The following is a 51,608-nucleotide window of genomic DNA, read 5'->3' on the forward strand; positions in this document are numbered from 1 at the left end:
TTCTTCTGCGGCATTCCAACGTCCTCCTACGGCTCAATAGTTTACTTCAGGGAGGACCACTTTTCAGGGGGCAGACCAGTTTCAGCCCGCCTGACACGCTTTCCGCTACCCTTAGGCACAACCATGCTGCCAGTTTTGTCAGGACATGCTTTCCATGCGCATTTTCATGCAAGCCAGGGGCGCGCATTCTCAACGCAATATCAGAAGCTCATGATGGTGATATCCAGATGATCGACGCCTCGCCGATCCGCGTCCATCAACATGCGGGCAACGGTCAAAAAGACGAGCGATCCGGTTGCATGGTTCGTTCGCGCAGCGGGTTGACGACCAAAATCCATGCGCTTGCCGATGCTGATAGCTGCCCGATTCATCTGAAGCTGACTGCTGGGCAAGCCCATGACGGGCGTTCGGCAGCCAATATGGCAGCCAATATGTTTGAGACGTTCAGGCCTGGCAGATATTATTGGCAGATCGTGCTTACGACAGCGATAGTTTACACCAAAGCCGCAAAGAATGAGGAGCATGGGGCTGCATTCGCCCCATGCCAAATCGTGTGAATGTCCCAGCCTTCAGTCCATGGCTTTATAAACAGTGTAACACCGCCGAAAGGTGCTTCAATAAACTCAAACCTTCCGAGCCATCGCAACTAGATACGACAAACGGGACGACAATTCCTTGCATCTATCCAGCTTGCTTCAATTCGTATTTGGCTCAGGTCTTATGAGGGGGCACCTAATGGACATGGGCCAAGACCGTATTCGCCCTTTACCCGTCATCCAAGCGAGCGCAACAGCACCCTCTCGGCCCTTGGCTTGAGACCACCAACGCCGAGTCCACCAGTGTCGTGAGCCCGCGTCACCAATACTGTCTCGCCCATTTACACGGCCCCGCCTGCAAACCACTGTACCCGCCCCTTTTCGGAGAAAACCTCCGGCCATGGAATGGCTGTTGTCAAAAACTTCATTTGACTTGAAAAAGCTCTAATGCAATTAATTTGCAATTGCGATAAGAGGTGAAGCATGACAAGTGATGGAACAGACGTAACGGCAGACAGGAATTTCGAGGGCTGGCGCCGTGAACGCGGCGAAGCCTCCATGTCTGATGTTCATGCCTCTGTCGCCGTCACCCGCTCCCGTTCGGCCTTTCGTCGGGCGCTTGCCTTTTTTGGCCCCGGCTATCTGGTTGCCGTCGGCTATATGGATCCCGGCAACTGGGCGACATCGCTGGCAGGTGGCTCGCGCTTTGGCTATGCGTTGTTGTCGGTCGTTCTGATTTCAAACATCATGGCCGTGCTGTTGCAGGCGCTGTGTGCCCGGCTTGCCATTGCCACGGGGCGTGATCTGGCGCAGGCCTGTCGCGATGCCTACCCACGTTTTCTTGCCTGGCCGCTCTGGCTTCTGGCTGAACTGGCCATCTGTGCCACCGACCTTGCCGAGGTGATCGGCACGGCCATTGGCCTTAATCTATTGTTTGGCATTCCGCTGGAACTGGGCGTCATCATCACCGCAACCGATGTGCTTCTGGTACTCTATTTGCAAAACAAGGGTTTTCGCAAAATCGAGGCCTTCATCATTGCGCTTCTGGGCGTCATTGCCTGGTGCTTCCTGATCCAGATCCTGATGGCCCGGCCAGATTGGGGTGCAGTCATTCGCGGCTTTGCGCCCACAACCGAAATCGTCAACAATCCGGACATGCTTTATATTGCGCTTGGCATTATCGGCGCGACGGTCATGCCGCATAATCTTTATCTGCATTCCGGTGTGGTTCAGACCCGCGCCTATGGCCATACAACGTCGGAAAAGCGCGAGGCCATCCGCTTTGCCTCGCTTGATTCCACCATCGCGCTGACCCTCGCCCTGCTCGTCAATGCATCCATTCTGATCCTTGCCGGCGCCAGTTTCAATGCAACCGGCCATACCAGCGTGGAAGATCTGGACAAGGCCCATATGCTGCTCAACCCGCTGCTTGGCTCGGCACTTGCCCCGACGCTCTTTGCCATTGCGCTTCTGTGCTGCGGCCTGAATTCCACCATTACCGCCACCATGGCAGGCCAGATTGTCATGGAAGGTTTTATCGATATCCGCCTGAAGCCATGGCTGCGCCGCGCGCTCACCCGCTTTGTCGCCATCATTCCGGCAGCCATTGTCACCCTTCTTTATGGCTCGGAGGGCACAACCCAATTGCTGATCTTTTCGCAGGTGATCCTGAGCCTGCAACTGCCCTTTGCGGTCGTTCCTCTGGTCATGTTCACGGCTGACAGGAAGAAGATGGGCGCGCTGGTTGCCCCACGCTGGATCAGCGTCATTGCCGCACTGATTGCAATGCTGATGATCGTGCTCAATCTCAAGCTGATCATTGATGTGTTTTCAGGCAGCGCCTGACCACAATGCCCGCCCACCGGACGGAATCGTCAGCCGGTCTGTAAGCCGGGTTCTGTATGGCCGGGCTTTCGGCCCGGCGTGGCAGCCATTCATCTGGGACGGATGTCACCACCCGCCTCTTGCAACCCACCCGGACGACTGATCTGGAAATCGATTGCCAATCCTTGCGGATCGACGCGCCGTCCCTATTCGGTCTTGCTCCCGGTGGGGTTTACCGTGCCGTCCCCATTGCTGGCGACGCGGTGGGCTCTTACCCCACCCTTTCACCCTTACCCCGTCATCCATGATGTTGCCTGCGACAACACAATGAAAGACGGGGCGGTCTGCTTTCTGTGGCACTGTCCCTGGGGTCACCCCCGCCGGGTGTTACCCGGCACCGTATTTCCATGGAGCCCGGACTTTCCTCACCTGCCACCTTTCGGCATATGACAGGCGCGGCTGCCCGACCGACTGACAGCTGCGCATATAGCACGATCTGCCACAAGAAAAACCCGTTTTCCGCGCAAACCAGACACAAAAAGCCGGCGGCCATCGGCCACCGGCTTTCCTGCACTGGCATTCAAAACCTCACGCGAATGCCCATGCAAATCGCAAGGCGCAGCACACCTCTCCCAAACTGGCCCCGTCTTCGGGACAAGACACAAGCCAAACCAATCAGATAGCTATTGCTTGCGAATGCGCGCCAGTCCTGCAACAGGCCATGCGGCCATTACATCAACTGCATATAGAGCTTGACCTGGCTGCAATATTTTGCCGAAATCGGATTCATGCGCTTGGCGCCATGGCCCGCATTATATTTCAGGATCGTACCGCATGTGCTGCCATCGCTCAGCTTCTGCGCCATGGCGAGATATTTCATGCCGTACTGGATATTGGTGGCCGGTTCATACAGGCCCCGGGCCGTGCCCGTATAGCCCATATAGCGTGCGGTCTCCAACTTGATCTGCATCAGGCCGATTTCACCCGCCTTGCCACGGATATTCGGCTGGAAATTGCTTTCATGACGCACAACGGCATGTGCCAGCGCAGGAGAAACGCCATAGACATTCGCATAATGCGTAATCAGACTGCTATAGGCATTGTCGGTCAGGCTCTTTGCCGCTTTCTTGCGCACTGCTTTTGCCTTGCCTGCCTTCAGGGCCGCACGCGAAGCGGGTACACTGCTATATGCAATCTTTTTGACAAATGAAGTCGATGCAGCCTTTTTGTTTTTCTGCTTCGTTTTGTGATGGCTGACAAAATTAGCACTATCGGCCCGTGGCGCACTCATCGCCGGATTGAGACCAAAAGAAACCAATGCGCCAATCAGGGCGCCCACAAAAACAAATTTAAATTTCATTATTCTACCGTTCTGGAAGTTCTCTATACTGGAGAAAGCCGCTACAGACAGGGCTTCTCGTTCCTGATTTCTCCCACCGGAAGACTGACGCGAGCGCCAAGACAAACCCGTCCTGTCACATCCGAGATGTGCAGTCTGACAGGATTATCCGCTGGGACCGGCATCTGTATGGCGGTGAAATGCAGCCGAAGATTGTTCTCAAAATAAAATAATATTACAACTTGTAATATGCACACGTTCCGCAATATAGCGCAAAAGGCGAGATCAAGATCCGCCATGCCTTGCAAAAAGCTGAATCAAAACACATTTTCCGCCGGCATGACCGTACGGCTGTCGCGCAAAAACCGTCAGCTGATAACATTCGGGATGGACGAATTAAGCCGATACAGCGTGTCAATGGTCGAAACATCCGCCACGCCATCCACCTTGGCAGGCCGGAAATGCCGCTGAAATGCCTTAATCACGATCTCGGTTGCCTCATCAAAGACACCGTTGATCGCAATGCCATAGCCATAAAGGGCAAGCATGGATTGCAGGGCTTCCACCGGCTGGCCCTGATCGCCGCGTGCAAAGAACCGCCCGCCGCAAATCGGTGTCGGCACGACATAATGGCCAACCCCGGCGGCATGCAGCCTATCCCATGGAAAGCTTTCACCCGGATCGGTCTTGCGCGCCGGCGCGATATCGGAATGGGCCAGAACATGTTCCGGGCGAATGCCATGGCGCGCGCAGATATCCTGGCACAGCGCAATTACCGCCTCGATCTGCGCATCCTTGAAGGGTGGATAGCCTTCAAGCTCGCCCGGATTGACGATCTCGATACCGATGGAAGCGGAGTTGAGATCCTCCTCGCCCTTCCAGAAGCTTACACCGGCATGCCATGCCCGCGCCTTTTCCGACACCATCTGCACAACCCGTCCATCCTCATGGACGAGATAATGCACCGAAACCTGACGTTCCGGGCTTTTGAGAATTTCGAGCGCCTCTTCGGCAGTTGGCAGGCCCGTATAATGCAGGATCAGGAATTTCGGTGTCTTGCCATCACGGCGCATACCAAAATTCGGCGAGGGGTCAAGCAAAGCCCCTGCATGATCGGCCGTGGTCAGTGCCAGTGTGGCCAGTTCCCTGTCCTGCATCATCCCATTGCTCATGCTGCTTCGAGGTTCTTTTCGATTCTTGCCCAGGCCGCATTTATGGCAGCAAGACGCCTGTTGGCAATGGCTATGAATTCCGGCGGCAGGCCTTCCGCAATCAATCTGTCCGGATGATGCTCCTTGACCAGCGCGCGATAGCGGCTGCGTGCATCTGCAAGGCTCACGCCGCGTCGCAAGCCAAGCACCCGATAGGGATCATCCTGCCCCTGCTCGATATGGCGCATGGCGATCTGTTCAAACTTCTCCTCGTCAAAGCCAAAGATTTCCGCAACGCGCGCAAGAAATTCCAGTTCCTTTTCATGCACATGGCCATCAGCCTTGGCGATGTGGAACAGCCCGTCGAGAATGTCCTCCAGAAGATGGCAATCGGGCTGGCCGTCGCTGCACAGATTTGCCAGCTTGTGGGCATAGCCTTCAAAACCGGCAACATCCTGCTTGGCCAGATCATAAAGCCGCGCCACATGCGCCTCTTCCTCTGGCGGCACTTCAAAAATATCACGAAAGGCCCTGATCTCGTCCTGCGTGACGATACCGTCAGCCTTGGCCATTTTGGCCGACAAGGCAATCATGGCAATGGAAAAGGCAACCTGACGGCGCGTCTTCACATCGCCTTCAAACACCGTACGTACGGCCTCGATGACGGCTGAAATGGCGTTGGTCGCCACGGAGGTGATAAAGTCACCTATTCTGACCCAAATAGACATGAATCACTTGTACAGAATTCATGTCCTTCTGCAAACAAAACGATGCTGACAATCTTTCCAGACATGCACGCGGCTGCTGAAGGCCCGCTTCTGTTGCAGCTCCAGGAAAATGGGAACCGGTTTTCCGCCCGGGAGCTGCACGGAGAAATAAGGCTGCTCCAAAAGCGAAACCTTTCCGTCTGGATGCTGGGAAACAGCATCGGAACAGTTTCAGCGTTTCCGTAAGAATCTGGATTGCGCTAATTGCTCAATGCCCGTTCAGCGGCATTCGCCGCGGCCATGGCCGCATTTTCGGCCTGTTCGGCGCTCTGGCCCACGGCAAGAGCCGCAGCACGCGCATTGGCGCGGGCGCGCTCTATGGCAGCCGCCTTTTCGGCCGCGCTCATCACGCCAGCTTTTTCCCGCAGCGTCGTGACAAGATCAGGTCCATTCCCGTCCCCGGCTGCAGGCGCAGCCGGCTCTGTCACCTGGACGGGTGTCTCCTTTGCGCCGGATGCATTGTCATCATTCTTGCCGCAGGCAGCAAGGCCAAGAAGGATCAGCGCGGATGCAAAGAAAAGAGAATTCCTGTTCATGGCAACAGACATAAACCTTATGAGTGCGGCTTTAAATTCCAAAAAATGTTGCTCCCTGATCGTCATGCAGAATCCACGCGCCCAATCTGGACATGGATAAGGGCCAACATTTGTCTCCATGTTAGCCCCAATTGTCTTACTTAATCATTGCCTGCCGGCGCGTTGTCAGCGTCTGACGCAGCCGTCGGGGATAATGTCGTCTTGGCAGGTGCTGTCGTTGCGGAAGCAGGCTGGAGTGCAGAACTGCCCTCATCCTTCTTCTCGTTACAGGCCACCAGACCAGGCCGCAAAACGGCAAGCGATGCGATACGTAATTTTCTCATCACGCTCATCCCTTACCCGCCCCATCAGAAAAAGCGCAGCTTGAATAAGCGTGTATCCTAATTTTCGAATAATATTCAATATAGCAGAAAGCATATGAAGATGCGTCGTCAATTGATTTAACAGTTTGAAACAAACAGTATTGCTTCCTATTCCTTATTGGCAGGACATTTGCAGTTACGGTCAAAATCCTTGCCAAAACAGCCGATAGCCCCCATCACTGGAAATGCCCACCAAATTGTTGGTCGCTAATGACCTGTTGAGACATATGGCGTAATCGTTGATCAACCGATTCGCGCATTTGGGTTTTCTGATGTATCGACTGGCCTGCCGCAGCCTCATCCTTGTTCTTGCCGCGCTGTTATCTGCTTGCACGACGGTGGATTATGATTTTTCCGATGTGAAGAAATCGGGCGCAGCCGCGCGGATTCCGCCGCCATCAGGTCCGGTCAAGGCACCGCGCTTTGGCGACACCGACCCGCATGAATGGAAAGGCCGCCATCCATGGCTTTATCCAATCCACGGCACGGATGTTTCGAAATATCAGACCAATGTTGACTGGCATCAGGCGCGCGCCAGCGGCATTTCCTTTGCCTTCATCAAGGCAACCGAAGGCGGTGACCGGGTTGATGACCGGTTCCTGGAACACTGGCACGGCACGCGCGCGGCCGGCATTCCGCGCGGAGCCTATCATTTCTATTATTTCTGCCGTCCGGCCATCGAACAGGCGCGCTGGTTCATCCGCAATGTCCCGCGCGATCCATCTGCCTTGCCGCCGGTTCTCGACATGGAATGGAACCCGCTTTCGCCGACCTGCAAATTGCGCCCGCATCCTGAGGTCGTGCGCAAGGAAATGCGCATCTTCCTGCAGGCAGTGGAAAAACATTACGGCAAGCGTCCGATCATCTATACCACGGTCGATTTCTTTGACGACAATGACCTGCGCCAGTTCAGCGACTATCCATTCTGGCTACGCTCCGTCGCCGGCCATCCGGACGAAAAATACGGGCCCCATCCCTGGACATTCTGGCAATATACCGGCACCGGCACGGTACCGGGCATCAGGGGCAATGCCGATATCAATGTCTTTGCCGGTGACCACAAGGCCTGGAAAAAGTGGCTGGAAAGCAACAAGGTGCGCTAAGCTCGGACCAAATTGGCGCATTAGCCCAAGTTTCGCTTCATTTCTGCCACGTGTTGCGGCAATAGAAATGAACCTTTTCCTGCAGGCGCAAATGCCTGTTGCCAACACGAGTTGATTTCTATGAAGCTTCTTGCTCCTGCTCTGGTTGCGGCATTTCTTGCCTCAACCGCTGTTTCAGTTGCACAGACTGCAGCCCCTGCCGAAGCCGCAGCCGCTCAGGATTCCGCCGCCCAAGCCCGGCCGGAATGCGGCACGGATTTTAATATCTGGCTGGAAAATCTTGCCAATGAAGCACGCGCGGCCGGTGTCAGCGACAAGGCGATTGCCGAACTGCACAAGGCGTCGATTGATGAAAAGGTTCTGGCACGCGATCGTAAGCAGACCGTGTTCAGCCTCACCTTCACGGAATTTTCCAAACGCCTGATTTCTGAAGCACGATTGAAGAAAGGCAAGGAAAACCTCGAAAAATACGCCGACATTTTCAGGAAGGTCGAGGAAACCTATGGTGTGCCGGGACCGGTTCTCGCCGCCTTCTGGGGGCTTGAAACCGATTTTGGCGCCATTCAGGGCGATTTCGACACGCTCAATGCACTTGTGACCCTGTCACATGACTGCCGCCGCCCGGAACTGTTTCGCCCACAGCTGATTGCCTTGCTCAAACTGTTCGATCAAGGCGTGGTCAATGCCAGCACCACCGGCGCATGGGCTGGTGAAATCGGCATGATGCAGCTTCTGCCGAAGGATTATCTGGAACGCGGCGTTGATGGCGATGGCGACGGCAAGGTTGACCTGAAGAATTCTGTCGCTGATGCCATGATGACGGCTGGGCGCATGTTGTCGGAACTGGGCTGGAAACGCGGCGAACCCTGGCTGGAACAGGTGCGCATCACCCGCGACCTGCCGTGGGAAGAAGCCATCCGCACCAACCGCAAGCCGGTTGCGCAATGGGTGGAATGGGGGGTCGAAGGCATCAACGGCCCGCTTGATACCAGCAAGGGCCAAGCCTCGCTGCTGCTGCCGCAAGGCCGCAAGGGCCCAGCCTTCCTTACCTATCCGAATTTCGACATCTATGTCGAATGGAACAAGTCGATCGTTTATGCGCTGACGGCAGCCTATTTCGCCACCCGCCTTGCCGGTGCGCCGGCACTTGAAGTCGGCAATCCCGATCCGGGCCTTTCCATCGAACAGATCAAGGAATTGCAGACCAGGCTTCAGGCCCGTGGCCATGAGATGGGCAAGATCGATGGCGTCCTGGGTGCTGCCACCCGTGATGCCGTGCGCGCCGAACAGCTCCGCCTTGGCATGCCAGCCGATTCATGGCCGACAGTGGAACTACTCAACAAGCTCTGATTGCAGGCGCGGCCTCCCGCGCCTTTTTCTTGCCCACCATTTCCCATGCTTCATCCACTGCTTGTCGTTTTGCCGGTCTTTGCCCTGATTTTCTCAGGCTGGGCGGCCTTTCGTCTGAATTTTCTGGGGCCAAATGCGGTTGCGGAATTGAACCGCTTTGTCGTTTATCTGGCTCTGCCGGCCCTGCTCTTTGACGTCATGGCCAATGCCAATGGCGCCGAACTCTGGCAACCGGGCTTTATCGCAGTCTTCACGCTCAGCAGTGCCATTGCCTTTGCCCTGCCCTTTCTCATCCGTGCGCGCGGACGCCTGCCGCTTGCCGATCAGGCACTTGACGGGCTAAACAGTGCCTATCCCAACAGTGGCTATATGGGACTGCCGCTGACGCTGATTGCCTTTGGCCCCGGCGTTCTGCCGGCAACCACAATTGCCATGATCATCACCGTCTGCGTGACCTTCGGCTTTGCCATTGTCCTGATCGAGATTTCCCGACAGACCGAAAGCCACCCCTTGCGAATTGCCTCCAAGGTTCTGATGTCGCTCATCCGCAACCCGCTTTTGTTAGCTCCGGCGCTTGGTGCCATTGCCTCTTTTGCAGGGCTTACCATTCCGGCACCGGCAGAAAAATTCCTGAAGATGCTGGGCGGTGCGGCATCTCCTTGCGCTCTTGTGGCACTCGGACTTTTCCTCGCCCGGCCACGCATGGTCGAACCCGGCAGCAGCCGCGCCATTGCCGTTCTGGTCTTTGCCAAGCTGATCGTCATGCCGGCCATCACCTGGCTGCTTGCGGTCTATGTCTTCGGCCTGCCGCCGCTCCTGGCCAATAGCGCGACCCTGCTTGCCGCCCTGCCAACCGGCACCGGCCCCTTCATGCTGGCCGAGCATTACCGGCGCGATGCGACAGTGACCTCCAACGTCATCCTGTTTTCGACGGTGCTGTCGATCATCACCCTATCGGCCTTTCTGGCGCTGCTGAACACCGCCGACTGATTCTCGCATGACACATTTCTGACTGAAAAATCGCCGGAATTGTTCAAAAACATGCCGGCAATTGTGGCGGAACCGGTACAAATGCATGGCGATTTCCTGGCGCGTCATCAAATGTGATCGGCCGGATGAAGCCAATTCATTCAATATTTTAGACCGCATGCAGGAGAAAATTTCCCCATTCACGCAACATTACAGAACGAAAGACGTTTTAACCGCGGCAATTTTATGTTTAAATTTTTCCGATCAGCGCGTGGATTCGGTTCCGCGCGCCCAGCAAGGAGACAGACCAATGGGACTTACACGATCCTTGAATGTCCTCATGATCTGTGCGGCGTTTGCGTTTGTTGCTGCAATGGTGGTCGGCATCATTCCGTAAGAACTCAAGCCACTGCAGGCAACAATTATCATTTCAGGGACGACTTGACCTGTCCGTAAGTGCAAGAATCAGTCCGGCTTTCAGAAAGCCGGACTTTTCATTTGCAGGCATTTATCTGAACAATCTTGAAACGCCCATCTGCGCATTGTCTTCAATGCGCAGATGGGCGTTTTGGCAAAATGGCTCAAGCTATTGTTTTTGCATCTTCTTTTTTCTCAGCCACGGCCTCTGTCTTCGGGCGGATGCCGATCATGTGGCAGATGGCAAAAGGCAGATCGGCCCGGTTCATGGTGTAGAAATGGAAATCCTGCACCCCGCGCTCGATCAGATCCATGACCTGTTCGGCCGCAATGGCCGCCGAGACAAGCTGATGCGTCTGCGGATCATTATCGAGCCCCTCAAAACGCTCGGCCATCCAGGCCGGAATATGCGTCGCGGAGCGCGCGCAGAAATTTTTCATCTGTTTGAAGCTGTGCACCGGCATGACGCCCGGGATGATCGGAATATAGACGCCCGCGCGCCGCACCCGTTCGACATAACGCTCATAGACATCATTATCGAAGAAGAACTGCGTGATGGCGCGCGTCGCCCCATTGTCCACCTTCCGCTTCAGCATATCGATATCAGTGGCAAAATCCGGACTTTCCGGGTGTTTTTCCGGATAGGCCGAGACGGTAATATCGAAATCGCCAATCCTGCGCAGGCCCTTGACCAGATCGGCGGCATTTTCATAGCCGCCCGGCGTTGGCACATATTTTTCGCCGATGCCGGCTGCCGGATCGCCGCGCAGGGCAACAAAACGCCGCACGCCCAGATCGGCAAACTGACGCGCCACGCGGTCGACTTCCTCGCGTGTTGCGTCAACACAGGTCAGATGCGCGGCGGGCGTGATACTGGTTTCCTTCAATATGCGCGCCACGGTGCGCGCCGTGCGCTCGCGCGTCGAGCCGCCCGCACCATAGGTCACGGAGACGAATTCGGGCTGCAGGGGTGCCAGCCGCGTTACGGTTTCCCAAAGACGCTGTTCCATTTCTTCCGTCTTGGGCGGAAAGAATTCGAACGACACCCGAATGGTCTGGCCGATATCAGGTCGGCGTGAAAGACCGTAGAAACCCATAAAAATGCTCCATTCTCACCAATTTCGTGCAAGCAGGCAGATATTCCGACCCACTTTGCGCATTCTGCGAGGCCTTGACCTCAAGATAATCAGGCCAGCACCGCCCCGGCATTTTCTTCCTCGGCCGGCCCTGCAATCAGCATACGCGGATCCTGCGCCAGCCAGAGCTTGACCGTCAGCCCGTCATCACCATTGGTGAATTTCGGTTCCAGCTCGACGGTCTTCACCGGCTCAAGGCCGGCATCCTTCATCCAGCCCAACATCTGTTCATCCGAAAAACCAAGTCGCAGATGGGCATGTTCCTCGCGCAGGAATTCAAGCTTGTGCGGGGCGAAATCGACAATCAACAACCGCCCGCCCGGACGCAATGCCCGCGCCGCCTCACGGATCGCAGCCTGCGGATCATCCAGGAAATGCAGCACCTGATGTATCGTCACCAGGTCAAAACGTTCGCGCTCCACCGGCAGCGCATAGACATCACCCTGGCGCACCTGTGCATTGGCAATGCCGGCAAGTTCCAGATTGGCACGTGCCACCGCCAGCATGTCGCGGTTGATGTCAATACCAAGACCCCGCTGATAAAGCGGCGCAAACAGCTCCAGCAGCCGCCCCGTACCCGTGCCGACATCCAGCATGGCCTGAAACGGACGATCACCCACAATGGCCTTCAGCGCCGTCTCAACCGCACTTTCCGAAACATGCAGCTTGCGGATTTCATCCCACGAGCCGGCATTGGCGCTGAAATAGGCAGCCGCCCGCTCCTGTCGGCTTGACTTGACCTGTGAAAGCCGCTCCAGATCGCGTTCGATCAGCGCATCCGCGCAATCCAGCCTGCCGAGTATGCCGCGCACAAGCGTGCCACAAACCGCATTGTCGGACAGCCGGAAATAAGCCCAGGCCCCTTCCTGATAACGATCGATCAGATCTGCTTCAGCAAGCAGTTTCAGATGACGCGAAACGCGTGGCTGCGACTGGCCAAGAATGGTCGTCAGGTCAGAAACGGTCAGATCGCCCTTTGAAAGCAGTGCAAGAATGCGCAGACGGCTTGGCTCTGCCACCGCCTTCAGCACATTTACCATCTGATCGAGCTGCATCCGCATATCGGCCATTCAATCACCTCTAAACATATAAAGATATGTTTATATAGGAATTAAACCAGATGCAAGCGATTTCTGCGCCTTCACACAGGAGAGGTCAGACAGGGATATTGACCCGATGGCACAAGCCTGACTTCCATACCGGCCAATACGGCCTGTAATATGATCAGAAGCGAAGAATGGGCGGGAGAATGATCATGAGCACGATGCGCCAGAAAGCGATAGGCAAGGCTTTGACGCTCTTGTTGCCGGGCGTGCCCTATGCGGATGCCGAGCCGATCCGGGCGGCTGCCCTTGCCCCGCACATGAAGACCCTGCCGCCATCAACCGCCGTCTGGCTTGCAACGGTTGCGCATATACGCCACCAGCACACGGATTATGATGCCCTGCGCGATGAAGGCTATGACAGGGAGTCGGCGCGTTTTTTCGTGCTTGATGCGATCAATGAGAAACTGACCGAATGGCGTGCGACCCGTCTGCTTGACCCGGAAGACGAAGAGTCGATGTCATAAGGCAGTTTCAGGAAAAGTGGATACCGGTATTCCGCCCAAAACTGAGAACCGGATAATATGCGAGAGCAATTCAGTCCTTGCGTGAAAACCTGAATTGCTCTCGCTAAGCTTGCCGCATTGCATGGCCCGGTGCGGTCATGCCGCCATGGAGCCTTGCGGCGAAAGCCGGCCAGTCGGTCAGTTAACCGAGCTGTGGCCCTGCAGATAGCCGTCTTTCCGAGAATCGGGCATGATCAGGCCGACGACGAAGACAAAGGCCATCATTGCGGTCACATACCAGAAGAAGCCGCTTTCCATGCCGGCCTGCTTGAACCACAACGCGACATATTCCGCCGTGCCACCGAACAGCGCATTGGCAATGGCATAGGAGAAGCCAACGCCCATGGCACGGACTTCAGCCGGAAACAGCTCGGCCTTCACGATACCGGCAATCGAGGTATACATGCTGACCAGCAGCAGGGCGAAGCTGATCAGGAAGAAAGCAGCCGTCGGGCTGGTCACGGAACCGATTGCCGTCATCAGTGGAACGGTTGCCAAGGCAAGCAGGCCGCCAAAACAGGTCATCATGATCTTTCGGCCAACCTTGTCGGACAGAGCGCCCAGCAAGGGCTGCAGCAGCATGAAGACCAGAAGCACGCCCGTCATGATTTCACTGGCGCTCGCCTTGCTCATGCCGGCCGTATTGACCAGATATTTCTGCATATAGGTCGTGAAGGTATAGAAGGACAGCGAACCGCCTGCCGTAAAGCCGGCGACGATCAGAAATGCCTTGCGATGATGCTTCCAGATATAGGCAAAGGTGCCCGAGCCCTTCTGCTTTCGGCTTTCCTCAGTCGTGGTCTCATGCAGCGTGCGGCGCAGATAAAGCGCGATGATGGCTGCAAAACCGCCGATGGCGAACGGAATGCGCCAGCCCCAGGCATGAAGCTGCTCGGAATCAAGGAAGAACTGCAGGATCACCAGAACCAGCACGGCCAGAAGCTGACCGCCAATCAGCGTCACATACTGGAAGGAAGAGAAGAAACCACGTCGGCCTGCAAGTGCAACCTCACTCATATAGGTCGCCGTCGTGCCATATTCGCCACCGACCGACAGCCCCTGCACAAGGCGCACCAGCAACAGCAGGATCGGTGCCAGCAGACCAGCCGTCTGATAGGTTGGCAGGATGGCAATGGCAAAGGAGCCAAAGCACATCATCGTCACCGAAATGAGCATGGATGTACGCCGTCCAAGCTGGTCGGCAATGCGGCCGAACAGCCAGCCACCAATCGGACGCATCAAGAAACCGGCCGCGAAAATGGCGGCGGCATTCAACAATTGCGTCGTCTGGTCTTCTGCCGGGAAAAACTGTGAAGCGAAATAAAGCGCGCCGAAGGAATAGACATAAAAGTCATACCATTCGACCAGATTGCCTGAAGCACTCGCTACAATTGCAAAAATACGGCGTCGTGTGTCATGCGCTTCATGCGCATGAACGCCACCACTTATGTCATCGACATGAGAATCGCTGATGTTCATGAAGTCTATCCAATACTGGGCGGCATAAAGACAGCCACCCTCGGGCCATGCAGCTCTTCGCATTTGCCAAGAATGCACGGCCAGGTTGAAATAACAATCAATCAAATTTTGCTAATATCACACGACAGGCCCCTAGCAAGCCTTTTGCCTATAACAAAATCGTGTCCTGCCGCATGATAACCAGTTTTCAATTGATGGTTATGCCTTTTGCGCCACGATGAAAATCCTCGGAAAACGCAACAGTACCTTCCTATCTATCGTCAGCGGATAATGCTCGGCAAGCCGCTCTTTATAGGCAGCCAAATAAGCATCCTGCTCATATTCATCCAGCCGATCCAGGAACGGACGAAGGCCCGTTCCCTTCACCCATTCGACAATGGCATCAAGGCCATCGAGCGGGTGATTGTAGATCGTATGCCAGATATCCACACGTGCTGCCTCGCCGATCAGCGCATCATGATAGGTGCCAACGGGCGGCAGCGGCGCCCGGCCTTCTCCGCCGATCTTGGCGGCAAATTGCGGCGAACGCGCCACCTGCAACATGGCCTGATGCGTTGGCTCTGCCATATTGTCAGGCATCTGGATGGCCAGAACCGCCCCCGGCCGCATCAGACGGAACAGGCGCTGCATCTCGCGCAAGTGGTCGGGGATCCATTGAAACACGGCATTGGAAAACAGGAGATCCGTCTCGGCATCCGGTTCGAACTGGCAGAGATCGCCGATCTCGAAATGAATGCAGGGCAGACGCTTGCGCGCTTTCTCGATCATGTCCGGCGATGTATCAAAACCCCAGACTTGCGCCGATGGCCAGCGATTGACCAGAAGCTCGGTCGAATTGCCCGGCCCGCAGCCAATATCCACAACCTTGCGCGGATTTCGCAAGGGAATGTTCATGACAAGATCACGCGCCGGACGACTGCGCTCATCCTCAAACTTCAGATATTGCTGTGCCGACCAGTCTTTCATCGTTTTCTCCCGCCAGTCAAAAAATATGGCCGGCGCTGAAACGCCCGCCAATGAATTCAAACCTCCATCAGGCACACGATCGGCTTCAGGCGCCGCAACCATGCCGGTGTCCGAAAACCGGAGCAGAGCGTGCAATGGGTATGTGAGCACCGGAAACGCGGAACGACACCATTTGCAGATCGCAGGAGCCCGAACATCTGGCACCTATCGCGTGAGCGGCTTGTAGGTCACGCGTTTTGGATTGACGCTGTCGGGCCCCAGGCGACGCACCTTGTCGGCTTCGTAATCGGCAAAATTGCCCTCGAACCATTCGACATGGCTGTCGCCTTCAAAAGCGAGGATGTGCGTTGCCAAACGGTCAAGGAACATGCGATCGTGGCTGATGATGACCGCGCAGCCGGCAAAGTTTTCCAGTGCTTCTTCCAGGGCACCCAGCGTTTCAGTATCAAGATCATTGGTCGGTTCGTCGAGCAGCAGGACATTGCCGCCAGACTTCAGCATCTTGGCCAGATGGACGCGGTTGCGCTGGCCGCCCGACAGATTGCCGACCTTCTGCTGCTGATCGCCGCCCTTGAAATTGAACGCACCGCAATAGGCGCGGCTATTCATTTCATATTTGCCAAGCTTGATCACATCATTGCCGCCGGAAATTTCTTCCCAGACCGTCTTGTTCGGATCAAGCGCGTCACGGCTCTGGTCCACATAGGAAAGCTGCACCGTCTCGCCGATGCGGATCGTGCCGGCATCCGGCTTTTCCTGACCGGTCAGCATCTTGAACAGGGTCGACTTGCCAGCACCGTTCGGACCGATCACACCGACAATGCCGCCGGCCGGCAGCTTGAAGCTCAGATTGTCGATCAGCAGGCGGTCACCAAACCCCTTGGACAGGTTTTCGACCTCGATCACGACCTGACCGAGGCGCTCGCCAACCGGAATGATGATCTGGGCTTCGCCCGGACGGCGTTCTTCCGCACTCTTGACCAGCTCGTCATAGGCCTTGATACGCGCCTTCGACTTGGCCTGGCGCGCCTTGGGGCTGGCCGAAATCCATTCGCGTTCGCGCGCCAGCGCCTTTTGGCGGGCAGCCTCTTCACGGCCTTCCTGCTCCATGCGCTTGGCCTTGGCTTCAAGATAGGCCGAATAATTGCCTTCATAAGGAATACCGCGACCACGATCGAGCTCAAGAATCCAGCCCGTCACATTGTCGAGGAAGTAACGGTCGTGGGTGATGATGAGAACCGCGCCCGGATATTCGCGCAGATGCTTTTCCAGCCATGCGGTCGTTTCCGCATCGAGATGGTTGGTCGGCTCGTCAAGCAGCAGCAGATCCGGCTTCGAAAGCAGCAGCCGGCACAACGCCACGCGGCGCTTTTCACCGCCCGAAAGCGTGGTCACATCCGCATTGCCCGGCGGGCAGCGCAGCGCTTCCATCGCCATTTCGACCTGGCTTTCCAGATCCCACAGATTCTGGCTGTCGATGATGTCCTGCAGCTTTGCGCCCTCTTCCGCCGTTTCGTCGGAATAGTTCATCATCAGTTCGTTGTAGCGGTCGAGGATGGCCTTCTTGTCGGCAACCCCTTCCATCACATTGCCAAGCACATCCTTGGTCGGATCAAGCTCCGGCTCCTGCGGAAGATAGCCACAGGTTGCCCCTTCGGCGAGCCAGGCCTCGCCGGTATATTCCTTATCGAGACCGGCCATGATCCTCAGCACGGTCGACTTACCCGCACCATTCGGGCCAAGAATACCGATCTTGGCATCGGGGTAGAACGAGAGATGGATATTCTCAAGAATCTTCTTGTTGCCATAGGCCTTGTTGAGGCCCGACATGTGATAAATGAACTGGCGTGCCATGAAGCGCGTCGTCTCCACAAGTTGAAAAGCGCAAAAAGACAGAAACTGCCTGCAATGCGCGGAATTTCGCTGGCCGCTATGTAAGCCAAATACCGGCGCGAAGCAAACGTGTTGAGGCACAAAAGATGATATCGGAGCAATCATCAAAACGAAACCGGGCGCGGATATTTCCGTCACCCGGTTTCCCCTCTGGCTACCGCTGTCGGGGTTCCTCGTCCCTTCTGGCGGCCTGCAATCCCAAGACAGGTGAAGGACGTTCTTCTCGTTTCAGTTCCCTGTCCGCGCCTGTCGTCAACAACAGATTTGCGCAGCTTTGCGCGGTTTTCAAGTTAAATTTGCACAAAAAATGCGTTTGCCTAAAATTACTGCATTTTCACATAAATTGCCATTGTTTTGACCTGCAGCGCATCCATGATTGACTATTTGCGCATCATGAATCAGATACATCCATGTCGTTTGAACACCCCTTTTTCCTGCCCTTGCGCGATGGCTGCCGATTGCCTTGCCGGCATCTTGCCGCAGCCGGCAATCCGCGTGCCATAGTGCATATCTGTCATGGTTTGGCAGAGCATTCCGCACGCTATCAGGGCTTTGCCAAAACCCTGTCCGAAGCCGGCTATCACATATATGCCCATGACCATCGCGGCCATGGCCTGAATATTGGCCGCCACGCGCCGCGCGGACAGATCGCCCATAAGGACGGCCAGCGCATAGCCATTGATGACATTGTCGAACTCAACCGCCATGTCAGGCTTTCTCATCCGGACCTTCCCGTCATATTGTTCGGCCATTCCATGGGCGGGCTCATCGCGCTCAATTATGCACTTGATCACGCAGACACGATTGCAGCCCTTGCTGTCTGGAACGCCAGTTTCGGCCGCATGGCCGAACATATGCTGGCAATGAGCCTGCTTTATGCCGAACGCATGCTGAAAGGCTCGGATGTTCCAAGCCGCATCCTGCCCAAACTCACATTCCGCGCCTGGGGGGAGGCCATTGCGGGACATCGCACGCCATTCGACTGGCTGAGCCATGATCAGAAGGTGGTCGATGCCTATATGGCTGATCCGCTCTGCGGCTTTGACGCGAGTGTCTCGCTCTGGATGGATATTGTCCGCTGGATGAAGCGCGGATCAAATGACCGCAATTTCATGAAAATGCCAAGGAACCTGCCGATCAGCCTTGTCGGCGGCTCAGAAGATCCTGCAACCGAAGGTGGACGTGCCGTCAGCCGTCTCCATGCCCGCCTGCGCCGGATGGGTTTCAGCCGGGTACAATGCCAGATCCTGCCCGGCGCGCGGCATGAATGCCTGAACGAGCGCAATCATGCGGATATCACGCAGAATTTTTTGCGCTGGCTGCACGAAAATCTTTAATCCCCGTTTATCAGCCGATAAACAGTGGGATATATCATCGAACAGGATAAAATATAGACTTGCAATAAAATATGGACTTGCAAAATGTGGGTTGGTTTTTTTGCAATCAAACATTGATAAGATACGCGCCCCACGCTAGAGACCGGGCACTAGGAACAAAGGAACTGGTCGCTTGAAGACACCATTTATTTCCGTGGTCATTCCGTGTCGCAACGAGGCTGCAAATCTGGCATTCCTGCTGGATGAGGTCGACGCAGCCATGCAGGGCCGCGACTATGAAGTCATTGTCGTTGATGACGGCTCGACGGATTCAACCGGCGAGGTTCTGGCGCGCCGCATCAAGGCTGGCAGCCCTCTGCGCCATATCAGGCATGATCGTTCATCCGGTCAGAGTGCCGCCGTGCGCTCCGGTGTTTTTGCCGCCAGAGGCGACATCATTGTCACCATGGATGGCGACGGACAGAACGATCCGGCCTATCTGCCCCTCCTCGTGGATGCACTGGTTGCCGCCGGCCCGAAATTCGGCATTGCCGCCGGCCAGCGCCTGAAGCGCACGGACACCAGGCTGAAACAGCTTGCCTCGCGCTTTGCCAACAAGCTGCGCGGCGCCCTGCTGAAGGACAAGACACGCGATTCCGGCTGCGGCCTGAAGGCGCTTCATACCGAACTTTTCCGGCAATTGCCGTTCTTTGACGGCTGGCATCGTTATCTGCCTGCCCTTGCCCTGCGAGAAGGCTATGACGTGGTACATGTGGACGTGATCGACCGTGAACGCCGCCACGGCAAATCCAATTACGGTATTCTTGACCGTGGCTTGCGCGGCATTCTCGATCTTTACGGCGTCTGGTGGCTGCGCAAGCGCCGCAAGGTGGTGCCGCAGATAACGGAGATCAAGCATGACTGATCTTTTCTCCAGCTTCATGCAATGGCTGCATGAGGTCTTTGTCGCGCAATGGGATGGCTGGGTCATCCTCGGTTTTGTCGCACAGGCCTGCTTTACCATGCGCTTTGTCGTGCAATGGCTTGCCTCCGAAAGGGCCAAGCGCAGCGTCATGCCGGTTGCCTTCTGGTTTTTCTCGCTGATTGGCGGCGCATTACTGTTCATCTATGCGATCCAGCGCAAAGATCCGGTATTCATCGCTGGACAAGGCCTTGGCCTTTTGGTCTACATTCGCAATCTTGTGCTGATCGCCAATGAACGCAAGGCGCAGGCGGCCGGAAAATAGCCCGCCTGCCACAAGGGAGCGGATTTTCCATGGACAGATCTGTCGCATCCGACGGGCAAGCCAATCGCCTTTCGCCCATCCAGCTGGTTCTGCTCTTCCTTATCGCGCTGTTTGCCTTTGCCCCCGGCATTGCCTCCCTGCCGCCGACCGACCGTGACGAGTCGCGCTTCATTCAGGCAAGCCGGCAGATGGTCGAAAGCGGCGATTATGTCGATATCCGCTTTCAGGAGGCCTCCCGCTATAAAAAGCCGATCGGCATTTACTGGCTGCATTCTGCCGCAGTCAGCCTGACCGGCCATGATGGCACTGCGCCGGTCTGGGTCTATCGCGTGATTTCCGTACTGGGGGCATCAATCGCCGTCATCGGCACGGCATGGTGTGGCGCGCGCCTGTTTGGCCAGACTGCCGGCTTTGCTGCCGGCCTTGGCATGGCTGCCATATTGATGCTGGGCTTTGAAGGGCGCATTGCCAAGACAGACGCAACACTTCTGGCAACCGTCGTGACGGCACAGACAAGCCTTGGTCTCATCTGGCTGCAAAGCCAGAAAAAGCACGCAACCAGCCTGGGGCTGGCGCTGGTTTTCTGGATCGCCCAGGGCATAGGTATTCTGATCAAGGGGCCGATCACACCGCTCATCAGCCTGCTGACCATTGCCATGCTTGGACTGATTTTCAGGCAGATCACCTGGCTGAAACGCCTGCGCCCACTCATCGGCGTCCTCATTGCCGCCGCCATTGTCCTGCCATGGCTCATCCTCATTTCCATCAAGAGCGGTGGTGCCTTCTGGCAGGAAGCCGTCGGCAAGGATCTCGTTGGCAAGATCGGCTCCGGCCAGGAATCGCATGGCGCGCCACCCGGCTATTATGTACTGATTTTTTCGCTGTTCATCTGGCCTTTCCCGCGTCTTGCCGTGCGCGGCGGCCTGCGCGTACTGGAAGCTTTCCGCAGCGATCCACGTCTTGGTTTCCTGTTTGCCTGGTATGTACCATGGGCGGTGATGATCGAGCTCATCCCGACCAAACTGCCGCAATATGCCCTGCCCGCCTATCCTGCCCTCATCCTCGCCATGGCATGGGCACTGCAATCCGGCCTTGCCAGCCAGCCCTTCACGCAAAGGTGGAAAATCTGGTTTGACCGGCTCACCCTTCTGGGACAGATCATCGGCACGCTTGCCCTGGTCGTCCTTGCCCTCATCCTGCCCTTCTGGCTGGAAGGACGCGTGTCACCTGCCGGTCTTGCTGCTGCCGTGCTTGTCATTGCCGCCGGGATTCTTGCCAGCGGCACGGTCTGGCGTGATCGTCTGCTACGCGCCTATTATGCGGCCGCCGCCTGCGCCATTGCCGCCTTTGCCCTGCTGATGGGCCTTGTCCTGCCATCGGTGCAAACCGTCTGGCCAAGCGTCACGATCGCCAGAACATGGCAAGCCTATCGCCCCTGTGCCGATGCAGGACGCCTGATCGCCGTCGGCTATGCCGAGCCAAGTCTGGTCGTGCTGACCGGGACAAACACACTTCTGACTGATGCAGGGAATGCTGCGAACGCGCTGAAGGCTGATCCGGCCTGTTCGCTGGTCGTTGTCGATGACCGCGACCAGCAGGCCTTCATCGATGCAATGGGCGAAAAAATTGAGCCGGTCACGACCATGACCGGCATCAACTATAGCAAGGGCAGGAAGATCAGCCTGACGCTTTATCGCGTCATGCCCTGATCATTTCAGGCTGCGACCAACGCCGCGATAGTCAAGGCCGGTACCTTCAAGGTCTTCGCCCTTGTAGACATTGCGCAGGTCAATCAGCACATTGCCGTTCATCAATGAAGCAAGCCGCTTCAGATCCAGCGCACGATAGGCGTTCCACTCGGTCAGAAGTGCCACGACACCCGCCCCCGTTGCCGCCTCATAGGCCGAATTGCACCAGACAACGCCGGGCAGTGCCGCCTTGGCTGCCTCCATGGCTTCCGGGTCATGCGCACGCACGGTCAGGCCTGCCTTCTGCACGGCTGGAACAATGTCGAGTGCCGGCGATTCACGAATATCATCCGTATTCGGCTTGAAGGCGATGCCAAGGATTGCAACCGTATCCGTGCTGCTTTCGCGCGCGGCACTGACGATGCGCTCGGCCATGGCCTGCTTTCGTGCTTCATTGACCTCGATCACCTGCTCGATCAAGGTCTGCCGTGCGCCATAGCGCTTGCCCGTTGCCGCAAAGGCACGCGTATCCTTTGGAAAGCATGAGCCGCCAAAACCGGGGCCTGCATGCAGGAATTTCGAGCCAATGCGCTTGTCCATGCCGATGGCGCGTGCCACTTCCTGTACATTGCCGCCGGTCTTTTCGCACAGATCAGCCACTTCATTGATGAAGGTCACCTTCATCGCAAGGAAGGCATTCGCGGCATATTTGATGAGCTCGGCATTTTCGAGCGTGGTGATGACAAGCGGCGTCTCACGCAGGTAAAGCGGGCGATAAACGCGCTGCATCGCAGCCTTGCCGCGTTCATCCTCAACGCCAACCACAACGCGGTCTGGCCGCAGGAAATCCTCAATCGCCGACCCCTCGCGCAGGAATTCCGGATTGGAAACCATCGAGAACGGCACCCCCGGACGCGCCGCGGCAATGCGGTCGCGAATGCGCGCATTGGTACCGACAACCACGGTCGACTTGATCACCACGACCGCACCCGGCTTCATGGCAGCGGCAATCTCATCGGCCGCCGCCTCGATATATTGCAGATCCGCCTCGCCATCGCCTCGGCGCGACGGCGTGCCAACGGCGATGAAGATCACATCCGCATCCGCAACACTTGCGGCAAGGTCTGTGGTGAATTCCAGCCTGCCATCACGGATATTGCGCGCCATCAACTCGTCCAGGCCAGGCTCATAGATCGTTGCCTTGCCTGCCTTCAGTCGATCGATGATGGAGGGATTCTTGTCAACACAGGTAACGTGGAAACCGAAATCTGCAAAGCAAACGCCCGAGACTAGCCCCACATAACCCGTGCCAATCATTGCAAGTTTCATAAGACAAAGCCCTTCAGTTCAAAGCCACTGGTCATAATCCGAAACCAGCAGGTGAAGCGGCGGCTCATTCTCATCAACCGTCGCGAATCGACCGACCGGGTCGCGGAAAATATTGTCTATCAGATCATCGTTAACGGTCGAAACCTCGCCGATCAAGACATCCGCGCCCTCGCCCCAGAAGGCGTGCCAATTGCCGGGCAGAAGCGTCACGCTTTCACCGGGCGACAGCTTCAGATGCCCGCCAGCCTTCAGCGTCACCTGTCGACCATCGCTGACGACCGTCACATTACCTGTCTCGTCAATGCTGCCATCCGGCAATGAGTTGAACAGTTCCAGCACAAGCGTGCCGCCGCCGCGATTGATGATGTCTTCCGCCTTGACGACATGGCGGTGCATGGGCGCAAGCTGGTTCTTGCGCGAGATCATGATCTTTTCGGCATAGAGCATGCCTGAGCCGCGCTCCAGATCGGCCGCATCCCCATTGCGCACGGTAAACAGGAACAGGCCCGTCTCGGCAAAATTGCCCTGGCCATAATCGGTGATATCCCAGCCGAGCCGCGCCTTGCGGATTGCCGCCGCATCTGTCGTCACGCGCTGTTTCAACTCTTCCGGCGTCCAATAGGCAAAAGGCGGCAGCACATAACCGAATGAGCGGATAAAGGCATCACTCTCACGAATGATCTCGTTGATTTCAGATCGTTTCATCGCGGCGCGTCTCCTCTCATGACCAAAATCATCAGTCTGCTCTGGTAACCGTCTTTGGCTGGCAAACGCAATCCCATGAACGCAATAATGCCGGTTTTCGTTGTACGCCATGCCGTATATGCACGTGTCGTGTTTATGCGTTGTCCATGTCGCAAGGCAAAATGCGTTTTTGCCAGATCAGTGCTTGAATCAGGAAAAGGGAAGCTGAATCAGGCACTACGCCATTGAATGGGAGACGCGGTCATGAATATTCGCGACGAGATGCTGGGTCTGTTATCCGCACATGATCCGAATTTCAGCCTTGAACAGAAATTTTATACAGATCCTGCATATTTCCAGCTCGATCTGGAAAACATCTTCTACCGCGACTGGCTTTTCGTCGGCCATGATTGCGAACTGCCATTGACCGGTTCCTATATGACGGTTCAGATCGGCGCCTATCCGGTTGTGATCGTGCGCGACAAGGAAGGCAGGATTCGCGCCTTCCACAATACCTGCCGCCATCGCGGCTCGCGCATCTGCACGCAAGACAAGGGCAAGGTCAACCGCCTCGTCTGCCCCTATCACCAATGGGGCTATGAGCTGGATGGCAGCCTGCGCATTGCCCGTCAGGTCGGGCCGGATTTCAAGCCGGCAGACTGGGGTCTGAAGCCGGTGCATTGCGAGACTGTCGCCGGTTACATCTATATCTGCGTGGCCGATGAGGCGCCCGATTTCAATGCCTTCCGCGCAACCGTCGAACCATATCTTGCCCCGCACAATATCAAGGACGCCAAGGTCGCCTTTGAAAGCACGATCATTGAAAAGGGCAACTGGAAGCTCGTCTGGGAAAACAACCGCGAATGCTATCATTGCGCCGGCAACCATCCGGAACTGTGCCGCACCTATCCGGAAGCCCCGACCGCAACCGGCGTGCAGGGGGTCGAGGAAGACCCGGAAATGATCGCATTGTGGGAAAATTGCGAGGCCATCGGCCTGAAAGCCCGTTTCCAGATGGCAAAGGATGGGCGCTATCGCATCACCCGTATTCCGCTGCTCAATGATGCGGTAAGTTACACCATGTCCGGCAAGGCAGCGGTGAAAAAGCCGCTCAGCGATGCCGTGGCGGGCGATACCAATATCGGCGCCATGCTGCTCTTCAACTATCCCACGACATGGAACCACCTGATGTCGGATCATGCGATTTCCTTCCGCGTCCTGCCGATCAGCGCCGAAGAAACCATGCTCACCACCAAATGGCTGGTGCACAAGGATGCCGTCGAAGGCGTTGATTATGATCTGGAGGAACTGACCTATGTCTGGTTGCAGACCAATGATCAGGATAGACGCATCGTGGAAGAAAACGCCCTTGGCATTCGCTCGCCTGCCTATGAGCCGGGGCCCTATTCCGTGCAGCATGAAGGCGGCGTAATGCAATTTGTCGAATGGTACACCAATACGATGATACCGCGCCTCGGAGGCAAGACACAGAATCTGAGCCGCGTTGCCTGACTGGCAGCATGATTGTTTGACCGCCGGAGCATTTCTCATGACGATCCATGAAAGATGCTCCGGCTTTTCCTGCTGTCTCCCGGGGACAGGCCCTTTGGCAGACAGGTCTCTGTCTGGTTCAGAGCGAACGATCAGGCCTTCTTGAGAAATTCGGCGCGCAGCACCAGCCCCTTGACCTGTTTGGTATTGCATTCAACTTCCGCCGGATTGCCGGTCAGGCGAATGCCCTTGACCAGCGTGCCACGTTTCAGGGTCGTGGACGTGCCCTTGACCTTCAGGTCCTTGATGAGGGTAACGGAATCCCCATCCTTCAGTTCAGTGCCATTGCTGTCGCGGGTAATTTCGTCGCTCATCCTTGCCCCTGTCTGGTGATAAATGAAATCCAATGGAGCATCCCGCAGATATGGGAACGCTCCAGGCTCCTGTTCTGATACATATGCTTTCCGGGAGCGCTGCCGCCCCGGCTGACACGGGCCTCGTATCACCTCACGGCACATTTGACCAGCCGGGGGCAGAATGCGTCTGCCGGATCAGTTCTGCAATTCGCCATCCGGCATAACGACATAGATCAGCACGGCAATGATGGTGATGAAAAAACGGAAAGCTGATTCAATGCCGTTCCATGTCTGCGACATCCACATGCCGAACCATTCACCACCAACGGACATGAAGCCGACCTGCCAGACGAGAAAACCGATGGTCAGGCCCACAATGCCCCATTGCTTGGCGCCGTTGAACTCTACCGCGCGCCCTGACACATGCTTCAGCATGGCAATAGCGCCGATCCAGCACAGGATTGCCGTAAGCGTTTCAGCCGCAATGATCAGGATATAGGCGGCATGATGCAGCACAGGATTATCAATGGCACGATATTTGATCGTCGCATCCGGGAAGATCGTATCCATCATCAGCACATGCTGCACGAAGGCGAAATTTGTGCCGTAATCGGTGATGTTCCCGAAAGACACCAATGTTGCAAAAAAGGCGATTGCCGCCACAAAGGCGGTCTTGCTTAAACGTGTCACCAGCATTGTATCTCCCCTACCATTGTCCATGATCCGGTTCCGGCTGCATCCCCGTACAGTCCAGCCCATCCCCCATCTCGGCCTGCCCTGCCCGGCAAGGCCGGCTCGGAAATGGATAATAAGCAGTTCCAGGAAAAGTGGAAACCGGTTTTCCGTCCGGATCTGCGTGACGACAACAGGTTGGAACAATTCAGGGGTTCCGTGAAAATCTGGATTGTTCACAAGGCTAACCGATCGGCCTTTTCTCGATGCCACTCCTGCAACATGACAAAAAGGGCGACCCTGGAGGGCCGCCCTCAGAATTGCGAGGCAGAACTGGCAAGATATCAGGTGTCCCTGATTGCATCCTGCCAATGCGGATTTTGCTTGTTGTAGCGCAGCGAGGCCATGAAGGAGATACCAATCAGGGCCGCACCAATCAGCCCGGTGATGACCTCCGGAATATGCACCAGCGTCTGCACATACATAATCACTGCCAGCACCAGAATGGCATAGAAGGCGCCATGTTCCAGATAGCGGTACTGACCCAGCGTCTTGCGTTCCACCAGCATCAATGTCAGCGCACGCACATAGAAGGCACCGATGCCAAGGCCGATGGCAATGACAAACAGGTTGGTGGTGAGTGCAAAGGCACCGATCACGCCATCAAACGAGAAGCTGGCATCGAGCACTTCCAGATAGATGAAGGCGCCGAGACCACCGCGGCGCACCATGTCGATCTGTTCCTGCGTGGCGTCGAGCACCTCGCCCAAGCCTTCCACCGCAAGAAAGGTCAGAAGACCAAACAGGGCGGCAATGACGAATGTATGGGCATGAGCTTCGTCGATCAGATAGGAGAACAGCAGGATCATCGCCACAGCAATGGCAATCTCCACGCCCTGGATGGAGGCAAATTTCGACATGCGCGCTTCAATCGCCCGGATCCAGTGCACGTCCTTTTCAACGTCGAAGAAATATTTCATCCCGACCATCAACAGGAAGCTACCACCAAAGGCAGCAATGCCGGTATGGGATTCGGCAATCACCCGCGCATATTCATTGGGCTGCCAGATGGCGAGCTTCAAGGCCGACCACGGATCCGTCCACATGGCAATGGCGACAATGGCAAGCGGGAAGATGATGCGCATGCCAAAGACGGCAATAATGATACCCCAGGTCAGGAAGCGGTGCTGCCATTTCGGCGACATGTCGTTGAGAATGCGTGCATTGACGATGGCATTATCGAAGGAAAGGGAAATTTCCAGCACACTGAGAACGCCACATATGATGAAGACGGAGACCATGCCACTCACTGTGCCTGTAGTGCCATAGCCGAGCCAAAGCGCTCCGATTAACCCCAGAATTGTAAAGACAAAGGGCCAGACAAAATAACGTAGCGTGCTCATTGAAAACCATAATTCAGCTTGTTTGGGTACAGGCAAGTTCACGAGCATGAGCACGAACGCTCGCGCAGCCTGACCTGCCGTTTCCGGCATGTAGGAATTTCGTTTTCTCCGGACAAGGAAGGGAGCGCAAAAAAGTCGCTGATTCTCAACCAATCGTTACAATCAAGGCCCGATCACCCCGTGATGGATATGCAATTTGCACAGAGGCAACACCTGTCTGCAAAACACATGCCGCAGGAAATCCAGTATTTATTTCAGCGTTTTCATCCCATATTGCTTTTGCTGGATATTATTTTGATCCATTATTGGCGCCAGCTTCCACGCGCTGACAGACCACGGGTAACAAAGTGAAGAAGAATCATATTTCTCGACGCACATCCATCAAGACAGATGTAATGCGAAACTGCCTGCTGGCAGGCATTCTTCTAGCCGTTGGCACAGTCGCCACCCATGCCGCCGATGCAGTCATCGCACCACAGCCTGAAATTCAGGATCAACAGCGCTGGCATGTCATTTTCAGCCCCTATATCTGGGCAGCCTCGCTGAACGGCACGGCCGGCCTTTATGGTTATTCCACCGATGTCGACATTCCCTTTCGCGACACGCTGAAGAATCTTGATCTGACAGCCATGGGCAATATCGAAATCACCAATGGTGTTTTCGGCGCCTATTTTGATGGCCAATATACCAAGACCTCACAGGATGAGAGCCTGCTGGGCCATAAGCTGGGCCTTGATGTGGAAGCGACAAATCTGATCGGCGGTGTTTATTATCGCCTTTATGAGCAGAAGCTCGAAGGCACCACCACCTTTGGCAAACAGCGTGTTTTCGCCATTGAGCCAACCATTGGCCTGCGCTGGACAAGGCTTGAGGCAAAACTCAGTTCTGGCCCATACAGCATCACCCGCAAGGCAGAATGGCTGGATCCTTTCATCGGATCGCGCTTCTTCTACGACATCAATGACCGCTGGAACATTTTTGCCGAGGCCGATATTGGCGGCTTTGGTGCCGGCACGCGGCTGAGCGCCAATGGTCAGGCCTATCTTGGCTATCGCACATTCCTGTTCGATGTGCCGACTACCCTGCGCGTTGGCTACCGTGTGTTGTATCAGGACTACAAGAACGACAATATTGCTTCCAGATTCAAATATGACGTCACCCAGCATGGGCCTGTCGTCGGTCTGTCCATGCAGTTCTAAAGCAGTTCCTAGAAAGGTGGGAACCGTTTTCCCGCCCGGAACCTTTCTAAAGGCCCCGCCGAAGCGGGGTCTGTTTCATGGGGCCGGTGTTTCTACGGGCTTTGGCGCCTTGTGCCTGGACACGGTATAGAGCATGGATGAATCAATCTTGCCCACGCCCTGATATGGATTGGCATGGATGGCCAGGATCCATAAGGAAACAGACGCCGTGATGGCATAGACAATCAGGGCACGCCGGCCAGACTTTTCGCGGTCGGCATGAATCAGGCCGATGACTATCGAGGTGAGAATGGTCAAAGCCATCACCAGATACCACTTATAGGTATCCACGGATGTCGTACCCGCCGCCAGACGCAGATTGCGTGCATCCTGCAATTCATCGAAATCCTGGACAAGCTGGCTGGCCAGGGCACCCGGCAAATCCTGGCGTGCCAACCGGAACACTTCGCGCCGTATGTCAACCAGGGCACGCTCGACCGATGCGGCCGGCATGACATTGCTCAGCCTGCCCCATTCATCCTCAATGACCGCCTGGCGATACAGCGTGACAGCCTTTTGCAGCTCAGGCGCGTCAAGAACACCCGGCGATGCCGTGGCCAGAAGCCGTGAAATGGCAGATCGTTCCTGACTGGTCGCCTTGTCCGCATCCGCATTGACTGTCCAGATATCGGCTGCGGCAAAACCGAGTGACAATGCCCAGGCGGTGGCAACAATGGACACGATGACCGCGATCGGTATGGAACTCGGATCACGTCTGGCTTCAGCACCCAAAAAATAAATCACCAGATAACCGGCCAGGAAAAACACCACGCCCAGGCCAGCGAAAGCCAGAAACGCCTCTCCAATCGTCAGTTCGAAAATATAATTCATGCCTTGCCCGCCCGATTGCATGCATTGAGATATTCAAGAAACCAGATGTCAAATATCTGATGAATGCGGCCATGCCTATACGCGATTCAGCAAGGCTCATTCCAGTCTTTCCGAAAATAGATCCTATTTTTGCAGGCACCGATCAAGCATCCGTTCCCGCAGCTGGAACGGCCACAGTTGAGTCCAGGGATGACTGGATGCAAGCCGGTTCTGAAATGTCTTGGCAGAAGACGGTAAAATCAATGCGCCGTCCCGCCCGCAAGCGCAGCAATTGCGTCAATCCCATCCTGAAGCGAGGGCTTGAACCCATCCGGCGCATAGACCGCCAGAAACCGCAGGCCTCGCAGGCTGCGCACCGCATCAAGTTCGAATGATCCTGCGTGCGTGACGGCCTGCTGCAGGATTTTCCTGCTGCGCTGCGGCGTTGCTGGATTATTGATCGCAACCTGCCAGTTCAGCACTGCCTGTGACAGTTGCAGGATCGCGCGGCTGGTTGCAAGCGCCTTCATGTCCTCAGCCGAAAGCTTGTGCGAAAAATGCATGAACCGCAAGACCCGATGGAAAAAGCGGGCTTCCCAAAGATCGCGCTCGGCAGCGGTTTTCGTCCGCTTTGTCAGGGCGGCCAGATCATTCAGCATCATGCGCAGCACATGTTGCCTGCGGCTTTCCACATTGGCCGGATAAACCAGCGCATACATGCCCCAGGCAAGTGCAGGCGCGCTGACAACCGCAAACGACAGATAGATCGACTGTTCGAGGTTCGGCACATAGGGCACATGCGGCTGCGACAACAGCAGAAACACCATGTGAAAATCCATCGCAGCAACGAAGGTCAGGCTGTGGCCGTTCAACAGCACGCCAGCCAGAATGAACGGCATCATCATCAAAAGCTGCTGCAACTCGCTCTGCGCATAGGGCCAGAGCAGGATATGGCAGGCAAGAGCGGCAAGTGCTGCCATGCATTGTCCGGCAAAGACATGACGGATGATCCAGACCGGATTTTCAAAACCGGAAAAGACGCTGATCATGACCGAAAGGCCAAGCAACACATAAGCGCCCGACGCCCAGCCGCTCACAATCCAGAGCAGGCCAACTGCAAGCAGCGCAAAGGCCGCCCGCAGCCCTGCTTGCCGCGCGCCGATCCAGTCGCAATGCACAGCAGTCAACACAGCGCCATGCCTGCCATTGCCCGCATCATTTTGCGCTTCGGCATTGTTCAGCGCATCAAGGACCGCAACGATGCGCCGGAACACCCGCCCCGCTTCATCGACCTCTTCCAGCCTGCGCAGAAGCTGTTGCGCAGTCTTTACATCACCACGGTGAAGCGCATCGGAAGCCGACAACAAAACCTGCCTATCCTTATCCCTGTAGACGGGCGCATGCAGCAATAAAGGCACTGTCGCCAGCAGCAGACGGCGGGTTGCACGCACCTTGCGCCTTCCGCGCAAGGAACCGGCGCCATGCTGCTCCAGCATTTCATCAATCATTGCCAGCCGGTTCAAAAGCGAATTTGCGGCCTTGTCATCAAGGCCTTGCTGGGCATGTTTGCGCAATATGTCGCCAAGCAATTGCAAGCCTGGCTCGCGCATGACCTGCGCGTCACCAGCCTTGGAAAGGCAATAGCCAATGAGCGTTGCCACCACAACACCGGTCAGCACCGTCGCCATGCGATCAGCGCCAAGATGCCAGACATTATCCGGCTGGCCGGTCGCCAGAAGCGAAACCATGGCGGCACTGTAGCCCGCCAGAACATAGCCATAGGCCGCAAGTCCGCGCTGAAGATTGCTGCTCCAGGTACAGAAGCCGACCCAAAGTGCAAGACCGACAACCAGAAGCAAGGGCGAGGCCTGCACCAGCACCATGCCAACCAGCGTGCCGCAGACCGTGCCGACAAAGCGGAACAGGGATTTTTCCAGTAATTGCCCGCGCATGGGCTGCGAGGCAGCCCAGACCGACATGCCCGCCCATTGCGGATGTTCAAGCCCCATTGCCCATGCAATGATCAGGGCAAGACAGCAGCCAATAGCCGTGCGCATGGAAAAGCTGAGACGCGGCCCATCAAAACCGCCCGTGAACCGTTTGAACCACGTGGCTGATTTGTCCGACCCACTGTTTTGCATTCCATATCCAGACGTTGATGTGCACGGCCCTTCTGATCGAGGGTGCCTTGCGCCGATACAGCATTCGTCTAGCGACTGGCCAATCAAATTTTAGACAGCAGCATTCTCCGTGCCGTTCAGGGCTCAATGTGGATCAGATGCGAAAGCGACTTGCGGAATGAACAGGGCGCGCCTTGATGCGCAATGGCCAGCTTTACAAGCTGATAAGACTGAACATTATTTATATGATTTTATTGGATAATTTTGGCCAATGGTGGGCCCGGAGGGACTCGAACCCCCAACCAAGCGGTTATGAGCCGCCGGCTCTAACCAATTGAGCTACAGGCCCCACACGTTCCACGTAGCCTATACAAAGCCATCGCACAAGCTGTCAATTGCATCGGCTGCCGTAAAGAATACATATTCCCCAGACAAGAATACCCAACAGGCGCATCTCAATATTAAAATCGCTGCTTAATTGCATGAAGCCGCATAAAATATTGGATGCAACTGACAGGACAGTGCAGAACAGCACAAAAATGACCGTAACTTATCTGGCTCGGCCTTTCGGCCATTGCCTCGGATGACAGGAGATCTCATGAAACGCCGCATGACCCAACTGCTAGCCGCTTCCCTGTCCGCAGTCGTGCTTGCAGGCGCATTTGCTGTTTCAGCCCATGCAGCTGAGGACACGATGTCGGCCAAACCAGGGCGCATTGCCGTAACCGGCGAAGGCAGCAATACCGCAGCTCCCGACATGGCCATTCTCAATCTCACCGTCCTGCGCGAAGCCAAGACCGCGCGTGAAGCCATGACGGCGAATAATGAGGCAATGGCGAAGGTTCTTGCCGCCATGAAGCAGGCTGGCATTGCAGAGCGCGACCTGCAGACCGGCGGCATCAATATTCAGCCGCGTTATGTCTATCCTGATGACAAGAACGGTCTGAAGGAACCAGAAATCGCAAGCTATTCCGTCAGCAACAGCCTGACCGTGCGTGTGCGCGATCTCGCAAAGGTGGGCGATATTCTGGATCAGTCGATCACGCTTGGCGTCAATCAGGGCGGCGATCTCACCTTTGTCAATGATGATCCGGCCGCCGTCATCAACGAGGCGCGCAAGCGCGCCGTCGCTGACGCCATCGCCAAGGCTCAGACCCTTGCCGAAGCTGCAGGCGTAAGCCTTGGCCGCGTTGTGGAAATCAGCGAACAGAGCTATGCACCACGTCCCATGCCGATTGCACGCGCGGAGTTCAAGTCGCTTGCCGCAGCCCCCGTCGATTCCGTGCCCGTTGCCGCCGGCGAAAACCGCTTCAATGTCAATGTGAACATGGTCTTTGAGATCAAGCCGTGATCTGATGCGACAAGGCCTGATACTGGTCATGCCGGCATCAGGCCACGGAATCAAGACGCCGATCCGGCTGGATCGGCGTCTTTTGTCAATCCGGTTGGGATCAGCGCAGAACCGGGCAGCCCGGAACATTGGCAAAGGCAATACGTGCCGGACGACCATGACGCATGCCACGCGCTTCCACAATGCGGCCACGATGCGCAATGCGCGCATTGCGGATACCCATGCGGCTTGCCTTCATACGCGCAGCCTGTACAGAGCAGGCCCGGCCGCGATGACCATGCCAATGGCCATGATGACGGCGATCACCGGGACGGTACTGCACATCGACAAGCAGTGCATTGTCCGTCTGGCTGACAGCAGGCAGGCTGGCAGGGGATGTGGCATTGGCAGAGGCTGCGGCACCAAAAACGGTGGCAAGACCAAGCGCGGCCGTGATCATGATCGACTTGAACGAAAGTGCAGACATCTCAAACCTCATTCCATTTGTTCATGAATTGCCCTGGCATGTTGTTTTATCGCAGCTCTAGGCGGAAAACCGGCTACCGCTTTTCCTGGAACTGCCCGCGGCATGCCCCGCTGACAATGCATACTTAAAACAGCAAACATGAACATAACCCAAACGCCCATTCAGCCAGCGTTCAGCTTATGGCGGGCACCCTGCCCCGGGATTATGGAAAAACAAAGATTTTCCAGTCAGTTGAACAAGATTTCCGTTCAGACCCGATAAAGATTAAATAAAATTCATATTGGAAAAAATACACAATTTCATGACGGCGCAATCATGTGATCAAGAAAATCATCGTCATTTTTCATGTCATGATCAAATGCCGTGACCTTGCCGCGCACGGAAATGCCGGCTTCATGAACCGTCTCGCGGGAACCTGACACCAGCGGATGCCACCAGTACAGCGTCGAGCCTTCCGCAATCAGCCGGTAGGCGCAGGTCTTTGGCAGCCAGTCGACCTCGTCAACAATGTCCGGCGTCAGCAAGACACAATCGGGCACGATTTTTTTGCGGTTGGGATAATCGCGGCATTGGCAGGAATGTGGATCAAGCAGCGTACAGGCAACGCTTGTCCAGTAGATCTCGTTGGTGTCCTCGTCCTGCAGCTTGTGCATGCAGCACTGGCCACAGCCATCGCACAGACTTTCCCATTCCGCACGGGTCATCTGTCGCAGCGTCTTGGCTTCCCAGAAAGGTTTCTCAGTCATGCACAAGCCTATAGCTGATATGGCATGGCAATTGCACGGACAAATCGCCGCCCTGGCGCAATATGCCGTTTCTGACACCAGACAAGAGGATCGCCCTTGGCCTGAACAAAGCAGCTCCAGGAAAAGCAGGAGCCGATTTCTGTCCAGAACTGTGGAGTAACAATATGTTAGAGCAATTCAGCCTTTCCGTGAAAATCTGAATTGCTCTAGAAACACTCATCATTGGCCTGCCTTGCGTCAATATCCGTAAACATTCCCTGCTTGATTTCAGGAGTTCCCGTGTCCAATTCTGACGCATCCCATCGTTGGAAACTCCCGGCGCGCTATGCAACCATCGTCATGCCGCTCATTCTGTCATTGATGATGACATTCATCGTATCACTGATTGCAACGGCGAAAAATATCGGCTTCAGCCATCCTGAACTGGGGGCCCGCTGGATGAGCGCCTGGGCCCTGTCATGGATGATTGCCTTTCCGGTGCTGCTGATCGTCCTGCCGATCGTGCGGCGCATCGTCGCCTGCATTTGCCATCCGCATTAAGCATGCCACATAACAAAACGCCGCGCGAAAGCTTGCGCGGCGTTCTCATCTGAAACCGGTCCTGATCAGCCAAACAGGCGATCACCCTGCTCGTCAACAAGCTGACGCCCCTTGCTGAGCGCGATTGCCGCGGCGTCCTCGATGCTCGGGCAACGGTCAGCGCGAATGAACCTGTGCTCCTTCACCTCGCCATTGATGGTCTTGCTGACCACGCCGCAAACCTGATATTGCCCGCCTTCCATATAAGGCGTGGCAATGATCAGAAAGCCCTTGTGCTCGGCGCGCACGGCTTCCTTGGCCTCGTCCGGCGATTTCGCGGCAGAGCCACCACCAAAAAGACGCTTCAGGAACGACATCGATCCTCTCCAATTAGCTGTCGAGGAACGAACGCAGCTTGCGCGAACGGCTCGGATGCTTGAGTTTACGCAGTGCCTTGGCCTCGATCTGGCGGATGCGTTCACGCGTGACCGAGAACTGCTGGCCGACTTCTTCCAGCGTGTGATCGGTGTTCATGCCGATGCCAAAGCGCATGCGCAGCACGCGTTCCTCACGCGGTGTGAGCGAGGCAAGAACACGGGTCGTCGTGTCGCGCAGGTTTGCCTGGATTGCCGCATCAATCGGCAGAAGCGCATTCTTGTCCTCGATGAAATCGCCCAGATGTGAATCTTCTTCATCACCAACCGGCGTTTCGAGCGAGATCGGCTCCTTGGCGATTTTCAGAACCTTGCGCACCTTTTCAAGCGGCATGGCGAGCTTTTCGGCCAGTTCTTCCGGCGTTGGTTCACGGCCGATTTCATGCAGCATCTGGCGCGAGGTGCGAACGATCTTGTTGATCGTTTCGATCATGTGCACCGGAATACGGATGGTGCGCGCCTGATCGGCAATCGAGCGGGTGATAGCCTGGCGGATCCACCACGTCGCATAGGTCGAGAACTTGTAGCCACGGCGATATTCGAACTTGTCGACCGCCTTCATCAGGCCGATATTGCCTTCCTGAATGAGGTCGAGGAACTGCAGGCCGCGATTGGTATATTTCTTGGCAATCGAGATGACGAGACGCAGGTTTGCCTCAACCATTTCCTTCTTGGCCAGCGTCGCCTCGCGTTCGCCCTTCTGCACCTGATTGACAATGCGGCGGAATTCGCCGATCGAAATCGCGGTTTCCTGCGCCAGATTCTGGATTTCGCCACGCAGGCGCTCAATGGCGCTTTCTTCCTTGGTGGCGAATTCCTTCCAGCCGCGCGTAGGCAGGGTCTTGATGCGTTCAACCCAGTTCGGATCCAGCTCGTTGCCCTGATATTCCTTCAGGAATTCCTCGCGGCGCACGCCATAGGATTCCGCCAGACGCAGAAGCTTGCCTTCATTCTGAACCAGACGCTTGTTGATGTCATAAAGCTGTTCGACCAGCTGTTCGATACGATTCTGATTAAGCGACAGCGACTTCACTGCCTTGATCAGTTCGTCCTTCAGCTCCTTGTAGCGGCGCTCCTGGCTGGAAGACAGCTCGCCCGTTGCAGCAAGACGGCCTTCCACCTGCTGATCCTGCAGCTTGCGCAGCTTCTTGTAGGTCTCGGCAATGTGATCGAGCGTTTCCATGACCTGTGGCCGCAGCTCCGCTTCCATGGCCGCCAGCGACAGGTTGGCGTCGTCATCATCCTCCTCATCATCCTCCATCGACATTTCGCCGCCGACATTGGTGATGTCATCATCATCGCGCGAACGGCGCGGAGCCTTTTCATCGCGCGGCTTTTCTTCTTCCACACGCTCGATGACCGGTGCCTGTTTGGCTTCCGGCCCGGCATAGGTGGTTTCCAGATCGATGATCTCGCGCAGCAGAATGTTGGATTCATTCAGCTGTTCGCGCCAGATAATGAGCGCCTGAAAGGTCAGCGGGCTTTCGCACAGGCCCGCAATCATGGTTTCACGACCAGCCTCGATGCGCTTGGCGATCGCAATTTCGCCTTCACGCGACAGAAGCTCGACCGAACCCATTTCACGCAGATACATGCGCACCGGATCGTCGGTACGGTCGGTCGGCTCACGCTTGGTCGTGGTCGCAAGGGCAGTGCCGGTGGTTTCGGCCAGCTCACCGCCCTCATGTTCCTCCTCGTCGTCCTCACGCTCGGCTTCTTCGTCGTCCTCAACGACATTGATGCCCATGTCCGACAACATCGCCATTGTGTCTTCGATCTGCTCGGAAGTCACTTCTTCGGAAGGAAGCACAGCGTTCAGTTCGTCCATCGTGACGTAACCGCGCTTCTTCGCTACCTTGATCATCTTCTTGACAGCATCGTCAGAAAGGTCGAGAAGCGGACCGTCAGCTGCACCTTCGCGCTCGACTTCGGCTTCTTCGTTTTCCTTAGCCTTCGTTGCCATATGTATGTCTCCAGGCGACCCCGGTCGCGTCCGTGATATAACCAATGCCATCAAACGGGCTTGCGAATCTGCAACCCGATCTTCATGACTGCGCTTAGCCGATGCTGCGTTAATAGCGAATTAACCTTGCCACCAGCTTCCGCCACATTTGTGCCCAATTTCAATCAACACCCGGATGCCGGATAATCCACGTCAGCGCATATCCGGAAAAGTCATGAAATCGGCCTCTTAATCGAGCTTGAACGGATGTCATTCCGTCAATCAAGCCTCACGTCAAGAGCGACTCACCTGATTCGCGTCAAAAAAGCGAATCATTTGTTGTCTTCGCCGTCACCAGACCGCCAAAAGCCAGCATTTGCAGGCTTTCCTGAAAGCGACCCGGCCGAATCACCGAATCAGCGACCACCTGCCGTCCGGCCGGATGACAGGCCGAAGCCATCGATCAGCGCTTCGGTCGCTTCCTCTTTCAGAAGCTGGTTGCGAATGTCGATCAGCCGCGCGAACAATTCTCCTGTTTCGTCTGTCTCGAGCGATGCTTCCACCGCTCGCAGCTCCTTATGTAGGGTGCGCGCGCGCTGATGCAAGTGAAGCGCCTGCCGCAACGCCTCGCGAACATCATCTTCGGCCGCATCCGGCATGGCCGTCCACAGACCAACCCGCCGCACGGCCTCTTCCAGTTTCTCAATCAGTTCGCCATATCCCGCCCTGACCAGCGCCGCATGCATCAATGCGCCCTCCTCGACCGGACTGGTCGCCAGTACGTCCAGCATGGCCAGATGCAGGTTTTTCAACGCTTCATGTTCGAAGTCGAGCACCGACAGGGCTTCGAAATTTTCCTCAAGCAGGCGCGGATGATTGATCAGCATCAGAATGATTGCCGTCTCACGCAGGCGCGGCGCACGCCCGCTTGTACCAAGGCTTGCGCTCCTGACCATGCTGGAATGCGCAAGCTGATCGCTGATGGCAAGACGGCCGCCAGAGCGTCCCGGCGCCATGCCGCGCCGGCTGTCGCGCCCGAAGCCGCGCCGGTCACGGTTCTGGCCGCGCTCTGCGCCCGTACGCCCGAAAAAGACCTGCGTGCGTTCGCGCATTTCCTGCTGGTAATGGCGGCGAATATCCTCATGCGCGATACGGCCGCAGATCTCGCGCAGACGCGCCTCCAGTTCGGCACGCCGCTCCGGCGTGTCATAAATCCCGCCGGCCGTCTCCCGCGTCCAGATCATGTCAACCAGCGGACGCGCCTCGCGCAGCACGGCATGAAAGGCCGACGCCCCTTCCGCCCGCACCAGATCATCAGGGTCCTGCCCCTCCGGCAACAGGGCAAAACGCAGCGATTTGCCCGGCTGGAGGTGCGGCAGGCCAATATCTGCCGCGCGGTTGGCCGCGCGCAAACCCGCGCTGTCGCCATCAAAGCACAGGATCGGTTCCGGGCTGATGCGCCAGAGCAGGTCAAGCTGTTCTTCCGTCAGGGCCGTGCCAAGCGGGGCAACTGCATGGTGAATGCCAGCCTGTGCCAGAGCGATCACATCCATATAGCCTTCAACGGCAATGATCGGCTTGGCCGGCTCGCCATTCTGCGGTTGGCAGGCCTTGCGCGCCCGCAGCGCATTATAAAGTACCCTGCCCTTGTGAAAGAGCTCGGTTTCCGGTGAATTGAGATATTTCGCCGGCGCATCAGGAGACAGTGCCCGACCGCCAAAGGCAATGATGCGCCCGCGCAGATCCTGAATCGGGAACATCACCCGGTCGCGGAAACGGTCATAGGAAACCGGCACATTTTCATGCACCAACAGGCCACAGGCTTCCATCTGCTCGCGCGTGATGTTTTTGGCGGCCAAAAATTCCTTCAGCGCATTGCGACTTTCCGGCGCATAGCCAAGGCGGAAGGCCTGCTGGGTTGCGGTCGACAGGCCGCGATCGCGCAAATAGGCGCGTGCCCTGGCGCCAACCGCTGCCTGCAGCTGGCTTTCAAAAAACTGCGCGGCAAGTTCCATCACATCATAAAGCGATGCGCGCTCGGCCTCGCGCCTTTCCATTTCAGGGTCGCGTGCCGGCATCGGCACGCCGGCCATATCGGCAATGCGCTCGACCGCTTCCGGAAAGCTCACGCCTTCAAGCTCGGTCAAAAAACGGAAATGGTCGCCCGTCACGCCACAGCCGAAACAGTGGTAACGCCCCTTGCGGTCTTCGCAATGAAAACTCGGCGTTTTCTCGCCATGAAACGGACAGCAGGCCCAGAAGTCGCCCTTTTGCGGATTGCTTTTCTTGCGATCGAACGAAACCCGCGTTCCGATCAGTGTGGAAATCGGCACGCGATCTCTGATCTCATCGAGAAAGGAGGGCGAAAAACGCATGAACGCTGTCACTTCCACATCATGTTGCAGGCAAACCGGCCCTGGCGTTCTGCGCCATGCCGTTACCCGCAGGGGTTGGCGATATTATCCTGCCGATATCATTCTACATATAGGTGGCAGGCTTTTCCACGTCTATGCAACCAGCAGCATACTCCCCGCAACACACAGGCTCCTTTCCTGTCCGCACCCTGAATGGAAAGGTGCCATCGGAGGAAGATATGTAACCGGCTAAATTTATGTCGCTTGTCTTTTATGGAAACATGGCCATAAATTGCCAGAAATAATAATTCTAAATCAGTTTAATTCGGTCTATCACACCGTATGGCTCCGGCGGCGCTGAATGGCTGCCAGTTCAGCCAGATCGAGTGCACGGGAGGTTGGCTTGAACGGTTCCGTTGTCCTTTTGCATCTGGCCGGTGCGGTTGCCCTGCTGCTCTGGTCGACACGCATGGTCCGCACGGGCGTGGAACGCGCCTATGGCGATCGCTTGCGCCGCCGCCTGCGCGAGCAGATGCACAATCCCTTTCTTTCGGTACTGTTTGGCCTGATGCTGGCTGTTGCCCTGCAAAGCTCAACGGCTGTCACCCTGCTGGTCGGCTCATTTGTCGGCTCCGGCATTGTCAATGGCATTGCGGGGCTGATGGCCGTGCGCGGTGGCGAGCTTGGCTCGGCCCTTGTCGTCAAGATCCTGAGCTATGACCTGACGCTTCTGGTGCCGATCTGCCTTGTCGTCGGCACAACGATCTTCATGTCCACCGAACGGCGCGACTGGCGTCAGGCCGGACGTATCATTGTTGGTATTGGCCTGCTCATCCTGTCGCTGGAAATGACCGGTCAGGCCACCGAGCCTTTGCGCAACAGCGAGCTTCTGCCTGTCATCGTCGAATATCTCGACGGCGACCCGATTACCGCCTATCTGCTCGCTGCCCTGATGACATGGCTGTTTCATTCCAGCATTGCCGCAGTCATCCTGCTCACCAGCTTTGCCGCACGCGGGCTGATCCAGCCAGACCTTGCCATCGTCATGGTGCTCGGCGTCAATCTCGGCTCGTCGGTCATTGCGCCCATCCTGACCCGCAATGCCCCGCCACAGGACCGCATCGTGCCGCTCGGCAATCTGCTGATGCGCGGCGCAGGCTCGCTGGTCATGCTGATTGCCTTCGAGACCTTCCACCCGCCGATCGGCTTTCTGGGCTCGGATTCCGTCGCCCAGATCGTCAACATGCATATTCTGTTCAATTTCCTCATCATGCTGGTCGGCATTCCGCTGTCCAATCTGGTGCTGCGCATCACCCGGCAGCTGGTCAAGAACAGCACTCCGCAACCGGAAGGCCCGACCTTTACCGAAAAATACAGTGCGCTTGAGCCAAGCGCCCTCGACAGCCCGAAACAGGCGCTTGCCAATGTCACGCGTGAGGTCGTCAGCGTCTGCGACACGATCGAGATCATGCTACGCGGCATTATCGAACTTTACGAAAATCCCGATCCGGCCCGCATCAAGGAAATTGAAGCACTGGATGACCGCGTCGATCACATGCATGCCGAGATAAAACTTTATCTGACGCGGCTTGCCACACGCAATCTGTCCGATTTTGAAGCGCAGCGCATGCAGGAATTGCTGGGAGCCTGCGTCAAGCTCGAACAGGTGGGCGACATCATCGCACGCAACATGCTGGCACTGGTGCAGAAGAAAAAGGCGCGCAATATCAAGTTCACCGAAGCGGGCTGGAAAGAGCTGACCCATTTCCATGCCATTGTGCTGGCCAATGCGCATATGGCCTTCAATGTCATCGTATCACGCGATGGCGAGACGGCGCGCCAGCTTGTGCAGGAAAAGGATCGCCTGCGCGACATGGAAAAGCAGCTCAACCTGCAGCATTTTGCCCGACTGAGGGAAGGCACGAAACGCTCGATCGAATCAAGTACCATCCATCTCGATACAATCCACGATCTCAAGCAGATCGACTCGCTTCTGGCGTCACTTGCATATCCGATACTGGAAGAACAGGGCATGCTGCGCGGCAGCCGCCTGAGAGCCCCAACGGCCGAAAAAAGCCGCGAGGAACCGGCAAGATAGCAGCGCCAAACAGATAAGCCGGGTGAGCAGCTCACCCGGCTTTGTTTGTTCCGCTTCGTTTATTGCGCGTTGTTCATTGCAGCAACGACTTGATCACGCCGTTTGCCTTGCTGAAATCCATCTGTCCGGCATAGCGCTCCTTCAGGGCAGCCATGCACTTGCCCATATCGCGCAGACCCTGCGCGTCGGTTTCAGCGATCACCTGTTCGCAGGCCGCCTTCACCTCGTCATCGCTCATCTGCTTTGGCAGGAACTCGCTGATGATCCTGATTTCCTCGCGCTCATTCTCGGCCAGTTCAAGACGGTTGTTTTCTTCATAGATGCGCGCTGATTCTTCCCGCTGCTTGACCATCTTGCCAAGGATGCCGAGCAATTCCTCATCGCCAACGGCATCCTTTCCGGCCGCGCGGTTGGCAATATCGCGGTCCTTGATCGCAGCCATGATGAGGCGAAGCGTCGAGGTACGGCGCTTGTCCTGCGCCTTGAGCGCTGCGGTGAGGCCCTGGGAAATCTCCTGGCGAAGCATATCGTCTCTCCTGACGGTCAATGGTGCGGTTCCGGGAAAAGTGATCTCGTTTCGTCCTGAACCGCGATAATCAACGAGTTGGAGCGCTTCAGCGTTTCCGTGAAAAGCTGAAGCGCTCTCGTGAGCGCGCCTTCTATCAAAAAGCACGACAAGATTGCAAATGCCGCCCTGTTCCACAAACATTCGTCCTGCAGGCTGAGCGCTTTTCCCTGCAATATTTCAGGAAAGCGCCTTCCCGGCAATTGACCGTCGTGCCAAGTTTCTCTATTGGATGGGGCCTAGCAGGACAACGGCATGTGCTCGCGGCGGGAACTTTATGATCCCCGCTGCCTTTTGGCGCATATATGGTTCCGGAAGCCCGGTTTTTCAAGCTGTCAGACCTGGCTGCCTGATCTTGCGGGCAGCTGCCGGCAAGCGGCTGACCGGACGGGGGACATGCCACCGTCCTGAGCGAATGTGACCAGCGCTATCGCGCGGCAAAACAGGAGTGCAAAAATGAGCGACACCACAACCAAAACCGCACCCTGGACAAGTTCTATTCCAACCGCCGTCCTTATATTGGCAGATGGCACGGTGATCGAGGGCAAGGGGCTTGGCGCGACCGGCGCCATTGAGGCCGAAGTGGTCTTCAACACCGCCCTCACCGGCTATGAGGAAATCCTGACCGACCCATCCTATGCCGGACAGATCGTCACCTTCACCTTCCCGCATATCGGCAATGTCGGTACCAATAGCGAAGACGTTGAAGACCTGACGCCCGCCAACCGTCATGGCGCGGTCGGCGCGATCTTCAAGGCCGACATCACCAGCCCGTCCAATTACCGCGCCAGCGAAGATCTCGACGCATGGCTGAAGGCACGCGGCGTGATTGCGCTGTACGGCATCGACACCCGTGCGCTCACCGCCCTCATCCGCGAACGCGGCGCACAGAATGCCGTCATCGCACATGATCCAAGCGGCAAGTTTGACATGGAGGCCCTGAAGGCCCGCGCAAGGGCCTGGAGTGGACTGGTCAATCTTGACCTCGCCAAGGATGTCACCATCGGCCAGAGCCTTGTCTGGAAGGAAACCCCATGGGTCAAGGGCAAGGGCTATGGTGAGGAAAACGAGCCGCAATATCACATTGTCGCGCTCGATTTTGGCGTAAAGCGTAATATTCTGCGCCTGCTTGCCGGCCTTGGCGCTAAAGTGACAGTTCTGCCCGCCACAGCCACGGCAGAAGATGTGCTGGCCTATAATCCGGACGGTGTATTCCTCTCCAATGGCCCCGGCGACCCGGCGGCGACCGGCGAATATGCCGTGCCGACCATTCGAAAGCTGGTCGATAGCGGCCTGCCGGTCTTCGGCATCTGCCTCGGCCATCAGATGCTGGCCCTGGCACTCGGCGCCAAAACGGAAAAAATGCATCAGGGCCATCATGGCGCCAACCATCCGGTCAAGGACTATACCACTGGCAAGGTTGAGATCGTCTCGATGAACCACGGCTTTGCCGTTGATTCCAAGTCGCTGCCGGAAGGCGTCGAAGAAACCCACGTCTCGCTGTTCGACGGCTCGAATTGCGGTCTGCGCGTTGTCGGCAAGCCGGTCTTCTCGGTACAGCACCATCCGGAAGCCTCGCCCGGCCCGCAGGATTCGCACTATCTCTTCCGCCGCTTCATCAATCTGATCCGTGAAAGAAAAGGCGAAGCACCACTGCCCGAACGCGATCAGGCTGCCTGACAGCAACGAGTGGTCACCGATCCATAAAACTGTCGGGGCATTGCTCCGGCCGTTTTCGTCTGGACAGGAATCAATCGTGCTGCCTCTGCGCGAAAACAGGATTCACACATGAAAAAGGCGGCAGACAGCCGCCTTTTTCATGCCCCTATCCAGCGATCAGATATCACCGCTGAACGTATCGCAAGCTTCCAACCTGCCGCTATCAAAGCCGCGCTGAAACCATTTTGCGCGCTGTGCGGAGGTGCCGTGATTGAAACTTTCCGGCACGACATAGCCCTGCGTACGCCGTTGCAGCGTATCATCACCAATCTGGTGGGCGGCATTGAGCGCTTCTTCCAGATCGCCGGCTTCCAGAATGCCTTTCTGGTTGGTGTAATAGCCCCAGACACCGGCAAGGCAATCGGCCTGCAGCTCCACCCGCACCGACATGCGGTTGGCCTCGACCTCGCTCATGCGCTGACGCATCTGGTTGAAGCGCGGCAGCACACCCAGCAGATTCTGGACATGATGGCCCACTTCATGCGCCAGCACATAGGCCTGGGCAAAATCGCCAGACGCACCGAAGCGCTGCGACAGCTCATTATAGAAACTTAAGTCAATATAGAGTTTGCGGTCGCCGGGGCAGTAGAATGGGCCAGAGGCCGCCGAGGCAAACCCGCAGGCCGAGCGCACCTGACCACTGAACAGCACCATGACTGGCGGCGTATAGGTCTGGCCCATCGACTGGAAAATACCACTCCAGACATCTTCCGTCTCGGCCAGAATAGTTCGGGCAAAGCGGGTGGTTTCGTCATTGGCAACCGTACCGCCCTGCGACACAGGCCGTCCCTGCTGGGTCTGGACATAAGGGCCCGTGCCCCCGCCATCGCCAAACAGGATCGGCATCGGGTCAATACCCAGAAAGCGCAGGACAAAGAACATCACCACCAGAATGAGGATGCCGGACAGCCCGCCACCGCGTACCAGACGCATGCCGGGGCCACCAAAACCTCCGCCCAAACCGCCACCAAATCCTCCACCAGATGCGCCACCGCGCAGATCTTCCACATTGTCGCTTTCTCTTCGCCCTTGCCAACGCATGGACCAACTCCCCTGCTCGTACCAAATTGGGTACCGTCTGCCTTTACAGTTTGCCTTGAAAAAAACTGGCACGGCAACCTGAAAAGTAAATGCCACTCTCATCAATTTGCAAAACGCCCCTGCACCCAACAGGATTCCCCACGCAATCATGGAATATCAGGCCCTGCCGAATTATTTTCGTGAAAGTCTGAACTTTCTTTGAAATAAAGCCTTTTAGGGGTTCCGCTTTGGGTCATGATTGCCTATAAGGCCGGCTTAGCCCACAGAATACCGAAGCTGCCAACCCGCCGGAAAACCGTGCGGGCTTTTCTGGCAGGTTAAATGCAAGTCACGCTCCGATGCCGTGCCTTGCAACGCAACATTAAAGAACAGGACGTGCCCATGCCGAAACGTACAGACATCAAATCGATCCTGATTATCGGCGCGGGTCCAATTGTTATTGGTCAGGCATGCGAGTTCGACTATTCCGGCACGCAGGCCTGTAAGGCGTTGAAAGAGGAAGGCTACCGCATCATCCTCGTCAACTCCAACCCGGCCACGATCATGACCGATCCTGACCTGGCTGATGCGACCTATATCGAGCCAATCACGCCAGAAGTTGTAGCCAAGATCATCGCCAAGGAGCGCCCCGATGCCATCCTGCCGACCATGGGTGGTCAGACCGCGCTCAACACCGCGCTTTCGCTGCGCCGCATGGGGGTCCTGGAACGCTATAATGTGGAAATGATCGGCGCCAATGCCGAGGCAATCGACAAGGCTGAAGATCGCGCCCTGTTCCGCGAAGCCATGGCCAGGATCGGCCTCGAAACGCCGCGCTCCATGCTTGCCAATGCGACCGAGATCAAGGATGAGGATCGCAAGCGCCATGAAGCCAAGCGCGCCGAGATCAAGGCGCAATTTACTGGCGAGGAACTCGACCGCGCGCTCGACAAGCTGGAAACCGAATGGCAGCTCGGCGAGGCCGAGCGCAAGCAACGATACATGACCCATGCGCTGGCCAAGGCCGCACAGGCGCTGGATGTTGTTGGCCTGCCTGCCATCATCCGCCCGAGCTTCACCCTTGGCGGTACCGGCGGCGGCATTGCCTATAACCGTCAGGAATTCTTTGAAATCATCGAGCGCGGCCTGGATGCCTCGCCGACCACCGAAGTGCTGATCGAAGAATCCGTGCTTGGCTGGAAGGAATATGAAATGGAGGTCGTCCGCGACAAGGCGGACAACTGCATCATCGTCTGCTCGATCGAAAACCTTGATCCGATGGGCGTGCATACGGGTGACTCGATCACGGTTGCCCCGGCGCTGACGCTTACCGACAAGGAATATCAGATCATGCGCAATGCCTCGATCGCGGTGCTGCGCGAGATCGGCGTTGAAACGGGTGGTTCGAACGTCCAGTTCGCGATCAACCCGGAAAACGGCCGCATGATCGTGATCGAAATGAACCCGCGCGTGTCGCGTTCTTCGGCGCTGGCCTCCAAGGCAACCGGTTTCCCGATTGCCAAGATCGCAGCCAAGCTTGCCGTCGGCTATACGCTGGACGAGCTGGAAAACGACATTACGGGTGGTGCAACGCCGGCCTCGTTCGAGCCGTCGATCGACTATGTCGTCACCAAGATCCCGCGCTTTGCCTTTGAAAAGTTCCCCGGCTCCTCGCCGATCCTCACCACGGCCATGAAGTCGGTCGGTGAAGTGATGGCCATTGGCCGCACTTTCCAGGAAAGCCTGCAGAAAGCCCTGCGCGGCCTTGAAACCGGCCTCACCGGCCTTGATGAAATCGTCATTCCGGGCCTTGAGGATGGCGATGAAAAGAACGCCATCCGTGCCGCCATCGGCACGCCGACGCCAGACCGCCTGCGCATGGTGGCACAGGCCATGCGTCTCGGCTGGACGGTCGAACAGATCCATGATGCCTCGAAGATCGATCCGTGGTTTCTGGAACAGATCGAAGGCATCGTGCGCATGGAAGAGCGCATTCGTGAGCAAGGCCTGCCGCAGGACGCAGAAAATCTGCGCATGCTCAAGGCCATGGGCTTCTCGGATGCCCGTCTGGCAAGCCTCACCGGCAAGGATGCCTCTGACGTGGCAAAGCTGCGTGCAGAGCTCAATGTGCATCCGGTCTACAAGCGCATCGATACCTGCGCGGCTGAATTCGCATCCCCGACCGCTTACATGTATTCGACTTATGAAACGCCTTTTGTTGGCGCGCCACGTTCGGAAGCAGAAGTTTCCGACCGCAAGAAGGTCGTCATTCTCGGCGGCGGTCCGAACCGTATCGGTCAGGGCATCGAATTCGACTATTGCTGCTGCCATGCCGCCTTCGCGCTTGGGGATGCCGACTATGAAGCCATCATGGTAAACTGCAACCCGGAAACGGTTTCGACTGACTATGACACGTCCGATCGTCTCTATTTCGAGCCGCTGACGGTTGAAGATGTTCTGGAAATCCTGCGCATCGAACAGGAAAGGGGCACACTTCATGGCGTGATCGTGCAGTTCGGCGGCCAGACCCCGCTGAAGCTTGCCAATGCAATCGAAAAGGCCGGCATTCCGATCCTCGGCACGTCGCCGGATGCGATCGACCTTGCCGAAGACCGCGACCGCTTCCAGAAACTGCTCATCAAGCTTGATCTCAACCAGCCGAAAAATGGCATTGCCTATTCGGTTGAACAGGCCCGCCTTGTTGCGGCAGATCTCGGCTTTCCGCTGGTTGTTCGCCCGTCCTACGTTCTGGGTGGCCGCGCCATGCAGATCATTCACGATGAGCGCGCCCTGCAGTCCTATCTTCTTGACACCGTTCCCGAACTGGTGCCGGAAGACATCAAGGCAAAATATCCGAACGACAAGACCGGACAGATCAATACGCTGCTCGGCAAGAACCCGCTCCTGTTCGACACCTATCTGACCCAGGCGATCGAAGTCGACGTCGACTGCCTGTGCGACGGCAAGAACAGCTTTGTTGCCGGCATCATGGAGCATATCGAGGAAGCCGGCATCCATTCCGGTGACTCGGCCTGCTCGCTGCCGGTTCACTCGCTGTCGCCGGAAATCGTGGCCGAACTCGAACGCCAGACCGAGGCGCTGGCCAAGGCGCTCAATGTCGGCGGTCTGATGAATGTCCAGTTCGCCATCAAGGATGGCGAGATCTTCATTCTTGAAGTCAATCCACGCGCTTCGCGTACGGTTCCATTCGTGGCAAAGACCATCGGCACGCCAATCGCCAAGATTGCAGCCCGCATCATGGCTGGCGAAAGCCTGGAAGCAGCGCTGGCTGCCTATGGTGGCAAGCCACAAAAGACTGCACGCCCGCATATTGCGGTCAAGGAAGCCGTCTTCCCGTTTGCCCGCCTCCCCGGCGTCGACACGCTGCTTGGACCGGAAATGCGCTCGACCGGCGAGGTCATGGGTCTCGACTATGACTATGCACTGGCCTTTGCCAAGGCACAGCTTGGCGCAGGTGTGGAACTGCCGCGTGAGGGCACGGTCTTTGTTTCCGTCCGAGACGAGGACAAGGAACGTGTGCTTGGGCCGGTTCGCCGTCTTGCAGAGCTTGGCTTCAAGGTCATGGCAACGGGAGGCACGCAGAAATTCCTCGCGGACCATGGCGTTGAAGCAGTCAAGGTCAACAAGGTGATCGAAGGCCGCCCGCATGTTGAGGATGCCATCCGCAACCGCCAGATCCATCTGGTCTTCAACACGACCGACAGCGCAAGCGCCGTTTCCGACTCCAAGTCGATCCGCCGCGCAACGCTGATGCAGAAGCTGCCTTATTACACCACCATGGCAGGTGCGGAAGCCGCAGCCGAAGCCATCGCCGCACTCAAGGCAGGATCGCTGGAAGTCCGCCCGCTGCAGGACTATTTCCACTGATCAACGGCAATGAAAAAGCCGCCGGAACAGTCCGGCGGCGCTGCATGACACGAAACCCGCCGAAAACCCGGCGGGTTTTGTTTATTTGAAAACAAGCAGATCCAGGAAAAGTGGAACCGGCTTTCCGGCCGCGGCTGCGAATGGCAAGAGCCTGGAGCAATTCAGCCTCTGCATGAAGTTCAAAATTGCTCCAGCCCGGATTTTGCGGACGCCCGCTTTGGCGTGGCGCCCGACAAATCAGGCTTACCACTTGATCTGCAAGCCTACCTTCCCCTTCGCATACTGGTTGTTCGCGGTGTTTTCCAACGCGCCACCAGCAACGGCCTCACCAAAGATCGCATATTTGCCATCCTTGAACGAATAGCGGCCACTCAGACCAAGCTCGGCCCATGTCGGTTCTTCGCGACCGAGTTTCACCTGTTTGTCGCCAATGGTCATCATTGCATTCTGACTACGCAGATCATGATGCAGGTTGGCGACCGCACGGCCACTGAAGCGCGAAGTATAGCCATCCTTGTCCTGCCAGCTCTTGGCATATTCAAGGGCCAGTCCGCCACGCAGAGTCAGCGAGGACAATGCATCAAACGACACAGTGCCAAGATGAGGATCGGTGAAATCATTGGCACCTGTGCGGTTCCAGCTCAGCTGGACCTGAGGGATCCAGGTCCAGTTGTCATTGAGGCTGACATGCTTGCCGGCTTCAAGGCTGAGGCCCAAACCATTGGCTGACAGGCTGTTTTTCAGAGGACCATGAACCGTATCCGATGCAAGCTCACTCTTTATCCAGGCATATTGCGCCTGCGTATCAATGTAATAGCCGTCATCCGTCATCCAGGTTAAGGCACCGCCAAGGCTATAGGCATTGGTGTTGATCAACCCATCACCATGGAGCGACGAAATATCGGTATTGACCTTGCCATATTGCAGCCAGACGCTGCCCAGCACACGGCTTTCCTCATTGCCATAAAGCTGATTGTCGAGGCCAATCCGCAGGTTCCAGTCCCTGGACTTGTAACCGCTGTCGACTTCGGAATCACGCAACGCGGCCCGGCGATGTGCCGCCTCGATTCGTGCCCAAACCAGACCTGCCTCGGTCAGGGTTTCATTCGGTGTTGCATCCTCGTCACCCTGTGCGATCAAAAACGCGTTCTGACCCGTCCAATAACGATTGGACATACGCTCATACATAGTCAATGGTCGGGTTACGTTACCAATGACATGCACATAGTCCGAATAAACTGCAGCCTCCGGCTTGTGCGAGCCTTCGGAAGCAGCTGCTTCCGCTGCAACCGGCTGCTCGACAACGGTTTCAGCCACTGCGGCTTCCGACTCGACGACAGCCGTTGTCTCCTGCGCCGAAGCAGACATTTCATCCGAAGCCTTGGCATCCGGAGAGCCCTTCTGTTCCAGCGCCACAGTGACAACTGGTTCTGCAGGCTTCTGTTCGGATTTTTCTGTCGCTGCAACAGCGGCTGGCAGCTGGATGGAGGTTGCCTCAGGTGCGACCACAGGCGTAGATGCAGCCACAGGCTGCTCCTGTGCATTTACCGGCAACACAGTCCCGGACGAAACCGGATTCGTCACCACCGAGACCGTCGGAGACAACAACAGCGACGATCCCGTAGTGTGAGCAGGCGTCAGCGAGGACGAAGGCGCAGAGATGTTCTGCGACTGTTCTGCCAAGCCTGATGTCGCAGAACCGGTCAGAACCTTCGTTATGCCCTCAAGCATCGCCGCAAGCGTTTTTTCACTGCTGGCATGAGCACCTGGCTCATTGCCTGTCTTCAGGGAAAAGGACGCCGGTCTTTCAAGACCTGAAGAAGCAGTTACTGACGGCGCCGACACAGCCTGTTGGGTATTTGATGCAGGATTCGCCCCATCACCCAACGATGCAGAAGACTGCGCAGAGCTCAACCGAGATTTTGCAATCGCCTCGTTGATTGTCGCGATTCTCTCTCTTCCTCCAACAGCCATGACTCTTGCAACAAAATTAGCGTCCGAATAGCGAGAATGAATTTCATCCTCACTGTCTGAATCAGAGTCTGATTCAATGACGGTCGAGATGGTTCTCTGCAAGTCATCCGGTGCAACCCCGTCTTGTACAGAGATGACTCTTCTCACTTGGTTAAGCCCGCCCGTGATCGAGGCCGTCCCTTCCAGCACAGAGCCAGCTCCTGCCAGCCCACCACTTGACGATTTTGGAGCGGCCGAGGGCATGGCAGTCTCGTCAGCCTTCTTGATAACAATAGTGTTCTGCTTAGACTTCAAAAAGTCGACAGGCGGCGGTGGCGGCGGCGGCACAGCTGGACCAACTGCCACAGGCGGTGGTGGCACAGATGCCCCACCCGTAACAGGCGGCAGCTGCCGCACAGATCGCTCGCCTGCCTCTGCATCGGAAGCAGCCGCGGAAGTGGAAACATTTGCACTCGGAGACCGACCAGCAGCCAAGGAAGATACCGATGAACCATCATCACCCCCAACGTTGAACATCACGTTGCGCACGATCTCCTTAGCTTCCTTGGACGAAACACTCTTCAACGAAGAAGTGTCGCCTTCCAACAGATCATCGCCAGTCTCCCATTCATCGCCTGGAGAATTGATCGCGCTATCCTTGAAGAATTCCGAATAAGCATCAGAGCCCGACTCAAAATTCCATTTTTGCGATACGCCTCGTCATTCGCCTGATTGAGGAGATGACCATCCAAGCTTGTGACG

At 56.5% G+C, this 51,608-nt stretch carries 44 protein-coding genes, 1 tRNA gene, 1 other RNA gene and 1 pseudogene; 19 read left to right on the forward strand and 28 right to left on the reverse strand.

Annotated features, from left to right (window positions below; all coding sequences use genetic code 11):
• The 3 genes and pseudogenes from ACFO1V_RS03470 to ACFO1V_RS03480 form a co-directional block, all read left to right on the forward strand.
• Positions 1–231 (forward strand): hypothetical protein (locus ACFO1V_RS03470; RefSeq protein ID WP_380075060.1); only part of this gene is annotated, 231 nt, incomplete at its 5' end.
• Positions 183–719: pseudogene (locus ACFO1V_RS03475) on the forward strand (IS5 family transposase); the annotation flags it as partial. The gene ACFO1V_RS03470 and the pseudogene ACFO1V_RS03475, both read left to right, overlap by 49 nt.
• A gap of 300 nt (positions 720–1,019) precedes the next feature.
• Complete coding sequence (locus ACFO1V_RS03480) at positions 1,020–2,381, forward strand: Nramp family divalent metal transporter (protein ID WP_374833273.1); 1,362 nt, start codon at positions 1,020–1,022, stop codon at positions 2,379–2,381.
• Between the two features lie 25 nt (positions 2,382–2,406).
• On the opposite strand, the gene rnpB is transcribed toward ACFO1V_RS03480, so the two are convergent.
• The 6 genes from rnpB to ACFO1V_RS03510 all read right to left on the reverse strand — a co-directional run bounded on the left by rnpB (position 2,407) and on the right by ACFO1V_RS03510 (position 6,476).
• Positions 2,407–2,835, reverse strand: an RNA gene (gene rnpB, locus ACFO1V_RS03485) — RNase P RNA component class A.
• A 255-nt stretch (positions 2,836–3,090) separates the two neighbouring features.
• Positions 3,091–3,720, reverse strand: coding sequence for a lytic transglycosylase domain-containing protein (locus ACFO1V_RS03490; protein WP_374833271.1), 630 nt, complete (start codon positions 3,718–3,720; stop codon positions 3,091–3,093).
• Between the two features lie 347 nt (positions 3,721–4,067).
• Positions 4,068–4,859 (reverse strand): N-acetylmuramoyl-L-alanine amidase, encoded by a 792-nt coding sequence (locus tag ACFO1V_RS03495; RefSeq protein WP_374833277.1) that lies wholly within the window; start codon positions 4,857–4,859, stop codon positions 4,068–4,070.
• A gap of 8 nt (positions 4,860–4,867) precedes the next feature.
• Complete coding sequence (locus ACFO1V_RS03500) at positions 4,868–5,578, reverse strand: TerB family tellurite resistance protein (RefSeq protein WP_374833269.1); 711 nt, start codon at positions 5,576–5,578, stop codon at positions 4,868–4,870.
• Between the two features lie 239 nt (positions 5,579–5,817).
• Positions 5,818–6,153: an antifreeze protein gene (locus ACFO1V_RS03505; protein ID WP_374833267.1), complete on the reverse strand. Its 336-nt coding sequence runs from the start codon at positions 6,151–6,153 to the stop codon at positions 5,818–5,820.
• A gap of 140 nt (positions 6,154–6,293) precedes the next feature.
• On the reverse strand, positions 6,294–6,476 hold the full coding sequence (locus ACFO1V_RS03510; RefSeq protein WP_374833265.1) for a hypothetical protein: 183 nt from the start codon (positions 6,474–6,476) through the stop codon (positions 6,294–6,296).
• Between the two features lie 311 nt (positions 6,477–6,787).
• Between ACFO1V_RS03510 and ACFO1V_RS03515 the strand changes: the two genes are divergently transcribed.
• From ACFO1V_RS03515 to ACFO1V_RS03530, 4 genes are all read left to right on the forward strand, one after another.
• Positions 6,788–7,618 (forward strand): glycoside hydrolase family 25 protein, encoded by an 831-nt coding sequence (locus ACFO1V_RS03515; protein WP_374833263.1) that lies wholly within the window; start codon positions 6,788–6,790, stop codon positions 7,616–7,618.
• Between the two features lie 120 nt (positions 7,619–7,738).
• Positions 7,739–8,968 (forward strand): lytic murein transglycosylase, encoded by a 1,230-nt coding sequence (locus ACFO1V_RS03520; RefSeq protein ID WP_374833261.1) that lies wholly within the window; start codon positions 7,739–7,741, stop codon positions 8,966–8,968.
• 45 nt (positions 8,969–9,013) lie between these two features.
• Positions 9,014–9,958, forward strand: a complete 945-nt coding sequence (locus ACFO1V_RS03525) for an AEC family transporter (protein ID WP_374833259.1) — start codon at positions 9,014–9,016, stop codon at positions 9,956–9,958.
• Positions 9,959–10,043: 85 nt separating this feature from the next.
• Complete coding sequence (locus ACFO1V_RS03530; protein ID WP_374833257.1) at positions 10,044–10,334, forward strand: hypothetical protein; 291 nt, start codon at positions 10,044–10,046, stop codon at positions 10,332–10,334.
• A 184-nt stretch (positions 10,335–10,518) separates the two neighbouring features.
• Here the strand turns inward: ACFO1V_RS03530 and metF are convergent, their stop codons facing one another.
• The gene (metF, locus tag ACFO1V_RS03535; RefSeq protein ID WP_374833255.1) at positions 10,519–11,451 is read right to left on the reverse strand and encodes a methylenetetrahydrofolate reductase [NAD(P)H]; all 933 of its coding nucleotides are present in this window, start codon (positions 11,449–11,451) and stop codon (positions 10,519–10,521) included.
• Between the two features lie 89 nt (positions 11,452–11,540).
• Positions 11,541–12,560 carry an ArsR/SmtB family transcription factor gene (locus ACFO1V_RS03540; RefSeq protein ID WP_374833253.1) on the reverse strand — a complete coding sequence of 340 codons (1,020 nt, stop codon included), beginning with the start codon at positions 12,558–12,560 and terminating at the stop codon, positions 11,541–11,543.
• Between the two features lie 179 nt (positions 12,561–12,739).
• Between ACFO1V_RS03540 and ACFO1V_RS03545 the strand changes: the two genes are divergently transcribed.
• Positions 12,740–13,060 carry a DUF2293 domain-containing protein gene (locus ACFO1V_RS03545; RefSeq protein WP_374833251.1) on the forward strand — a complete coding sequence of 107 codons (321 nt, stop codon included), beginning with the start codon at positions 12,740–12,742 and terminating at the stop codon, positions 13,058–13,060.
• Positions 13,061–13,237: 177 nt separating this feature from the next.
• Here ACFO1V_RS03545 and ACFO1V_RS03550 read toward each other — a convergent pair whose 3' ends face one another.
• The 3 genes from ACFO1V_RS03550 to ettA form a co-directional block, all read right to left on the reverse strand.
• Entirely contained in the window at positions 13,238–14,578 is a 1,341-nt protein-coding gene (locus tag ACFO1V_RS03550; RefSeq protein WP_374833249.1) for an MFS family transporter, read from the reverse strand.
• A 198-nt stretch (positions 14,579–14,776) separates the two neighbouring features.
• Positions 14,777–15,544 (reverse strand): trans-aconitate 2-methyltransferase, encoded by a 768-nt coding sequence (tam, locus tag ACFO1V_RS03555; RefSeq protein ID WP_374833247.1) that lies wholly within the window; start codon positions 15,542–15,544, stop codon positions 14,777–14,779.
• Positions 15,545–15,748: 204 nt separating this feature from the next.
• The gene (gene ettA / locus ACFO1V_RS03560) at positions 15,749–17,398 is read right to left on the reverse strand and encodes an energy-dependent translational throttle protein EttA (protein ID WP_374833245.1); all 1,650 of its coding nucleotides are present in this window, start codon (positions 17,396–17,398) and stop codon (positions 15,749–15,751) included.
• Between the two features lie 449 nt (positions 17,399–17,847).
• Here ettA and ACFO1V_RS03565 point away from each other — a divergent pair, with 449 nt between their 5' ends.
• The 4 genes from ACFO1V_RS03565 (at position 17,848) to ACFO1V_RS03580 (ending at position 21,709) form a co-directional block, all read left to right on the forward strand.
• Complete coding sequence (locus tag ACFO1V_RS03565) at positions 17,848–18,774, forward strand: alpha/beta fold hydrolase (RefSeq protein WP_374833243.1); 927 nt, start codon at positions 17,848–17,850, stop codon at positions 18,772–18,774.
• Positions 18,775–18,946: 172 nt separating this feature from the next.
• Entirely contained in the window at positions 18,947–19,678 is a 732-nt protein-coding gene (locus tag ACFO1V_RS03570) for a glycosyltransferase family 2 protein (protein WP_374833241.1), read from the forward strand.
• Positions 19,671–20,000 (forward strand): lipid-A-disaccharide synthase N-terminal domain-containing protein, encoded by a 330-nt coding sequence (locus ACFO1V_RS03575; protein WP_374833239.1) that lies wholly within the window; start codon positions 19,671–19,673, stop codon positions 19,998–20,000. Before ACFO1V_RS03570 ends, ACFO1V_RS03575 begins: the two co-directional genes overlap by 8 nt.
• A gap of 29 nt (positions 20,001–20,029) precedes the next feature.
• A complete protein-coding gene (locus tag ACFO1V_RS03580) occupies positions 20,030–21,709 on the forward strand; it encodes an ArnT family glycosyltransferase (protein ID WP_374833237.1) in 1,680 nt (559 codons plus the stop codon).
• On the opposite strand, the gene ACFO1V_RS03585 is transcribed toward ACFO1V_RS03580, so the two are convergent.
• Together ACFO1V_RS03585 and ACFO1V_RS03590 are read right to left on the reverse strand one after the other, a co-directional pair.
• On the reverse strand, positions 21,710–23,017 hold the full coding sequence (locus ACFO1V_RS03585) for a UDP-glucose dehydrogenase family protein (protein WP_374833235.1): 1,308 nt from the start codon (positions 23,015–23,017) through the stop codon (positions 21,710–21,712).
• A gap of 18 nt (positions 23,018–23,035) precedes the next feature.
• A complete protein-coding gene (locus tag ACFO1V_RS03590) occupies positions 23,036–23,722 on the reverse strand; it encodes a D-lyxose/D-mannose family sugar isomerase (RefSeq protein WP_374833233.1) in 687 nt (228 codons plus the stop codon).
• Positions 23,723–23,965: 243 nt separating this feature from the next.
• Here ACFO1V_RS03590 and ACFO1V_RS03595 point away from each other — a divergent pair, with 243 nt between their 5' ends.
• Complete coding sequence (locus ACFO1V_RS03595) at positions 23,966–25,213, forward strand: aromatic ring-hydroxylating oxygenase subunit alpha (RefSeq protein WP_374833231.1); 1,248 nt, start codon at positions 23,966–23,968, stop codon at positions 25,211–25,213.
• A gap of 131 nt (positions 25,214–25,344) precedes the next feature.
• On the opposite strand, the gene ACFO1V_RS03600 is transcribed toward ACFO1V_RS03595, so the two are convergent.
• From ACFO1V_RS03600 to ACFO1V_RS03610, 3 genes are all read right to left on the reverse strand, one after another.
• A complete protein-coding gene (locus ACFO1V_RS03600; protein WP_374833229.1) occupies positions 25,345–25,566 on the reverse strand; it encodes an alkylphosphonate utilization protein in 222 nt (73 codons plus the stop codon).
• 177 nt (positions 25,567–25,743) lie between these two features.
• Complete coding sequence (locus tag ACFO1V_RS03605) at positions 25,744–26,244, reverse strand: DUF2165 family protein (RefSeq protein ID WP_374833227.1); 501 nt, start codon at positions 26,242–26,244, stop codon at positions 25,744–25,746.
• Positions 26,245–26,564: 320 nt separating this feature from the next.
• Positions 26,565–27,623 carry a DUF475 domain-containing protein gene (locus tag ACFO1V_RS03610; RefSeq protein ID WP_374833225.1) on the reverse strand — a complete coding sequence of 353 codons (1,059 nt, stop codon included), beginning with the start codon at positions 27,621–27,623 and terminating at the stop codon, positions 26,565–26,567.
• A 395-nt stretch (positions 27,624–28,018) separates the two neighbouring features.
• Between ACFO1V_RS03610 and ACFO1V_RS03615 the strand changes: the two genes are divergently transcribed.
• Positions 28,019–28,822, forward strand: a complete 804-nt coding sequence (locus tag ACFO1V_RS03615; RefSeq protein ID WP_374833223.1) for a porin family protein — start codon at positions 28,019–28,021, stop codon at positions 28,820–28,822.
• Positions 28,823–28,897: 75 nt separating this feature from the next.
• On the opposite strand, the gene ACFO1V_RS03620 is transcribed toward ACFO1V_RS03615, so the two are convergent.
• The 3 genes from ACFO1V_RS03620 to ACFO1V_RS03630 form a co-directional block, all read right to left on the reverse strand.
• The gene (locus ACFO1V_RS03620) at positions 28,898–29,692 is read right to left on the reverse strand and encodes a bestrophin-like domain (RefSeq protein WP_374833221.1); all 795 of its coding nucleotides are present in this window, start codon (positions 29,690–29,692) and stop codon (positions 28,898–28,900) included.
• 239 nt (positions 29,693–29,931) lie between these two features.
• Positions 29,932–31,812, reverse strand: a complete 1,881-nt coding sequence (locus ACFO1V_RS03625; RefSeq protein ID WP_374833219.1) for an FUSC family protein — start codon at positions 31,810–31,812, stop codon at positions 29,932–29,934.
• Positions 31,813–32,063: 251 nt separating this feature from the next.
• Positions 32,064–32,140 (reverse strand) — tRNA-Ile (locus ACFO1V_RS03630).
• 249 nt (positions 32,141–32,389) lie between these two features.
• Between ACFO1V_RS03630 and ACFO1V_RS03635 the strand changes: the two genes are divergently transcribed.
• On the forward strand, positions 32,390–33,142 hold the full coding sequence (locus tag ACFO1V_RS03635) for an SIMPL domain-containing protein (protein WP_374833217.1): 753 nt from the start codon (positions 32,390–32,392) through the stop codon (positions 33,140–33,142).
• Positions 33,143–33,242: 100 nt separating this feature from the next.
• Here ACFO1V_RS03635 and ACFO1V_RS03640 read toward each other — a convergent pair whose 3' ends face one another.
• Positions 33,243–33,608 (reverse strand): DUF2613 family protein, encoded by a 366-nt coding sequence (locus tag ACFO1V_RS03640; RefSeq protein ID WP_374833215.1) that lies wholly within the window; start codon positions 33,606–33,608, stop codon positions 33,243–33,245.
• Between the two features lie 299 nt (positions 33,609–33,907).
• Entirely contained in the window at positions 33,908–34,354 is a 447-nt protein-coding gene (locus tag ACFO1V_RS03645; protein WP_374833213.1) for a YcgN family cysteine cluster protein, read from the reverse strand.
• 279 nt (positions 34,355–34,633) lie between these two features.
• On the opposite strand from ACFO1V_RS03645, the gene ACFO1V_RS03650 reads away from it, so the two are divergent.
• A complete protein-coding gene (locus ACFO1V_RS03650; protein ID WP_465251723.1) occupies positions 34,634–34,894 on the forward strand; it encodes a DUF2798 domain-containing protein in 261 nt (86 codons plus the stop codon).
• A gap of 65 nt (positions 34,895–34,959) precedes the next feature.
• Here ACFO1V_RS03650 and ACFO1V_RS03655 read toward each other — a convergent pair whose 3' ends face one another.
• From ACFO1V_RS03655 to dnaG, 3 genes are all read right to left on the reverse strand, one after another.
• Positions 34,960–35,250, reverse strand: a complete 291-nt coding sequence (locus tag ACFO1V_RS03655) for an HlyU family transcriptional regulator (RefSeq protein ID WP_374833211.1) — start codon at positions 35,248–35,250, stop codon at positions 34,960–34,962.
• A gap of 13 nt (positions 35,251–35,263) precedes the next feature.
• Positions 35,264–37,270 carry an RNA polymerase sigma factor RpoD gene (gene rpoD / locus ACFO1V_RS03660; protein ID WP_374833209.1) on the reverse strand — a complete coding sequence of 669 codons (2,007 nt, stop codon included), beginning with the start codon at positions 37,268–37,270 and terminating at the stop codon, positions 35,264–35,266.
• Positions 37,271–37,665: 395 nt separating this feature from the next.
• The gene (gene dnaG / locus ACFO1V_RS03665; RefSeq protein WP_374833207.1) at positions 37,666–39,624 is read right to left on the reverse strand and encodes a DNA primase; all 1,959 of its coding nucleotides are present in this window, start codon (positions 39,622–39,624) and stop codon (positions 37,666–37,668) included.
• A gap of 382 nt (positions 39,625–40,006) precedes the next feature.
• Between dnaG and ACFO1V_RS03670 the strand changes: the two genes are divergently transcribed.
• On the forward strand, positions 40,007–41,701 hold the full coding sequence (locus ACFO1V_RS03670) for a Na/Pi cotransporter family protein (protein ID WP_374833205.1): 1,695 nt from the start codon (positions 40,007–40,009) through the stop codon (positions 41,699–41,701).
• Positions 41,702–41,774: 73 nt separating this feature from the next.
• Here the strand turns inward: ACFO1V_RS03670 and ACFO1V_RS03675 are convergent, their stop codons facing one another.
• On the reverse strand, positions 41,775–42,227 hold the full coding sequence (locus tag ACFO1V_RS03675) for a GatB/YqeY domain-containing protein (RefSeq protein WP_374833203.1): 453 nt from the start codon (positions 42,225–42,227) through the stop codon (positions 41,775–41,777).
• Between the two features lie 495 nt (positions 42,228–42,722).
• Here ACFO1V_RS03675 and carA point away from each other — a divergent pair, with 495 nt between their 5' ends.
• Positions 42,723–43,946 carry a glutamine-hydrolyzing carbamoyl-phosphate synthase small subunit gene (gene carA / locus ACFO1V_RS03680; protein ID WP_374833201.1) on the forward strand — a complete coding sequence of 408 codons (1,224 nt, stop codon included), beginning with the start codon at positions 42,723–42,725 and terminating at the stop codon, positions 43,944–43,946.
• Positions 43,947–44,102: 156 nt separating this feature from the next.
• On the opposite strand, the gene ypfJ is transcribed toward carA, so the two are convergent.
• Complete coding sequence (gene ypfJ / locus ACFO1V_RS03685; RefSeq protein ID WP_374833199.1) at positions 44,103–45,026, reverse strand: KPN_02809 family neutral zinc metallopeptidase; 924 nt, start codon at positions 45,024–45,026, stop codon at positions 44,103–44,105.
• A gap of 381 nt (positions 45,027–45,407) precedes the next feature.
• On the opposite strand from ypfJ, the gene carB reads away from it, so the two are divergent.
• On the forward strand, positions 45,408–48,893 hold the full coding sequence (gene carB / locus ACFO1V_RS03690; RefSeq protein WP_374833197.1) for a carbamoyl-phosphate synthase large subunit: 3,486 nt from the start codon (positions 45,408–45,410) through the stop codon (positions 48,891–48,893).
• 243 nt (positions 48,894–49,136) lie between these two features.
• Here carB and ACFO1V_RS03695 read toward each other — a convergent pair whose 3' ends face one another.
• Together ACFO1V_RS03695 and ACFO1V_RS03700 are read right to left on the reverse strand one after the other, a co-directional pair.
• Positions 49,137–51,452, reverse strand: coding sequence for an autotransporter outer membrane beta-barrel domain-containing protein (locus ACFO1V_RS03695; RefSeq protein WP_374833195.1), 2,316 nt, complete (start codon positions 51,450–51,452; stop codon positions 49,137–49,139).
• Positions 51,428–51,608, reverse strand: a 181-nt coding sequence (locus ACFO1V_RS03700) for a hypothetical protein (protein ID WP_380075059.1), incomplete at its 5' end; no start/stop codon positions are given. The genes ACFO1V_RS03695 and ACFO1V_RS03700, both read right to left, overlap by 25 nt.

The organism is Daeguia caeni (genome assembly GCF_042653845.1).
Classification (GTDB): Bacteria; Pseudomonadota; Alphaproteobacteria; order Rhizobiales; family Rhizobiaceae; genus Brucella; species Brucella caeni.

Excerpts from the sequence above, each read along its gene's own strand:
- ACFO1V_RS03480 (WP_374833273.1), top strand. The coding sequence starts at position 1,020 with ATGACAAGTGATGGAACAGACGTAACGGCAGACAGGAATTTCGAGGGC.
- ACFO1V_RS03490 (WP_374833271.1), bottom strand. The coding sequence starts at position 3,720 with ATGAAATTTAAATTTGTTTTTGTGGGCGCCCTGATTGGCGCATTGGTT.
- ACFO1V_RS03495 (WP_374833277.1), bottom strand. The coding sequence starts at position 4,859 with ATGATGCAGGACAGGGAACTGGCCACACTGGCACTGACCACGGCCGAT.
- ACFO1V_RS03500 (WP_374833269.1), bottom strand. The coding sequence starts at position 5,578 with ATGTCTATTTGGGTCAGAATAGGTGACTTTATCACCTCCGTGGCGACC.
- ACFO1V_RS03505 (WP_374833267.1), bottom strand. The coding sequence starts at position 6,153 with ATGAACAGGAATTCTCTTTTCTTTGCATCCGCGCTGATCCTTCTTGGC.
- ACFO1V_RS03510 (WP_374833265.1), bottom strand. The coding sequence starts at position 6,476 with ATGAGAAAATTACGTATCGCATCGCTTGCCGTTTTGCGGCCTGGTCTG.
- ACFO1V_RS03515 (WP_374833263.1), top strand. The coding sequence starts at position 6,788 with ATGTATCGACTGGCCTGCCGCAGCCTCATCCTTGTTCTTGCCGCGCTG.
- ACFO1V_RS03520 (WP_374833261.1), top strand. The coding sequence starts at position 7,739 with ATGAAGCTTCTTGCTCCTGCTCTGGTTGCGGCATTTCTTGCCTCAACC.
- ACFO1V_RS03525 (WP_374833259.1), top strand. The coding sequence starts at position 9,014 with ATGCTTCATCCACTGCTTGTCGTTTTGCCGGTCTTTGCCCTGATTTTC.
- ACFO1V_RS03530 (WP_374833257.1), top strand. The coding sequence starts at position 10,044 with ATGGCGATTTCCTGGCGCGTCATCAAATGTGATCGGCCGGATGAAGCC.
- metF (WP_374833255.1), bottom strand. The coding sequence starts at position 11,451 with ATGGGTTTCTACGGTCTTTCACGCCGACCTGATATCGGCCAGACCATT.
- ACFO1V_RS03540 (WP_374833253.1), bottom strand. The coding sequence starts at position 12,560 with ATGGCCGATATGCGGATGCAGCTCGATCAGATGGTAAATGTGCTGAAG.
- ACFO1V_RS03545 (WP_374833251.1), top strand. The coding sequence starts at position 12,740 with ATGATCATGAGCACGATGCGCCAGAAAGCGATAGGCAAGGCTTTGACG.
- ACFO1V_RS03550 (WP_374833249.1), bottom strand. The coding sequence starts at position 14,578 with ATGAACATCAGCGATTCTCATGTCGATGACATAAGTGGTGGCGTTCAT.
- tam (WP_374833247.1), bottom strand. The coding sequence starts at position 15,544 with ATGAAAGACTGGTCGGCACAGCAATATCTGAAGTTTGAGGATGAGCGC.
- ettA (WP_374833245.1), bottom strand. The coding sequence starts at position 17,398 with ATGGCACGCCAGTTCATTTATCACATGTCGGGCCTCAACAAGGCCTAT.
- ACFO1V_RS03565 (WP_374833243.1), top strand. The coding sequence starts at position 17,848 with ATGTCGTTTGAACACCCCTTTTTCCTGCCCTTGCGCGATGGCTGCCGA.
- ACFO1V_RS03575 (WP_374833239.1), top strand. The coding sequence starts at position 19,671 with ATGACTGATCTTTTCTCCAGCTTCATGCAATGGCTGCATGAGGTCTTT.
- ACFO1V_RS03580 (WP_374833237.1), top strand. The coding sequence starts at position 20,030 with ATGGACAGATCTGTCGCATCCGACGGGCAAGCCAATCGCCTTTCGCCC.
- ACFO1V_RS03585 (WP_374833235.1), bottom strand. The coding sequence starts at position 23,017 with ATGAAACTTGCAATGATTGGCACGGGTTATGTGGGGCTAGTCTCGGGC.
- ACFO1V_RS03590 (WP_374833233.1), bottom strand. The coding sequence starts at position 23,722 with ATGAAACGATCTGAAATCAACGAGATCATTCGTGAGAGTGATGCCTTT.
- ACFO1V_RS03595 (WP_374833231.1), top strand. The coding sequence starts at position 23,966 with ATGAATATTCGCGACGAGATGCTGGGTCTGTTATCCGCACATGATCCG.
- ACFO1V_RS03600 (WP_374833229.1), bottom strand. The coding sequence starts at position 25,566 with ATGAGCGACGAAATTACCCGCGACAGCAATGGCACTGAACTGAAGGAT.
- ACFO1V_RS03605 (WP_374833227.1), bottom strand. The coding sequence starts at position 26,244 with ATGCTGGTGACACGTTTAAGCAAGACCGCCTTTGTGGCGGCAATCGCC.
- ACFO1V_RS03610 (WP_374833225.1), bottom strand. The coding sequence starts at position 27,623 with ATGAGCACGCTACGTTATTTTGTCTGGCCCTTTGTCTTTACAATTCTG.
- ACFO1V_RS03615 (WP_374833223.1), top strand. The coding sequence starts at position 28,019 with ATGCGAAACTGCCTGCTGGCAGGCATTCTTCTAGCCGTTGGCACAGTC.
- ACFO1V_RS03620 (WP_374833221.1), bottom strand. The coding sequence starts at position 29,692 with ATGAATTATATTTTCGAACTGACGATTGGAGAGGCGTTTCTGGCTTTC.
- ACFO1V_RS03625 (WP_374833219.1), bottom strand. The coding sequence starts at position 31,812 with ATGCAAAACAGTGGGTCGGACAAATCAGCCACGTGGTTCAAACGGTTC.
- ACFO1V_RS03635 (WP_374833217.1), top strand. The coding sequence starts at position 32,390 with ATGAAACGCCGCATGACCCAACTGCTAGCCGCTTCCCTGTCCGCAGTC.
- ACFO1V_RS03640 (WP_374833215.1), bottom strand. The coding sequence starts at position 33,608 with ATGTCTGCACTTTCGTTCAAGTCGATCATGATCACGGCCGCGCTTGGT.
- ACFO1V_RS03645 (WP_374833213.1), bottom strand. The coding sequence starts at position 34,354 with ATGACTGAGAAACCTTTCTGGGAAGCCAAGACGCTGCGACAGATGACC.
- ACFO1V_RS03655 (WP_374833211.1), bottom strand. The coding sequence starts at position 35,250 with ATGTCGTTCCTGAAGCGTCTTTTTGGTGGTGGCTCTGCCGCGAAATCG.
- rpoD (WP_374833209.1), bottom strand. The coding sequence starts at position 37,270 with ATGGCAACGAAGGCTAAGGAAAACGAAGAAGCCGAAGTCGAGCGCGAA.
- dnaG (WP_374833207.1), bottom strand. The coding sequence starts at position 39,624 with ATGCGTTTTTCGCCCTCCTTTCTCGATGAGATCAGAGATCGCGTGCCG.
- ACFO1V_RS03675 (WP_374833203.1), bottom strand. The coding sequence starts at position 42,227 with ATGCTTCGCCAGGAGATTTCCCAGGGCCTCACCGCAGCGCTCAAGGCG.
- carA (WP_374833201.1), top strand. The coding sequence starts at position 42,723 with ATGAGCGACACCACAACCAAAACCGCACCCTGGACAAGTTCTATTCCA.
- ypfJ (WP_374833199.1), bottom strand. The coding sequence starts at position 45,026 with ATGCGTTGGCAAGGGCGAAGAGAAAGCGACAATGTGGAAGATCTGCGC.
- carB (WP_374833197.1), top strand. The coding sequence starts at position 45,408 with ATGCCGAAACGTACAGACATCAAATCGATCCTGATTATCGGCGCGGGT.